Below are 57,671 nucleotides of genomic sequence, written 5' to 3'. Positions count from 1 at the left end.
CGCACGTTGATCGCAGTTGCGTCGTTCACAAACGCGACAGGAGGTTCCGATGGGATCAAACGCTGCCCCACTGGTCAGGTCCAGACCGTCTGCGTAAACAAAATCGCCCGCGTAAGAAATCTCGCAGCCGAGCGCAATAGCGTACCGGCGTGGGGTCGACCGATAGCCGCCATTGCTTTTGATCACTTCAGTTGCAACCGATAGGTAGCGAATGCCATCTGGTGTTTCGGCGAGTTGCCGAATGAGCCGACCAGGTGCCTCAAATGCCTGATGCACATTCCATAGCGGGCACGCGCCGCCAAAGCGGGCGAACTGTAACTTGGCTGCACTATGACGCTTTGTGATGTTGCCCGCTCGGTCAATGCGAGCGAAGAACACCGGCACTCCCTTAAACCCAGGCCTTTGCAGGGTCGACAAGCGATGAGCGACTTGCTCAAGGCTGGCACCAAATTGCGTAGCAAGCAATCCAATGTCGTGACGCAATGCCTTGGCTTCAGCCAGAAACGCCTGGTAGGGAAGAAGTAAGGCGCCGGCAAAGTAGTTGTAGAGTCCTATTTTGCATATCTCAGACGCTTCCGTTGAATGGAAGTTTGCTGCCTGCACAATCTCTGTGATTTCGTCGTTCAGCTCCAGCACTCCGATCTGGAATGCGAGCTGAAAATGACGAGTGGCCGACGGCAAGTAGGGGTTGAGCAGGAGCAGCTTTGACTTGCGATCGAACCGGCGGATAGCGTCATCTTTTGCATCTGCGCGCGCTATCCGCACCGCATGACGGCTCTCAAGGCGATCCCCAAGCGCCGAGCCAGTTTCCCGCTCGCCAATGCCGATTTCTGCAGCTATTTTTTCGGCCGCAATATCGAGCCGGTGGACATAGTTGTCGACGAAATGGAAAAAGTCGCGGACTTCCTCATAGGGTGTCGGCTCGGCTGTCGATACGCTGCTGCCCAACGTGTTGTTCAAGCTTGCCAACTGCTCACTGTTGCGGCGATAGGCTTGATGGCAGGAGATCAGCGCCCGGGCTAATCCAGGGGCATTCTGCGCGACCAACTTAAGTTCTTGCAGATTTGCCGAATAGTTTTCGAAGATCGGGTCGACTAGTGCCTCCGACAGGGCGGAGAGCAGCCGGTCGTCATCTCCCAGCGACATCCCAGCAATATCGATTTGGAACTTCTCAGCTAGCCCTAGCAGGACAGCCGCCGAGACAGGCCGCTGGTTGTTCTCAATCTGGTTCAGATAGCTTGTTGATATACCAAGACGCTCCGCGAACGCAGCTTGAGTGGCCTTACGCGCCTCGCGAAGTGCGCGGACCTTTCGGCCTAGATAAAGTTTCGGCGGCGCCATATCGCAATTTCACATTTTGCAGTTTGCACATTTGTATAATCCACAGTTCTACCTTTTCAAGCGTTTTCTTCCGATTTCGGGCGAGCTAAATCCAGTTGCGATTTTGCAGACGAGGAACAATTCATGACTTTTTGCACAGTGCTTGAGCGGGCGGCGCTGCTCATCGTCGCTAGCCGCGCCGCGTTCAATACAAAGGCAGGCCGCTGATGCGGGCTGTGCTGGAACAGCTCGAATCGCGCCGGCTCGAGGCACGGCTGGGCGGCGGGCAAAAACGCATTGACGCCCAGCATATCAAAGGCAAGCTGACAGCGCGCGAACGCCTCGAAGTGCTTCTCGACGAGGGTTCCTTCGAGGAGTACGACATGTATGTCACCCACCGCGCGACCGAGTTCGGGATGGCGAGCCAGAGGATCGCAGGCGACGGTGTGGTGACCGGCTGGGGCACCATCAACGGCCGCATGGTCTATGTCTTCAGTCAGGACTTCACGGTGCTCGGCGGTTCGCTCTCGGAGACCCATGCCCGCAAGATCTGCAAGATCATGGACATGGCGGTCAGGAACGGCGCGCCCGTCATCGGCCTCAACGATTCCGGCGGCGCGCGCATCCAGGAAGGCGTGGATTCGCTGGCCGGCTACGCAGACGTCTTCAAGCGCAACGTGGATGCCTCGGGCGTGGTGCCGCAGATATCAGTGATCATGGGGCCTTGCGCCGGCGGCGCGGTCTATTCGCCCGCGATGACCGATTTCATCTTCATGGTTCGAGACACATCCTACATGTTCGTCACTGGCCCGGATGTGGTGAAGACAGTGACCAACGAGATCGTGAGCGCCGAGGAACTGGGCGGCGCGAGCACGCATACGCAAAAATCCTCCGTGGCTGACGGCGCGTTCGAGAACGATGTCGAGGCGCTGGAGGCGATTCGACGGTTGTTTGACTTCCTGCCGCTAAGCAATCGTGAGAAGCCGCCAGTCAGGCCGTTCCACGATAATTCTGCGCGCATCGACATGCGGCTGGACACGCTGGTGCCTGACAGTGCCAACAAGCCCTACGAGATGAAGGAGCTGATCCTCGCCATCGCCGATGAAGGCGATTTTTTTGAGATTCAGCAGGCCTACGCCGGGAACATCATCACAGGTTTCCTGCGCGTCGAGGGTCAGACGGTGGGAGTCGTCGCCAACCAGCCGATGGTTCTGGCCGGATGCCTCGATATCGATTCCAGCCGCAAGGCTGCACGTTTCGTTCGCTTTTGCGATGCTTTCAATATCCCGCTGCTAACGCTGGTCGACGTGCCCGGCTTCCTGCCCGGCACAGCCCAGGAATATGGCGGGGTCATCAAGCACGGCGCCAAGCTCCTGTTTGCATACAGCCAAGCGACAGTGCCGATGGTGACGCTGATCACGCGAAAGGCTTATGGGGGCGCCTATGACGTCATGGCCTCGAAGCATATCGGCGCGGACGTCAACTACGCGTGGCCGACGGCCGAGATTGCCGTTATGGGCGCCAAGGGCGCGACCGAAATCCTCTATCGCTCCGAACTGGGCGACGCGGCCAAGATCGCCTCGCGGACGCAGGAATACGAGAAGCGTTTCGCCAATCCGTTCGTGGCCGCCGAGCGGGGCTTTATCGACGAGGTGATCATGCCACATTCCTCGCGTCGGCGCATCGCCCGCGCCTTTGCCGCGCTTCGTGGCAAGAGCATCGAGCCGCGCTGGAAAAAGCACGACACGATGCCGCTGTGAGGCTTTCCATGTGCTCAGAGATCCGCATCGGCGAAGTGACCTGTTCCACGCCACGACAGCTTGCCGGCCACCTTGGGGGGGCCAGTCAGATTGAATGGCTTGAGCGGCATGGCGAGTTGGATTGGTGCCTGTGCGTGGTCGATGTCCCGGCCACCCTGAAGCAGGCGTCCATGAAATGGACGCGAGACGCAATCGGACGGTTCATAGTCGAGCGGTAGGAAGCCATGTTCAAGAAAATCCTCATCGCAAACCGGGGCGAGATCGCCTGCCGGGTGATCAAGACAGCGAAGAAGCTCGGCATCGCCACCGTAGCCGTCTATTCCGACGTCGACCGCGACGCGCTGCATGTGAAGATGGCCGATGAGGCCGTGCATATCGGACCGCCGCCATCCTCGCAGTCTTATATCGTCATCGGCAAGATGCTCGATGCGGTTCGCGCCACGGGCGCCGACGCGGTGCATCCCGGCTACGGTTTTCTGTCCGAGAACGCCCATTTCGCCGACGCGCTCAAGGATGCAGGCGTAACTTTTATCGGTCCGCCCGTGGCGGCCATCGAGGCGATGGGCGACAAGATCACCTCCAAGCGCATCGCTGCGTCGGCAGGTGTTTCCACCGTGCCCGGCCACATGGATCTGATCGAGGATGCGGACGAGGCCGTGCGCATCGCCGCGTCGATCGGCTACCCGGTGATGATCAAGGCCTCCGCAGGCGGCGGCGGCAAGGGCATGCGCATCGCCTGGAACGAGGCCGGGGCGCGCGAAGGCTTCCAGTCCTCGCGAAACGAGGCGAAGTCTTCCTTCGGCGACGACCGCATTTTCATCGAAAAATTCGTCATGGAGCCGCGCCACATCGAGATCCAGGTGCTGGGCGACCAGCACGGCAACATCGTCTATCTGGGCGAACGCGAATGCTCGATCCAGCGGCGCAACCAGAAGGTCATCGAGGAGGCGCCCTCGTCTTTCCTAGATCCGGCCACCCGCAAGGCCATGGGCGAGCAGGCCGTCGCATTGGCGCGCGAGGTCGGCTACTTCTCAGCCGGCACGGTCGAATTCATCGTGGACGGACAAAGAAACTTCTATTTCCTCGAGATGAACACGCGTCTCCAGGTTGAGCATCCGGTGACCGAGCTGGTGACCGGCCTCGACCTTGTCGAGGAGATGATACAGATCGCCGCCGGTGAAAAGCTGCGCTTTACCCAGGACGAAGTGAAATTGAAGGGCTGGGCGATCGAAAGCAGGCTCTATGCCGAGGACCCTTATCGCAACTTCCTACCCTCCATGGGACGCTTGACGCGCTACCGCCCTCCTATCGAGGGACGACGCGAGGATGGCACGATCGTCCGCAACGATACCGGGGTCTTCGAGGGCGGCGAGATTTCGATGTACTACGACCCGATGATCGCCAAGCTCTGCACCTGGGCGCCGGACCGCATCTCGGCAATCGACGCAATGAGCTGCGCGCTCGACGATTTCGAAGTGGAAGGCATCGGTCACAACCTTCCGTTTCTGTCGGCGGTGATGGCACAGCCGCGTTTTCGGGAGGGGCGGCTCACCACGGCCTACATTGCCGAAGAATTCCCGGGCGGTTTTTCCGGCGTCGAACCGGACGATGCCCACGCGCGTATGCTGGCCGTCGTCGCCGCTTTCATCAATGTGAGAATCGAGCGCCGGGCGGCGCGGATCTCGGGCGCGCTTGCCCACTACTCGCGCAGTGTCGGCAAGGACTGGGTGGTGATGGTGGCCAATCGTGACTTCGCGCTCGCCATTGCCGAGGATGAAGCCGGCGACATCGTCGCCTTTGCCGACGGGCCGAACCTCTCGATCTCCAGCGATTGGCTGCCGGGTGCCGGCCATGCGATCTTCGTCGTCGACGGCCAGCCCGCGGCTGTGACCGTGTCGCTCAAGGGCTCCGGACTGCGGCTGCGCTGGCGGGGTATCGACGTCACCGCATTCGTACGCTCGCCGCGCGTTGCCGAACTTGCGCGGCTGATGCCAGCTAAGCTGCCGCCGGACACGTCGAAGATGTTGCGCTGCCCCATGCCGGGCGTCATCACCTCCCTGGCGGTCCAGGTAGGCGACACGGTCGAGGCCGGGCAGACCCTTGCGACCGTGGAAGCGATGAAGATGGAAAACGTGCTGCGTGCCGAGCGCCGGGCGGTGGTGAAGGCGATCGCGGCGAAGGCCGGCGTCAGCCTCGCGGTTGATGAACTCATCATGGAGTTCGAGTGAGGTGGCAGCGCATTCGCACTCGGTCGGCAGGCTACATAAGAACAATGAACTGTCGCAAGCTTTGACCGCCAACTGCGGCCTCCTTGATAGTTCTTTCTATCCTTTTGGGGTCTCGGAACTGTTCGAAGACAAGGACCGGCTATGAGTTCCCTAATTTTCATTCCTCGTGAACTCGATGCGAACGAACCCCGCGTTGCGGCCTCACCGGATACGGTGAAGCGGCTGACTGGCTTGGGCTTCGACGTGATTGTTGAAACCGGGGCCGGCACAAGGTCGCGCATTCCCGATGAGGATTTCGCCAAGGCGGGAGCCACAATCGGCAAGGCCGCCGATGTCGCCAAGGCCGACGTGGTGCTGAAAGTGCGCCGGCCAACGGATGCCGAGCTGAAGGGCTACAAATCCGGCGCGGCGGTCATCGCCATCATGGATCCCTATGGCAATGACGCCGCCGTCGCGGCTCTCGCCAAGGCCGGTGTCACCGCCTTCTCGATGGAGTTCATGCCGCGCATCACCCGGGCGCAATCGATGGACGTGCTGTCCAGCCAGGCCAACCTTGCCGGCTATCAGGCGGTGATCGACGGCGCCTCGGAATATGACCGGGCGCTGCCGATGATGATGACGGCGGCGGGCACGGTCCCGGCCGCGAAGGTCTTCATCATGGGCGTCGGCGTTGCCGGCCTGCAGGCGATCGCTACCGCGCGCCGCCTCGGCGCGGTCGTCACCGCCACCGACGTTCGTCCCGCCGCCAAGGAACAGGTCGCCTCGCTCGGCGCCAAATTCCTGGCCGTCGAGGACGATGAGTTCAAGGCGGCCGAGACGGCCGGTGGCTACGCCAAGGAAATGTCCAAGGAGTACCAGGCCAAGCAGGCGGCACTCACCGCCGAGCACATCGCCAAGCAGGATATCGTCATCACCACGGCGCTGATCCCCGGCCGTCCCGCGCCGAAGCTGGTCTCGGCGGTGATGGTCGCCTCGATGAAGCCGGGCTCGGTGATCGTCGACCTCGCGGTCGAGCGCGGCGGCAATGTCGAGGGCGCGGTGCCGGGGCAGGTGGTCACCACGGCCAACAATGTGAAGATCGTCGGCCATCTCAACGTGCCCGGCCGCGTCGCGGCGTCGGCCTCGCTGCTCTACGCCAAGAACCTTTTCACCTTCGTCGAAACGCTGGTCGACAAGACAACGAAAGCGCTCGCCATCAATCGTGATGACGAACTGGTCAAGGCGACGATGCTGACCGACGGCGGCAAGGTGGTGCATCCCGCCTTTGCCAAGGCGGCGGAGCAGCCGCATATCGAGCCGGCCGCGATCCCGGCCAAGACGATGGTTGCCGACGCTTCGCTCCAGCCTGCCGCTGCGAAGAAGGCAGCGACCAAGAAACCTGCCGCGCCCAAATCGGCCGCGCCCAAGTCGACCTCGTCCAAGCCCAAGGGGATTGCGTGATGGATCAGACCCTGCAGAAAGCCCTCGACCAGCTCGACCAGGCAAGTGCCGCCGTCAGGCTCGCGGTCCACAATTTGGCGAATACGCCCGGCACCGAGGCGGCCGGTGATGCCGCGCATGCGCTGTCGGGCGGTGCCATCGATCCCTTCGTCTTCCGCTTCGCCATTTTTATCCTGGCGATCTTCGTCGGCTACTATGTCGTCTGGTCGGTCACGCCGGCCCTGCACACGCCGCTGATGGCCGTCACCAACGCCATTTCCTCCGTGATCGTCGTCGGCGCGCTGCTCGCGGTCGGCATCTCGGCGTCCGGCATTGCCACCGGCTTCGGCTTCGTTGCGCTGATGCTGGTGTCCGTCAACATCTTCGGCGGCTTCCTCGTCACCCAGCGCATGCTGGCGATGTACAAGAAGAAGGACAAGTGACGTGAACGCCAACTTAGCCTCCTTCCTCTATCTGGTTTCCGGCGTCCTGTTCATCATGGCGCTGCGCGGCCTTTCGCATCCAACCACCAGCCGCCAGGGCAACATGTACGGCATGATCGGCATGGCCATCGCCATTGCCACGACGCTGGCGCTGGCGACCCCTTCGCTGGGAGGTCTCGGCCTGATCGTGGTTGGCCTGGCCATCGGCGGCTCGGTCGGCGCGGTCACCGCGCGGCGCATCGCCATGACCTCGATGCCGCAACTGGTCGCTGCCTTCCATTCACTCGTCGGCCTTGCCGCCGTCATGGTGGCGGCTGCCGCCATCTATGCGCCGACCAGCTTCGGCATTGGCGAAGTGGGCGCCATTCATGCCCAGGCGCTGGTCGAAATGAGCCTCGGCGTCGCCATCGGCGCTATCACCTTCACCGGCTCGGTCATCGCCTTCCTCAAGCTTGACGGGCGCATGTCCGGCAAGCCGATCATGATCGGCGGCCGCCATTTCATCAACGCCGCACTGGGTATCGCGCTGATCGTGCTGATCGTGCTGCTCGTCACCACGCAGAGCTATGCGGTGTTCTGGCTGATCGTCATCGCCTCGCTGGCGCTCGGCGTGCTGCTGATCATCCCGATCGGCGGCGCCGACATGCCGGTCGTCGTGTCGATGCTCAACTCCTATTCCGGCTGGGCGGCGGCGGCACTCGGCTTCACGCTCGGCAACCTGGCGCTGATCATCACCGGCGCGCTGGTCGGTTCGTCCGGCGCGATCCTGTCCTACATCATGTGCAAGGGCATGAACCGCTCCTTCATCTCGGTCATCCTTGGCGGCTTCGGCGGCGAGACGGCCGCGGCTGTCGACGACGGCATCGAGCGCACGGTCAAGCAGGGTTCCGCTGATGACGCCGCCTACCTGATGATGAACGCGCAGAAGGTCATCATCGTGCCGGGCTACGGCATGGCGGTGGCCCAGGCACAGCACGCGCTGCGCGAACTGGCCGACAAGCTCAAGGCCAATGGCGTCGAAGTGAAATATGCGATCCATCCGGTCGCTGGCCGCATGCCAGGCCATATGAATGTGCTGCTCGCCGAAGCCAATGTGCCCTATGACGAGGTGTTCGAGCTCGAGGATATCAACTCCGAGTTCGCGCAGGCCGATGTCGCCTATGTCATCGGCGCCAACGACGTCACCAACCCGTCCGCGCGAGATGACAAGAGCTCACCCATCTACGGCATGCCGATCCTCGACGTCGACAAGGCGCGCACCTGCCTGTTCGTCAAGCGCTCGCTTGGCTCCGGTTATGCCGGCATCGACAACACGCTGTTCTACAAGGACGGCACCATGATGCTGCTCGGCGACGCCAAGAAGATGACGGAAGAAATCGTCAAGGCCATGGATCACTGATCATGAAATACGAAGAGCAAATTGCTGGGTGGGAGCAGCTCGCGCGGTCCGAACTGCGAGGTGAGATAGAAGGCAGAATTTGGCACACGCCAGAGGGCATTGACATCAAGCCTCTTTATACCGCTAACGATCTGGAGGGTAACGACTATCTTGGCAGCCTTCCCGGCGAGAAGCCGTTCTTGCGCGGGCCGCGAGCTACCATGTATGCCGGCCGTCCCTGGACCATTCGGCAATATGCAGGCTTTTCGACCGCCGAAGCCTCTAACGCCTTCTATCGCAAGGGGCTTGCCGCCGGCCAGCAGGGCGTGTCAGTGGCCTTCGACCTTGCCACCCATCGTGGCTATGACAGCAGTCATCCCCGTGTCGAAGGCGATGTCGGCAAGGCCGGCGTCGCGATCGATTCCGTCGAGGATATGAAAATCCTGTTCGACGGCATCCCGCTAGACCAGATTTCGGTGTCTATGACCATGAATGGCGCTGTGATCCCAATTCTCGCCAGCTTCATCGTTGCCGGCGAAGAGCAAGGCGTGCCGCGGGCCCTTCTTTCAGGGACCATTCAAAACGACATTCTCAAGGAGTTCATGGTCCGCAACACCTATATTTACCCGCCAGAACCCTCGATGCGGATCGTCGCCGACATCATCGAATATACTTCGAGGGAGATGCCAAAGTTCAACTCGATCTCGATCTCCGGCTACCACATGCAGGAGGCGGGGGCGACGCTGGTACAAGAGTTGGCTTTCACGCTGGCTGACGGACGCGAATACGTCCGGGCAGCGCTGAAAAAGGGGCTCGACGTAGACGATTTCGCCGGGCGGCTGTCCTTCTTTTTCGCAATCGGTATGAACTTTTTCATGGAGGCAGCCAAGCTCCGCGCTGCACGCCTTTTGTGGACCCGCATCATGGAGGAGTTTCAGCCGAAGAAATCCTCCTCGCTCATCCTGCGCACGCACTGCCAGACATCTGGCGTGTCGCTGCAGGAGCAGGATCCCTACAACAACATAGTGCGCACCGCCTATGAGGCCATGAGTGCTGTGCTGGGCGGCACGCAAAGCCTGCATACGAACTCCTTCGACGAGGCGATCGCGCTGCCGACCGAGTTCTCGGCCCGCATCGCGCGCAACACACAACTGATCCTCCAGCACGAGACCGCAGTGACGAAGGTCGTCGATCCGCTCGCCGGGTCCTACTATGTCGAGAGCCTCACCAAGGAACTCGCGGATGCAGCCTGGACGTTGATCGAGGAGGTCGAGGCGAGGGGCGGTATGACCAAGGCTGTCATCGAGGGATTGCCAAAGCGCTTGATCGAAGAAGCGGCAACGCGCAGGCAAGCGGCTATCGATCGCGGCGCCGAGGTGATCGTCGGCGTGAACAAGTATCGCCTCGAGAATGAGGATCAAATCAACATCTTCGACATCGACAACAAGGCAGTGCGCGAAGCGCAGGTCGATCGGATTGAAAAGATAAAGCGTCAACGCAATCCCAAGAGCGTTGCCGCAGCCCTTGCCGTATTGGAACGGACCGCGGCCAGCGGCAAGGGCAATATCCTGGAAGTAGCAATTGAGGGTGCCCGAGCACGAGCCACCGTCGGAGAGATCTCCGACGCCCTGCGCCGGGCCTTCGGCGAACATGTGGCGACGCCCAAGGTCGTGCGCGAGATCTATGGCCAGGCCTATGCCGGCGAGCCTGAATACGAGACGCTGGTTGCGCGTCTCGTAGCGCTGACTGGCTCACTCGGCGAGAAGCCGCGCATCATGGTGGCAAAGCTTGGACAGGACGGGCATGACCGGGGCGCCAAGGTCATTGCGTCGGCGTTCGGGGACATCGGTTTCGAGGTGATCGCCGGCGCCTTGTTCCAGACACCGGACGAAGCCGCCGACCTTGCCGTCAAATCCAAGGTGCATGTCGTCGGGATGTCGTCGCTCGCGGCGGGGCACAAGACGCTCGCGCCACAACTCGTCGAGGCGCTCAAGATGCGTGGAGCCGACGAGATCATCGTCGTAGTCGGCGGCGTCGTGCCACGCAAAGACTACGAGTTCCTGCTTAACCACGGGATCGCTGCTGTTTTTGGCCCCGGCACCAATGTTCTCGAAGCTGCGCGCGCGGTCTTGGATCTCATGGAAGGCAAGAGGCGCAACATCTGATCAAATAGTGATCGCCTGGTCACTGTCCGCATCGAGGCGGAAAAACGTGTAGAGGAGCAATTCAATGATCAACAAAATCGTCTGTAATTTTGCGGTGCGTAAGGGGCACTGGCTTGATGCCTTTATTCGTACGCCGTTCTATGAATTCTTTGGCTGCTCCGTCTAGAAATGCGTCTACTTAGCGTCCACGAGAGAATTGATGTCGTCGGGAACAGGCAGTTGATAAACATACTTACTAACGCCAAAATAAAAGAAGCTTGAGTGAAACGACCACAAGATCTCGCTATCGAGCTGTCTATTTTCTTCATCCGTATTGGCTACGCCAATGGAATGGTGAAATTCATTCAATATAATCGGGAATGTCCGTTCCTGAAGCATCAAAATGTAGCCTGTTGATGGACGGGTCGTTCAGGACGCCTAAAAGAAATATACTAATCCACTCTCGGTGGAGAATGCTATCGCAATAGTCTTTCAAATAGAACCTGAGCCGTTCACGAAAGGTGCGGCACGATTTTGTAGCTCCACCTGCCACTCGCCCTTCCAGCGCGTTAAGAATACGTCATTGAATGCGCGATCAACAATATCGCCTTTTGTCTTAAAGTATCGGTAAAGTAAAGACTGCGTCACCCCGGTATGCTTAGCAATTTCACGCGTGCTAGCCGAGAATCCATTCTCGGAGAAATATTCAATAGCTTTTTCCACGATTTGCTTTTCGCGGTTGGCAGAGAGGTAAGTCTTCGGTTGGCCCGTCGATGGCATGAGCGTCATCTTCCTTAACTGCAAGCGTTGATCATCGATCGGGAACGTCATTTAGAAGTCAGGTCGCGTTGTTAACTTCCGCAGGGACTGCGAAGGGCGCCAATGGTCATTGCCATGGACATGGTCCTCGCATCTCGCGCACCCAGAAGATGGATGCGCTCTCGTCGATGGCCAATATCGCCGGGTATCGCGCGGTGATCGAGGCGGGCAACAATTTCGGGCGTTTCTTCACCGGCCAGCTGATGGCGGCCAGCAAAGGTGCTGGTCATCGGTGTCGGCGTCGCGGGCCTTGCGGCGATCGGCACCGCCACCTCGCTCGGCGCCATTACCTATGCCTTCGACGTCCGCTCGGAAGTCGCCGAGCAGATCGAAAGCTTGGGCGCCGAATTCGTCTATCTCGATTTTGCCGACCAGGCTGCGGACGGTGCCGCGACCGGCGGTTATGCGGCGCCATCATCGCCGGAATTCCTCGAGAAGCAACTGGCAAAGTTCCGTGAACTGGCGCCCGAGATCGACATCGTCATCACCACCGCGCCGATCCCCGGCCGCGATGCGCCAAAGCTCTGGCTCGGCGACATGGTGGCGATGATGAAGCCCGGCTCCGTCATCGTCGACCTCGCTGCCGAACGCGGCGGCAACTGCGACCTTACCATCGCCGACCATCGGTTCGTCTCCGACAACGGCGTTACCGTGATCGATAGCTGGCGGCACATTGCTGTGCCTACCGACATTGCTGGTAAGATCGCCGTATAACATCAACCCCAAGACGAGGCCGTCGCTCCGCTAATCGGCAACCCAACCTGCCAAATGATCTGACGAGGGACATTCCTTGGCAGTAATCAATCGCTTTTTGTCGTTCCTGCCACTCACGCGACGGCTTGAATCCGACTACCCAATATCGAACACTAATCGGAACGAGGACGATATGTCTGATCAAGAGAAGAATAACGCTGGGGAGCGACCACTGCAGGTCGGGATGCTGCTGTTTCCGGGTTTCACCCTGCAGGACCTTGCCGGCCCGCAAACGGCCTTTGGCCTGCACGCGAAAACGCATCTCATCTGGAAGACCCTGGACCCAGTTCCAACGGACATGGGTGTCACCATGAATCCGACGATTACGATCGACGACGTCCCCGATAATCTGGACATTCTATTTGTGCCAGGTGGCGGCGGCACGCCTGAGATCATGAAAGACCAAGAAATCTTGGATTTTCTCGCCCGTTCCGGTTCGACTGCCCGTTACGTCACTGCGGTATGCACAGGCTCCGTCATTATCGGGATGGCCGGACTCCTCGACGGCTACCGCGCTGCCACCTATTGGCCATTCTATGAACCGCTTAAAGCCTTGGGTATCGAACCAAGCTATGAACGTGTTTGCATTGACCGGAACCGTATCACCGGTGGTGGAGTCACCGCCGGCATTGACTTCGCTCTGACTATCTTAGCAGAAATCAAGGGTCAGGAGGCAGCTGAATTCACGCAGCTCGTGCTCGAATACGATCCCCAACCTCCTTTCAACTCCGGACATCCGCGGAGCGCTCGACCCGAGCTTGTCGAGAAGATTTCGGGCCTATGGGGGAGAACGGCGGAGGCGGTGAGAGTAGCGCAGGCGCACATGCAACGCCTTAAGAAGGCTGAGGGGGGCGCAACCGCCTAATTACGGGAGCTTTGTTTAGAGCAACGAGGTCGGGACTGATCTTGAATGGCTCCGTTCTTCTACGAATTTCCGTTCGTTGAACAATAATAAAGAGGTGAGACGCGTGAAATCGTGAACAGAACTCGCCCTTGGCGGAATATTGTTCTGTTGTCTTCGGCGCACAAGAACAACGGCAGTCTTGACCTAGACAACCCCGGGGACGCTGTATTCGGGATACGGAGTTCCACGACCTCTAGGGATAGGTCGGTAAACACGGTCGTCTGACCGCGATCGATCGGTAGAAAAGTCAAGTTGAGCAAGGAACGCTGGCGCGCGCCAGGTTGTTGGATGTTTGTCGTTCGATCCTTTTGCGCTGTTTTGGGCGTCAGCTCTGCCGAAGTGGGGATCGGCAGGCGTCACCTTGTCGAGGCTTTGATTATACCGCCGGTGATCGTAGTGCTCGATGGACGCCTCGATCTGGGCCTCGAGGTCGCCGAGCTGGAAGTGGTTTTCCAGGAGGATGCGGTTCTTGAGGGTCTGCGTCAGCGTTCGATCTTGCCCTGGGTCTGGGCATGCACTTTGAGCAGACGGGTTTGCAGCGCCGGATCGGCACTGCATTCCTTCTTCGCGCACCAGCCTCTCGGCGCAAATCCTTAACCTCACACTGGTGGCGGCGCGGGCCGTATTTCCAGCTAGGCGGCGCTTACCGGCCGTCATGAACTCTTTCGACCAAGCGGAATAGAAGCTCTGCGCGATGCCTTCCTTGCGGCACAAGTCTGGGCCATAGGTGCTGATGGGGAACACGCTTGGGCGAAAACTTGGCAAGAGCCTGACCCGACCAATTATTCAAACGTGTTCATACTGAACCGGCGACGGTACTCGGTGGGGGTCAGTCCCACCATGCGGCGGAACCGCGCGCGGAATGTCACCGGCGAGTTGAAGCCGGCCAGAAACGCGATTTGATCTATTGATACCTCGCTTTCCTCCAGCAACTCACGGGCGCGCTGAACACGGGCTGCGACGAGCCATTGCAAGGCCGTCGTACCTGTCTGTTCGTGGAAGCGGCGCGCAAAGGTCCGCGGGCTCATACTCGCACGCGCAGCCAGACTGTCGACAGTCTGGGGGAGGTGGAGGTTGTTTCCCATCCAAGCGATCAGGGGAGCAAGACTGGACGGGGACCCTGGTGGATCATGGTGAATGAACTGAGCTTGGCCCCCGCCTCGGCTAAGCGGCGCAACTGCAAGCCGGGCTGTCTGTGCTGCCACAGCTTGTCCGTGATCGCGGCGTACAAGGTGTAGGCACATGTCAAGCCCCGCCGACGCCCCGGCAGAGGTGACAACGCGGCCCTCGTCGACGAACAGAACGTTCGGCTCGACAGTAATTTTTGGATACAGTTGAGCGAGCTTTTCGGCGAAACGCCAATGCGTAGCGGCGTGCTTGCCATCGAGCAAACCGCTCGCCGCCAGCACAAAAGCGCCCGTGCAAATCGACGTAATCCTAGCGCCCCCATCCCAAGCCCTTCGTAATGCAGCGAGGACCGGTTCTGGGACAGGACGCACTGGGTCCTCGCTGCCCGGGACGACGATGGTATGTGCATATTCAAGCGCGTCGAGCCCGTGGCGAACACCAATATCGAAGCCTCTCGCGTGGATCGTTGGCGTGAGTGCGCAGACTTGCACTTCATAACCCTTCGCCCCGGAGGAGAGCCTTGCGAACCCGAATATTTCATAGGCGATACCAAAGTCTAAGGCGACAATGTCGTTAAGCGCAAGCACGGCAACCTTATGCATGAAAAATCTCCTGTTACCGAGGGTTAACTGAAAATCTCCCTGGCAGCAATCGATCGCTTTTTGTCGTTCCTGCCACTCACGCGCTGCTTCGACCCCAGCTATTCAATCGGACATAAATGATGGGGGCCACAATGTTTGGCTATAAGGAGGAAGTTATGGGTCCGATCGTAAACAAGCGCGCTAAGGTGAACGGCGTGTATCTCCACTATGTCGTCGTGGGCGCTGGCCCCGCTGTTCTCTGCCTGCACGGGTGGCCGCAGAACCATCGCGAGTTCTTGCCTATCGCTCGCAAACTGTCCGATAGATACACGTTCATCGTGCCCGATCTGCGTGGGTTCGCGGACAGCGATAAACCGTACTCGTTCTCCGATTATATGCCTGCAACGATAGCGCAGGATATGATCGAACTTGCCGATGTCGAAGGGGCGGACAGCTTTCACATTCTTAGCCACGATTGGGGCGGTCCGCCGTCGGTGGCCATGGCCTATATGGCCTCCAAGCGCGCGCTCTCGCTTTCGGTGATCGAGGCGCCATATTTCGGGCTCGATTATCCCGGCCGCATAGATCCGAACGCTGCTTATTGGCACCTTAAATTCCATGCGCAGATGGATATCGCATTCTCCCTCATCCAAGGGAATGAGGACGTTTATCTCCGGCACTTCTTTCGCAATTTTGCCTACAACCCTGCAGCGATCAGCGAGGAGGACATTCAGCACTATATCATGCAAATGCGGATGCCCGGCAACTTGCGGGCCAGCTTGAACCATTATGCAAACACGGACGAAAAAGCTGCACAGCTGGCAGAGTTCGCGAAAGAGAAACTGGATCTTCCGATCCTCTCTTGGGGAGGGGACTTGTCGCTTGCTTCGCATTGCTTAGACAGCGCGCGCGTTCTGTCGGATAGAGCGGACGGGGGCGTGATCGAAAACTGTGGTCACTGGGTTTTCGAGGAGAAGACGGACTTCATCTCCGAAGAGCTCGGACGCTTCTGGGCCGAGAACTCGGCCGCCTGATATCTTTGCGCGCCCCGGCAGGTCGCTGGTAGCGTCCAATGCTGCTGTGGCCCTTGGGCACCGCACTTTCGGGCGACGGCGGCGAGCCGCACGGAGCATTTGGGTGTTCTCGTCATCGCGGTGCTGCAACGTTCCCAGGGCGATCCCTCCATGCCGGATATCCACAAGGTATGGTCATCAACTGGCCATAGCCGTGACGGTCGACCGAGGCCGTGCATGCGCCCATCAAAGAACGCTAGCGATCGCGTTGCCAAGCGTCTGCGACGTGTCGAAAGCGCAGTCGTTCTGAAAACTCTGCAACTGGACCCGGCCGTATCTCCTTGCGTTTGACGGACCCACGAAGATGGCCGGTCCACAAGCTCCCCAAAGGAGCATTTGCTAAAGCTGAACGTCATCAGGAGTAAGCTATGTCTGACCAACTCAAGGGTAGAAATGTTATTATCACCGGCGCCGGCAGCGTCACCGGTATCGGCGCAGGCCTAGCCTATGGACTTGCCGAACGAGGCGCCAATATAGCCGTCTGCGATATCAACGAAGAGGGCACAGAAAAAGTTGCGGGCGATATTGCCGACCGGTTCGGTGTCAGGACGATCGCAATCACGGTAGATGTAACGAACCGAGCTCAAATGCAGAAGATGGTCAAAGAGACGGTCTCGGCTTTCGGTCAGCTCGACGTGATGATCAACAATGCCGGCATTATCGAGCATGCCACTTTTCTAGATATGACGGAGCAGAGCTGGCACAGGCTGATGGATATCAACGCCATGGGGGCAATGATCGGCATTCAGGAAGCTGCCAAACAGATGATTGCACAAGGCAAGGGCGGCAAGATCATCAACATGAGTTCGATCGCCTCTAGGCAGAGCTATCCCGCTTTCGCCCATTATTGTGCATCGAAGTGGGCTGTGGCGGCGCTCAGTCAGGCGGCAGCCAGACAATTTGCTGAACACAAGATCAACGTCAATTGTATGGGTCCCGGTATTGTGAAGACCGCGATGTTGGACGGGCTCGATCGTGAATTCGTCAGCAAGGGTCTCACGAAGTTGCCCGGCGAGGCGATCCATGACTTGAGCGTCGGCATTCCACTCGGCCGCTATTCCTTGCCAAGCGATCTGGTGGGCACGGCGGCGTTTCTTGCATCGTCTGATTCAGACTACATGACCGGACAGAACATCTTGTGTGATGGCGGCATGGTAATGCTCTGAATCCCTCAGCCGGAATAAAATCAGAACGGGCGTCGGAAGGGCTGACTGCCCGCTCGGTTTGTTGAAGGAGATCGCCGCGGCTCGGCGGCCAGATCAACTGCGCCCGACCAAGAGCCAGGAATAAGATAAGACGATGCGTTGGGGGGCGAGAAAGCATCTTGAAGCGATGTGCTGGAGGGCTCTGGCCGAAAATTTTTTGAGGGGGAGGATATAATGCGTGAAGATGCAATCGCGGCGGACGGCATTGGTCGCGAGGTGATCGAGGCGGGCTTGCAGGATGGCGGCCTCAGGCTAAACGTCGAGAACTTCGACTGGGGATCCGAACACTACGAGCGAAATGGCACAAGATGCCGTCGAACGGCTTATCGGCTCTCGCGAAATTTCAGACCCGTCGTCGGGAACCGGCCACGGTCAGCATCGCATTGACATGTCCCTCGGCTCAGTGGCACTGCTCATGGAGGGATATACCCAAGCAGAGCATAATTTTTGTCGGCTTGCCCATTCTTTGGTATCTCGTTCGTCGCCAAAACCCTGCAATGAGTGCAGAATAGCGGCATCTTTCAACGGCTGTTCCAATTCTCGCCGCCGATCGCTATCGACCTGCCGCAAAAGCCGCTTCGTGCGTTCCGTGAATGGTTACTGCGCGAGTTCGGCCTGTACTAAGTGACGGGTGCTGCACGGCACCGCATTGCGCTCTCGGAGGGGAACCCCTCGTAATCAGGCTGAAAATGCCGCAACGCCTATAAAACCGTGCGTCTTCAAAATGACCCAGACAAATAGTTGTAGCAGGGAGTGGATATGGTCTTTCGCTTGAAGGAACGCCTCGGCAGGAAGTTTGAAGAGGAAGTACGTTTCTTCAAGGGCTGGCAAAAAGACAGGAAACGAGTGGGCGCGATCATGCCAACGTCCGTTTATGCCGCGCGCCGTATTGCAAGCGTGATCAACCCAGCGTCGGGAATGCCGGTTCTTGAACTTGGCGCCGGAACCGGCGTCATCACCAAGGCCATTTTGGAAAGGGGCATTAAACCTCATCAGCTGATTTCGGTTGAATATTCCGAGGATTTCTATCAGCGCCTGACGCGCGGCTTTCCGGGCGTGAATTTCCGATTGGGCGATGCGTTCGCGCTAGGGGAAGTGCTTGCCGATCGGCACGGCGAGCAATTCGACTGCGTTATAAGTGCGGTGCCTCTGTTAAGCTTTCCGATGGAACAGCGCGTTGCCTTGCTTGAAGATTTGCTGGCCCGCATTCCGGCTGGCAGACCTGTGATCCAGATCACCTACGGACTCTTGTCACCGGTGATCAAAATGCCCGACCGCTATGTCGTGTCCCACTATGATTTCGTTGTCCGCAATATCCCGCCCGCACAGCTCTGGACTTACCGACGAGCAGTCTGACGCCGTGGCGCGCGGAGGACGGCAGCGTTTCGCAAAATCATGCTGAAGCACAGGATGTGCTGGTCACGAGATGGGCCGTTGTGCTCATGTCGCTCCCGTTTTTCAGTAGCCCGCTATGCCCTTTAGCAGGGGGGTGTTTACTCCCGAAGAAATCGCGCTATTCGGGCGCGTATTTGATCGAACTGGCGTTCCCAACGAAACCGAGGCCGATCGCGAGCGGCGGGCATCCAAAATCATCTATCGCTACCAGGCCGGCATCACGGGTGAGGCGGAGCTCGTCGAGCTCGCTCGCAAGAAGGGCCTTGCCCGGGCTCCGCTTTCGGCGCCGCTGCCGAATTCACCACGGCTGCGAAAATCTCGCGACGGCGTATCAGTGCGGGACCCGCCCACCATTTTTGGAAGGTGCCCCCCCTTGCGGGTGCTTTGGCGCAAACCATGCCTTCCGGTCCCTGACCATTTCGTAGCCGTCGCCTCTTTCAGCCGGCCGACTCTCCCGACCGCCGGATCGATGATGACGGTCTCCTCTGGAATAGTTTTGGCGGGCTGCGCCGTCTTACGGTGCTTCCGGCCGATCGGCAAACCACCGCAAGGCGATCACTCAGATGGATGCAATCTCCTGGAGCTTCTCGAAAACAAACAGCTTGCCTTTGCGCACGCTGTCTTCGAGTGATCTCGCATTCGCCAGATGCGCCGCAATCGCGCTGGCCAGCATGCAACCCGTCCCGCGCATCGATGCGGCAAGGCGTGGTGTGTCGAAGTGGATTGGCTGCTGATCGGAACGCAACAGAATGTCTGTCGATCGGGGTCCCGTTGCATGACCACCCTTGATCAGCAGGGCCTGCGCGCCGGTGGCCAACAATTCCCGGCCTTGTCTGACCGCGCCGTCCTCATCCACTGCCGGTTCCGAGCCAACAAGGAGCGCCAGCTCGATGAGATTGGGAATGACGACCCGGCAAAGCGGCATCAGATCGCGCTTCATGACGGCGATGGCACCTGTTGCCAGCAGCGCCCGGCCTGACGTCGAGGCCAGCACCGAGTCGAGCACCGCCGGCACCTGCGGATTTTCGCGCAGCACGGTGGCAACGGCAACGATGATCTCGGCCGTTGCGAGCATGCCTATCTTGATGGCCGCGACCTTGTTGGCCTGAAGTGCCGCCCGCATTTGATCGGCCACCAGACCGGGTTGACAAGGATGGATCGCCGTGACGGCTTCGTGCGTCTGCACCGTTAGCGCCGTGACAGCAAGGCAGGTGCGCACGCCAATGGAAGAGATCGTCTCGATGTCGCGCGCGATGCCGGCGCCACCGCTGGAGTCCGACCCACCGACAACAAGCACATGCGGTTCTCGCTTCAGCGCCATCGGTCCGTCTTTTCGATCCATTCTCGCGTGCGCGCTTCGGGGTCGTCCTTCAGCGTAATGTCGGTCACCACCGCGGCGCTATCCGCGCCAGCCGCAAAGACACCGTCGAGCCGGTCTGGGTTGAGGCCACCAATGGCGACCAATGGAATCGGTGCGACCCGGCGCTTCCATTCGCTGATCCGTTCGATCCCTTGCGGCGCCCATTTCATCTTCTTCAGGATGGTCGGGTAGATGGGGCCGAGCGCGATATAGTCGGGCTCGGCGAACATCGCCGTTTCCAGTTCGATATCATCATGTGTGCTCAGTCCGAGCCTGACGCCGGCTGCCCGAATCCGTGAAAGGTCGGCGGTCTGCAAATCCTCCTGGCCGAGATGCACGAAGTCGCAGCCTTCCTTGATCGCCAGCCGCCAGTAATCATTGATGATGAGCTGGCACCGGTATCGAGCGCACAAGGCCTTCGCCTTGCGGATCTCCGCGCGCAACCCGGCCTCATCCATGGTCTTGATGCGAAGCTGCACCAGCCTGACGCCGAGCGGCACCAGCCGTTCGATCCAGGCAGTGCTGTCGACGATCAGGTAGAAAGGATCGAGCTTCATGAAAACACCGCCCTGCCGATCGTCGGTGTCGATGGCACGGCGACGTCACGCGGTTCGAGCGTTCCCGAACTGAAAGCCTCACGACCGGCCTCGACCGCCTTGCCGAACGCACGCGCCATGCCGACCGGATCGGCCGCCTTGGCGACCGCCGTGTTCAGCAGCACGGCGTCGAAGCCGAGTTCCATGACAGTTGCCGCGTGCGACGGACGCCCGAGCCCCGCATCCACAATCAGCGGGACATCGGGGAAATGTCCGCGCATCGAGCGCAGTGCCATAATGTTGACCGGCCCCAGCGCCGAGCCGATCGGGGCGCACCACGGCATCAAGACCTTGCAGCCCGCCGCAAGCAGCCGCTCCGCGACAACAAGGTCATCGGTGGTATAGGGGAATACCGCAAAACCGTCTTCACACAGGATGCGGGCGGCTTCGACCAGGCCGAACACATCCGGCTGCAGCGTATCGTGGTTGCCGATCACTTCGAGCTTGATCCAGCTCGTGCCGAAGACTTCGCGCGCCATTTTCGCGGTCATGACCGCTTCCTTGACGGAGTGGCAGCCAGCAGTGTTGGGCAGGATTTTGACGCCGAGCGAGCGGATCAACGACCAGAATTGTTCGCCGGCCCTACCGCCTGCCATTTCACGGCGCAACGAGACGGTCACCACGGAAGTGCCCGAAGCGTTGACGGCATCGGCAAGGATGGCCGGCGAAGGATATTGCGCGGTGCCGAGAAGCAGGCGCGACGGAAGCTCGGTTCCATAAAGCTCGAGCATGGTCTAGCCACCCTGCATGGGCGAGAGGATTTCGATCCGGTCGCCGTCGCTCAACTGGAACTCCGCCCGCTTGGCCTTGTGCACGAGGTCGCTGTTGACGGCCGTTGCCAGCCAGTCGCCCTCATAGTCGAGCGCGGCAAGCAGTTCGGCCAGCGTGGTGGCGGCAAGCTCATGCGCTTCGCCGTTGACGGTCAGTCTCATGAGCAAGCTCCTTGGTTCTGTCTTGACTGAAAACCAGGTCGGCAGCCTGGCGCGCCATGGCGGGGGCGAGGAGAAAACCGTGACGATAGAGCCCGTTGATCGCGATGATCTCACCGTTCGCTTCGACGCGCGGCAGGTTGTCGGGAAAGGCTGGACGAACGCCGACACCGGCTTCAACGATCTCGGCCTCGCCAAAGGCTGGATGGAGGGCATAGGCGGCACCCAGAAGCTCCATCATGGAACGCACTGTCACCGGTCCGGCGGACTGGCTTTCAATCATCGTCGCGCCAATCATGAAACGATGCTCGGTGCGCGGCACCGCATAGAGTGGAAAGCGCGGATGCAGCAGCCTGACCGGGCGCGACAGCGAGATATCAGGCGTGCGCAGGATCAGCATCTCGCCGCGAACGCCGCGCAGCCTGTCATCGGCTGCTGCCATTCCGGTGCAGTCGATCTGACGATCGAAACCGGAACCATGCCGGGCCTCGCAGCCGAAGTGGAATTCGACACCCATGGCCGAGAGCTTGTCATGAAGTGCCGCGATCGCCTGGCGCGGGTCGAGATGAGCCTCATCGGGAAACAGCAATCCGCGCCGGAAGCGGCCGGCGAGGTCGGGCTCCAGGATCGCAATTTCGTCCTCATCGACACGCCGATGCCCCGACGTGCGACTGGCGAACCGGTCGAGCTCGCCGGCATCACGCGGCGCGGCCACGACCAGCGTTCCGGCCCGTGTCACCTGACCCGGCAGGGCCGCATCCCACCAGTCGGCGGCGTCGCGTCCGAGATCCAGCACCAGCTGTTCGGCACTTTCACGCTCGCACCATGGCGCCAGCATGCCGCCGGCGCACCATGACGCATTGCCACCGATGCCACGCCAGGTCTCGACGACGGTCACCGCCGCGCCGCGAGCTGCGAGCTCAAAGGCGGCAGTGAGGCCGGCGACGCCGGCCCCTTTTACGAGCGCCCTCATGACGATTCCGGCGCCTCTGGCATGAGCGGTACGCCGGTCTCGTCTACCGGCAAGTAGAGATCGCCGCCCTCGCGGTATTTCGTCGCCATCGCCGCCATGCCCTCTTTCTGTGCCTCGGCACGGATGTCGTGGGAGATACGCATGGAGCAGAATTTCGGCCCGCACATCGAGCAGAAATGGGCCACCTTGTGCGCCTCCTTGGGCAAGGTCTGGTCGTGGAAGGACCGCGCGGTTTCAGGATCGAGCGACAGGTTGAACTGGTCTTCCCAGCGGAACTCGAAGCGCGCACGGGAAAGGGCATCATCCCTGACTTTCGCTGCCGGATGGCCTTTCGCCAGATCGGCGGCATGGGCAGCGATCTTGTAGGTGATCACGCCAATCTTGACATCGTTGCGATCGGGAAGGCCGAGATGCTCCTTGGGCGTGACATAGCAGAGCATGGCGGTGCCGAACCAGCCGATCATCGCAGCGCCAATGCCTGAGGTGATGTGGTCGTAGCCCGGCGCGATGTCGGTCGTCAGCGGCCCAAGCGTATAGAACGGCGCCTCGCCGCAGACGGTGAGCTGCTTGTCCATGTTCTCCTTGATCTTGTGCATCGGCACGTGGCCGGGCCCCTCGATCATCACCTGGCAATCCTTGGCCCAGGCGATCTTCGTCAGCTCACCCAGCGTTTCCAACTCGGCGAATTGCGCCGCGTCGTTGGCATCGGCGATGGAGCCTGGACGAAGGCCGTCGCCGAGCGAGAAGGACACGTCATAGGCGCGGCAGATGTCGCAGATCTCGGCAAAGTGCTCGTAGAGGAAGCTTTCCCGGTGGTGGTGCAAGCACCATTTGGCCATGATCGACCCGCCGCGCGAGACGATGCCCGTGACCCGGTTCACGGTCAGCGGAATGTAGTGCAGCCGCACGCCGCCGTGGATGGTGAAATAGTCGACGCCTTGTTCGGCCTGTTCGATCAGCGTGTCGCGGTAGACCTCCCAGGTCAGGTCCTCGGCGACGCCGCCGACCTTTTCGAGCGCCTGGTAAAGCGGCACCGTACCGATCGGCACCGGTGAATTGCGCACGATCCAGTCGCGGATGTTGTGGATGTTGCGGCCGGTCGACAGGTCCATCACGGTATCGGCGCCCCAGCGGATCGCCCAGACCATTTTTTCGACCTCTTCGGCCATCGACGAGGTGACGGCGGAATTTCCGATATTGGCGTTGATCTTGACCAGGAAATTGCGGCCGATGATCATCGGTTCGCTCTCTGGGTGGTTGATGTTGGCGGGAATGATGGCCCGCCCGCGCGCCACCTCGTCGCGGACGAATTCGGGCGTGACGAAATCGGGAACAGCGGCGCCGAAGCTCTCACCGTCGCGCTGCAGCTTGCCGCGGGCGATCTCGCGGCCGAGGTTTTCGCGGATGGCGACGAACTCCATCTCGGGCGTGATGATGCCGGCGCGCGCGTAGGCGATCTGTGTCACCGCCTTGCCGGCCTTGGCCCTGAGCGGTCGGTCGCGGACCGGAAATTCCGGTGTCAGGCGCTCGCCCGCCGCGAATCCATTGTCTTCTGGCCGGACATGGCGGCCGTCATAGGCTTCGACATCGGCACGCGCGGTAATCCATTCATGGCGAAGCCGGGCAAGGCCTTTCTCGATGCTGGTTTCGACCGTCGGGTCGGTATAGGGGCCGGACGGATCGTAGACGGTGACGGGCGGTTCGCCCGCTGTCGGATGGACGGAGATTTCGCGCATCGGCACTTTGATGTGCGGGTGGATGGTACCGAGCTTGTGGATCTTCCGTGAGGCAGGCAGCGGTCCCGTTGAGACGGCTGGGGTGAGGGCATTCATCTTGAGGCTCCTTTGCTCATGCATTGGAGACCCAGTTCTGTGCCGGAAGGATGAGACGCTTTGGCTGCCCTGTTTGGAAACAGGACTTCGGGCGTGAACTCCCGCAAAGCGCTTGCACCGTCCCTACGCCAGTATGAACTGGATCAGGTTCAACGGGTCACTGCGCGCTCTAGCAGTATCTCAGCCCCTTGCCGGGACTCCCCTGGTGAATGCGCCGAATTGAACGGGCCGGCGCTATTTTGTCAAGCGCATTTGGCCGCGCCGGTGATCGGCAGCCAATCAAGTCGTGCTGAAAGGCTGACGAATGCGTTGGGGAAAGTCACGCCCCGGAGACCAGGGCAGGAATGGCCAAAGCTTCATTCGCCTCGTCAAGGATGGAGAAACTGTAGCGGCCATCTGCGTCAAGGTCGACGGAGTAGCTCAGGCGGTCGAGTATGTGGTTGTCCTGGTCGAACGTGACGATCCGCGGCTTCAGCGAGGTGATTTCAGCTTCGTCCAAATAGATGGAGTTGCAGACAATGATCTGGTCGTCTGGCTGGCAGGTGCGAGCGGCCGCGCCGTTGAGGATACAGCAGCGTGAGCCACGCTCGCCCAGAATGACATAGGTCGAAATCCGTGCACCGGAATTCTTGTTCCATATCTCCACGAATTCCATCGGCAGGATCCCTGCGGCTTCACAGTGGTCGGGGTCGAGCGTTATCGAGCCGTGGTAGTTGAGGTTCGCTTCGGTGACGTAGATGCCGTGCAACTTGCCGGCGACTAGTTTTCGCATTGGTCTGTTGTCCTATCCACCATTCATGATCAGTCCTGCGCGCGGCTGAGTCGCCCCGTTAAATTCCGACCACCAGCGCACCGCCGCTGAGACCGGCACCTGCCGCCGCCAGCAGCTCTTTCTGGTGGATCAGCGATAGGGAGAGTCGCGGCGGAAGAGTTGCCGTAGCCGGTGATCGTCTTGACGATTGCTTGATCCGCTATGCCAAGATTCCTCCCGACCACATCGAAAATACGGGCATTGGCCTGATGCGGCAGAACCGGCCAACATCCTGTGGTCGCACTCCTGCAGCGGCAAGCGCGCTTGTCGAGCAATCGGTCATCATCTCGACAGCCTTGGTGAACACCTCGCGACCGCCAGTCATCGTCATCCGGGTTTGCCCAGCTTTGCTGGGTCTTTGCTGTCTGATTGACGATGATCGGAAAGGACATTTTGACTCACTCCGTTCGTACTTCAGGCGATCATGAGCCCCGATAGTCGAGGCCGATATCCAGGATCGGCGCGCTGTGGGTCAGTCGACCGATGGAAATCAGGTCGACGCCGGTCGCGGCAATCGCTCGCGCCGTGTCGGATGTGATCCCGCCCGAAGCCTCGGTGATCGCGCGACCGCCAACGATTGCGACGGCGCGGCGGAGGTCGTCGAGGGACATGTTGTCGAGCAGGACAGCATCAGGAGCGAAGCCAAGTGCCTCCTCCAACTGAGCCAGTGTATCGATCTCGACTTCGATCTTGACCAGATGACCGGCACCGCTTCGTGCCCGCTCAAGCGCGGGACGAATGCCGCCGGCGATGGCGATGTGGTTGTCCTTGATCAGAACGGCATCGTCGAGGCCGAAGCGGTGATTGGATCCGCCACCGGCGCGTACTGCGTATTTCTCCAGCGCTCGCAATCCAGGCGTCGTCTTGCGGGTGCAGACGATCTTCGCGCCATGTCCGCGAACCGCGGCGACGATCGATGCCGTTGCTGTAGCGATTCCGCTCAGATGGCACAGGAAATTGAGTGCTGTCCGTTCGGCTGTGAGAATGGCCCGGGCCGGTCCAACCACGGATGCAATGACCTCTCCCCGCGTGACATTGTTGCCGTCTGCCCGCCCCACCGAGATTTCGACATCAGGATCGATCAGGCGGAAAGCGAGCATCGCCAGATCGAGGCCGGCGACAACGCCGGACTGGCGCGCCGCCAGCACGGTCCTCGCATAGTGTTGCTTCGGGACTACGGCTTCCGTGGTCACGTCGCCGGCTCTGCCAAGGTCTTCGAGAAGAGCTGCTCGTACAAGCGGCTCAAGCATGACCATGGGAAGCGGTGAGAGCTTCATCATCACTTAGCCCCTTCGAGGCTTGGAGAGTGTGCGAGCTCCCGCGCTGCCGCCAAGGCATCTACGAGAGTGAGTTCAAAGCGTCGGGCGACGGCAGCACGATGCGGAAAGTCGGCGCGGTAGTGAGCGCCGCGGCTTTCTTCGCGCGACAAGGCGGCGATCGCGATCATCAAGCCGACAGCCGCCGGATCCGATGCCGCGTCCTTGCCTTCGGCAAGCGGCAACAAGGCACGTGCAGTTGCTTTCAAACCTTCGCTATCCCGCACGATGCCGAGCGCTCGCGACAAGAGAGGGCGCACAGTCCTTGGATCGGGCGCAGGGAAATCGTTTGCAGTCGCCAGCTTTGTTCGCAGGACAGGAGTTCCTGCCAGACTTTCAGCGACGCAGCGCGCGCAGACAACCGCCTCGGTCAACGAGTTGCTGGCGAGCCTGTTGGCGCCGTGCAGCCCGGTCGAGGCGACTTCGCCGCAAGCCCAAAGCCCTGTAACGGAGGTGCGACCGGAGCCATCCACGGCAACACCACCCATATGGTAATGCTGGGCGGGACGAATGGGAATGAGGTCATACGCCGGATCGATGCCAGCATCGCGACAGGCCGAAGCAATCGTCGGAAACCGCCGCGCGAATGTTGGGCCGGCCTTGTCCCGCGCATCGAGATAGACGCGATGGCCTTTCGAAAGATGCTCCCAGATGGCTCGCGCCACAACGTCGCGCGGCGCGAGTTCCGCACCCTGTAGGCCGTCGAGAAAGCGCCGGCCTGTTTCATCGACGACTGTCGCGCCTTCGCCGCGAACAGCCTCACTGATGAGCTGCATGGGGCGGTCCGGCCCGTCAAGCGCGGTCGGGTGGAACTGGATGAATTCCATATCGGCAAGGACAGCACCCGCGCGCGCTGCAAGTGCCAGGCCCTGTCCGCAACTACTCAAAGGATTGGTGGTGTCGAAAAACAGCCCGCCAATCCCGCCGGTGGCGAGGACAACCCGTCGCGAGCCAAAGAACACAGGACCCATTGAACAGCTTGCCCAGACGCCCTGGACCGCATTCTCGCTCACCGCCAGCCGGCGCGCTTCTACGCCTTCCACAACTACAATCGACGGCGTGGAACGCACGGCCGCTGCCAAGGCACGCATGACCTCGCGCCCGCTGCCATCGCCGCCGGCATGGACAATGCGCCGGCGGCCGTGCGCCGCCTCCAGTCCGAGGCGCAATGACCCTTCCGGCGTGCGGTCGAAGCGGACCCCGAAGCCCTCCAGCGTCTCAATCGCGCCGGGCGCCGCGTGCAGGATGCGGCTCGCCATTTCAGCGTCGCACAACCCATCGCCGGCGACGAGCGTGTCGGCGAGATGCAGTGCTGGATTGTCGTCATCGCCGAGGCTGGCGGCCAGGCCGCCCTGTGCCCACGTGCTCGAAGCGTCAAGTCCGAGTGGCGTCCTGGAAACAAGAAGCACCGGCTCGGGTGCCAGATGAAGCGCGGTCATCAGCCCGGCAATGCCGCCGCCGATAATAATAGGTCTGCCAAAGAAGCTGCGGACGTCCGCATTCATATGGCCAGCATCCGCTCGACGGCCAGCCGGGCCCGGCCGGCAATCCCGGGATCGATGCTCACGACATGGCGGTTTTGCTGCAGGGCCTCGCGGATGTTGCCCAGCGTGATCCGCTTCATGTGCGGGCACAGGTTGCAGGGGCGGATGAACTCGACGTCGGGATGATCGACCGCGACATTGTCGCTCATCGAGCACTCCGTCATCAGCACGACCCGCGCCGGCTTTTTTTGTCCGACATAGTCGGACATGGCGGCCGTGGAGCCGGAGAAATCGGCTTCGGCGACCACTTCCGGCGGGCATTCGGGGTGCGCCAGCACCGTCACGCCGGGATGATCCTCGCGCAACTGGCGGATATCGGCCGGGCTGAACCGCTCATGCACCTCGCAATGGCCTTTCCAGGCAATGATCTTCACGGCGGTCTGGGCGGCGATATTCTGGGCCAGATATTCATCCGGCAGCATGATCACCTGCGGCACGCCCAGCGCTTCAACGATCGCCTTGGCATTGCCCGACGTGCAGCAGATGTCGGACTCCGCCTTCACGGCGGCGGAGGTGTTGACATAGGTGACGATCGGCACCCCGGGATAACGCTGCCGCAGGAGCCGGACATCCGCGGCGGTGATGGAGTCGGCCAGCGAACAGCCGGCTTGCGCGTCCGGAATGAGCACGGTCTTGTCCGGGTTGAGCAGCTTGGCCGTCTCGGCCATGAAATGCACCCCGGCGAGAACGATCACGTCTGCTTCGACCGTCATCGCCTTGCGGGCGAGCGCCAGGCTGTCGCCAACGATGTCGGCGACGCAGTGGAAGATCTCCGGCGTCTGATAATTATGCGCCAGGATGACCGCGTTTCTTTGCCGTTTGAGGTCAAGGATGGCCTCGATATCCCCAGCAAACACCGGCCATTCAATGGGGGGAATGACACGTTTGACCCGATCGTACAGGGCGGCGCTGCGCGCGAAGACTTCCGCCATTTTTCAGTCCCCTTAATACTCAAAAAGAGTATATATAGGGCATATGCTTATAGAGAGTATAAGGAATGTCAAGCACGCGAAAGCGGCAATTTCGTCCCGGCGACTGCGCGCTCGGCCAGGACACCATGCCGGAAGCGAAACAGCTTGGCCGGTCGGCCGCCAGTGTCGGTCGTCGAGCTGCCGGTCTCTTCGACAAGCTCCTGCTGCTCGACCAACCGACGGAAATTCTGCTTGTGCACGAGCCGGCCAGCCAGCGCCTCGACGCTGCGCTGGAGTTGAAGCAGCGTGAAGGTCGGTTGCATCAATTCGAAGACAACAGGGTGATATTTGATCTTGGCGCGCAGCCTGGCGATGCCAGTGGCCAGGATGCGACGGTGATCAGCCTGCATGGTTCGGCCGAAGACCGACAACGGAGTGTCTTGACCGTGGTTGCGGTCTGCTTCCTCCACAAACGCCGCCTCATATAGCAGTTCGTAGCGTTGCAGCACCAATTCCTCGTTCCAGGCGTAGCCATCGAGACCGAAGGCGATCGCGGCACGCTGCCAGCGGTCATCATGCATGGGGCGATCGTCGGCGGCATCTGCCCACGCCTTCAATCCCGGAATGATATCGTCCCGTAGTGAGGAGGGAACACCAGCTCGGTGATCTTCCCACGGGAAATAGTCATACCAGTTGCGCCAGGCGGCTTTGTCGGCGGAGGCCGCCTGCTCCTCCCGGGTCAATGCAAGATAGCTGATCGAAACCACGCGTTGCGCACTGCCGTTTGCCGCCCTGTCGCGATCGGCGAACGTATAGAGCTGCTCGATATAGCCCAAAGGGTGTCTTGTCTGCTGTTCGACCCAATCCCTCAATCCAGATTGCAGCGAACGATGTCCAAGCTCGAATGGGCCGGAAGGCAAGGATTGACCTCGCTCGATGGTCATTACCCGCGGCTGACCAATCGTCACCGCGACCAGCACCGCAATCAGTTCCGCGGCAATAGAATGCCGGTGACCGGTCTTTGCGGGCTGCCTCTTCGACGATGCTACCTTGTCTTGCATCTGTTCGCAGTGAGCTCCAAGTCTCGAGGGCGCGGGCGAACTAGGCAGGCCGAGCGAAAGGGTGAGCGATGCTGGGCGTCCGTCTACGCTCGTGGTGGGCGACATATGTGATCTGTTACAGCCCTTGCACGTCGCATCAATACAAATCTATGCCAAAAACCGCTGTCGTGTATTGACGTTGGGTAAGGAGGTGCCGTGACCTTGCTTGTTGTTTCACCCCAAACAAATCAGAATTCAGCAAGTCCTTCCCCGTCCACCTACGCCTCTTCGCTCTGCCCTTCCCTTTCTTCTTGCATACCTGGAACACCGGCGTTTCTCATTCTCTTCCGATTGTCCGACTGCGGGGGGAAGAGGTGCCGGCGACCAAGATATTGTGGGGGGCAGCCCCTTACCGTCCTTCTGATCGTTCTCGTCACCACCTGGTGCGCGGCACAACGGATGGCATGGCGGTTCGGCCTCCAACCGCAGCTGGGCTCGCCGTGGTTCGAACTCGCTGGTGAGTTGGTATATCCACCACCCGCATTCTTCTGGTGGTGGTTTTTCTACGATACCTATGCGCCGACGGTCTTCATCGAGGGCGCGCTGATCGCGGCAGCGGCAGCTTTATCGCGACCGCCACAGCCATCGGAATGTCGGTATGACGCGCGCGGCAAAGAACGCTGCGACCTATTGTTCGGCGCGCCGGGCGATGCGCGACGAAATTGCGGCCGAAGGCATGATCAGTCCGGATGGCGTGGTGCTCGGCAAACTCGACCGCGGCTATTTACGTCACGACGGTCCGGAGCATGTGGTGTGCTTCGCCCGGACCCGAGCGGCAAGGGTGTAGGCCTCGTCGTGCGGTCGCTGCTCACCTGGCCGGGCCGGCCATCGTTCACGATATCAAGGGCGAGAACTGGGAGCTGATAGTCGGATGGCGATCGCCCTTCGGCCGCGTGCTGCTGATCGATCCGACCAATGCAACATGGCGGCCTTCAATCCGTTGCTGGAAGCTCAGCGAGGTGAATGGGAAGTCCGTGACGTGCATTGCCGACGTCGTGGTCGCCCCCGAGGGTCATTGGAACGTCGCAACCACTGGGAGAAGACAAGCCGTCGGGACGCGATCCCCTCGAAGGTTCCGTTATCCCTATTGACATGAGTCGTGTCAACTGCGTAGATGAATACGTATCCACATTTGAAATCTCCTATTCTGACGTCGGAGGGGACAATGACAACCGCACTTCTCAAGCATCCTATCGGGAAGACATACCCTATTGTTTCCCATGGCAAAGGCGTCTTTCTCTACGATGTCGAGGGAAAGGACTACATCGATGGCTCAAGCGGCGCGATGACAGCTAATATCGGGCATGGCGTCGAAGAGATTGCCGATGTCATGCGTAAGCAGGCGAGCGAAGTCGCCTTTGCCTTTTTCAATCAGTTCTCCAATAAGCCGGCTGAGGATCTTGCCACCAAACTTGCCTCTCTGGCCCCTGGAAATCTCAACTGGGTTTCTTTTGTGAACAGTGGATCGGAGGCTTCCGAATACGCCATCCGGCTGGTTCTAAACTATTGGCGCTCCAAAGGTCTGTCGCGCAAGGTAAAGATACTCGGTAGACACACCAGCTATCACGGCGTGACTATGGGCGCGGTTTCGATGTCCGGCCATGCTACCCGGCGTGCGGATTACGGCCCGTTGCTCCACCCGTTTCCGGTTGTGCCTCCGGCTTATGCCTATCGCTATGCCGGCGATCTCAGTGAGGCTGACTACGCCAGAAAGTGTGCTCAAGATTGGGAAGACGCCCTTCTCCGGGAAGGGATCGATACGGTTGCGGCTGTTATAGTAGAGCCGATAGTGGGCGCGGCCGGCGGGGTGTTGATGCCCCCTGCGGGTTATTTCACAATGCTCCGCGAGATATGCGACCGGCTCGGCGTTCTCCTGATCATGGACGAAGTCATTACGGGATTGGGTCGCACGGGCGCCTGGTTTGCTTCCATCGGCGAAGGTATTGTGCCCGACATCATTACCACCGGCAAAGGCACCAGCGCCGGATACGCGCCGATGGCAGCGATAATCGTGCACGAACATATCATTGAGACGTTGCGGCAGAATTCCGCCGCACCTCCATACGGCCATACGTTTTCCGGAAATCCGGTCGGCGCAGCCGTCTCGTTGGCCGTATTGAACTATGTCGAGCGGGAGAAATTGCTTGAAAATGCAAATCTGCGCGGAGAAGAGCTCAAGGCAGGTCTGGAAGCATTTTCTCAGCGCTACAGCCATATGGTCGATGTGCGTGGCCGCGGTCTGTTGTGGGGCTTCGAATTCGTCATGGACCGCGCATCGCGCCGGGCTCCTGACGAGAGTAGAAACACGTCGGCGACCTTCGTGGCAGATTGTTTCGATAATGGTCTGATCGTCTATCCGGCGGGCGTCCCTCCACTCAACAACGCCGTGATCATTTCGCCTCCGCTAATCATATCCGGTGACGAAGTGCAGGAACTGCTTCGCCGCCTCGATACGGCGCTGGCCACCATGGACGGGCGGATCGACGGATGGGTCCGCGAGGAGGTCCAATAGGCGCCTGACACGCCGCAAGGGGATCGGCGTCGCAGGTCCGATTACGGGCCCGAACGCGGCCTTCGGAGCCCAGGTTCAGAAGGGAGCCGAACAGGCTGCCGCTGATATCAATGCGTCTGGCGGAGTGAACGGTGAGAAGTTGAAATTGGAGATCGGCGATGACGTCTCAGATCCGAAGCAAGGCATCTCGGTGGCGAACAAGTTCGTCGCCGATGGCGTCAAGTATGGCGCAAACTCTGGATCCGGCGGCAAACTATAAACTATGATGAGGGACAGCCGCATGCCTACAAGAAAAGTTATCATTACCTGTGCCGTTACGGGATCGATCCATACGCCCTCGATGTCGTCCCATCTGCCTGTAACGGCGTCCGAAATCGCCGCTGCGGCGATTGGAGCGGCCGAAGCCGGCGCTGCTGTTGTCCATCTTCACGCACGCAATCCGATCAATGGCTTGCCCGACCAGTCGCCACAAGCGTTCGAGCCTTTCCTGAAGATCATAAAGCAACGCTCCGACTGCGTAGTGAACATCACCACTGGCGGGGCTCCGACGATGACCGTTGAAGAGCGGCTGAGGCCAGTCGTAATCTTCAAGCCTGAGGTCGCTTCACTCAACATGGGATCGATGAATTTCGGCCTCTATCCGATGCTGAAGCGCTTCAAAGAGTTCAAGCATGATTGGGAGAAGCCCTATCTCGAAGGCTCCCGTGATCGCGTCTTCAAAAACACCTTCGCCGACATCGAGCATATCCTGACGACCTGTGTAGAAAACGCAACCCGTTTTGAAATAGAGTGTTACGACATTGGACACCTGTACACCCTGGCTCATTTTGTGGACCGTGCTCTCGTCAAACCCCCTTTCTTCGTCCAGAGCGTATTCGGCCTCTTGGGCGGCATTGGTGCCCATCCGGAAGACGTGATGCATATGAAGCGTACTGCCGACAGGCTTTTCGGTACAGAATATTCTTGGTCGGTGTTAGGAGCGGGCGCAAATCAGATGCGGATTGCTGCGCAAGGCGCCGCGATGGGCGGCAATGTTCGGGTCGGCCTGGAAGATTCACTTTGGTCAGGGCCGGGCCAATTGGCGACCACCAACGCCGAACAGGTCACGAAAGTGCGTGGTATTATCGAGGGACTCGGTCTCTCAATCGCAACCCCGGCGGAAGCCAGAAAAATGCTTCAGTTAAAGGGGAGTGATAAGGTCTCCTTCTAGAGACCCTTCGGCGCAACGAGCCATGTCGGTCTTAATTTCGGGCTCGTCGACGAAGACAAGGCATTGCGGATCCAGCTGACCTGCAACGACCTCTAGCAGGCTGTTGAAGAAGTCAGGCGCGCCGCAGACGAAGCCTGAACCTGCGTTGTCTTCCCCAAATTCCGCGCCTGAATCGCGCTTGACAGAGGCAAAGGTCGTAGTATGGTTACGTATACACATCTGCCGCCGAGACCTGTAATTATGGTGCCCGGGAAGGCGAACGAGAGGGACTCTGGCTATGCAGGAGTGGCTTCAGTCGACACCGTTCAACGACCCAAGCCCTACGCCCCCTGCCGGTTTCGATAAGATGGTTACGGCGAACATGAACAAGCGATGGACTTTGTATGATCCACGGCTGGCCTGGATGCTGGTCGCGCCGGTGCTCTTGCTGCTTATCTTCCTGCTGGTACTGCCGATCGCCATGATGGCGGCCTACACCTTCTTCACCTTCGTCACGGCGGGCGTCGAAACCAGCGCGCTGACGACGGCGAACTGGCATGAATTCCTGACCGACAGCTATTATTCAGGCTTCCTGTTGAAAACGCTGAGGGTCGGCGCCATCACCGCGCTGCTTTGCGGGGTGCTCGGTTATTTCCCGGCCTATTTCATCTGGGCCACCACCTTTAGGCACAAGTGGGTGCTGCTGCTCCTGCTCATCGTGCCGTTCTGGATCAGCTTCACCATCCGCACCTTCTCGTGGATCAACATCCTCGGCGAACAGGGCGTCATCAACGTCGCGCTGCTGAAGATGGGCATCATCAGCGAGCCGCTGCCGATGCTCTACAACGGGGGCGCGGTGATCCTGGGGCTTTTGCACTTCCTGCTGCCCTACATGATCCTCAACGTCTATGTCAGCCTCGAAGGCATCGACCGCACGCTGATCTCGGCGGCCCGCTCGATGGGCTGCACCAGCGCGCAGGCGTTCCGGGAGGTCACGCTGCCGCTGTCGCTGCCGGGGCTGGCTGCCGGCTTGCTGCTCTGCTTCGTGCTGGCCGCCGGCAGCTATGTGACGCCGCAGTTGCTCGGTTCCGGACGCGACGCGCTGTTCGGCAACCTGATCTACGACACCATCCTGGGCGAACTAAACTGGCCGATGGGCGCCACGCTCTCCATCGTGCTGTTCATCGTGCTCGGCTTCTTCGCCGCCATCTACACCCGCTACATGGGCATGTCGCAGATCGTGAAAGGGTTGGGCGGATGACGGCGCGACGTAAGGAAGAAGGCCGGTGGGCGTGGCGGCTGACCGGCTTCGTCACGCTCTGCGTCTACATCTTCATGTTCGCCCCGATCGTGGCGACCGTCATCCTGTCGTTCAACGCCTCGATGTTCGGCGGCTTCCCGATGACCGGCTTTTCCCTGCAATGGTACGCCAAGCTGATGAACAACGATGCCGTGCTGTCCGCCTTCCGCACCTCGTTGTGGATCGCGGTGGTCACAGCCGCCGTCGCCACGGCAGTCGGCGTCGTCACGGCCTTCGCGCTGGTGCGCTTCGAGTTTCCCGGCAAGCAGGCGCTGAGCACGCTGGTGATCCTGCCGGCGCTGGTGCCGGAAACCATCCTCGGCGTCGGCCTCTTGGTGCTGATCAAGGCGGTCGACCAGCCGCGCACCATGCTCCTGCTGGTGCTCGGCCACATCATGCTGGCCGTGCCCTATGTGGTGCTGATCGCGCAGGCGCGCATGGTCGGGATAAGGCGCGTCTATGAGGAGGCGGCGCTTTCGCTGGGCGCCTCGCGCTTCTCGTCCTTCCGCGAGATCACGCTGCCGCTTCTCATCCCGGCGGTCGTGGGTGGTGCGCTGCTCGCCTTCACCATCTCGTTCGACAATACCTCGGCCAGCCTGTTCTGGCGACCGGCGGGCGTGGAGACCATGCCCACCCAGATCCTGTCGATGCTCAAGATCTCGATCAGTCCGGAGATCAACGCGCTCGGCACCGTGATGATCCTGGTGACCGTCGGGATCCCGTTGATCGGCGGCCTGATCCTGGAGAGCCTGACGAAGTTGAAGAGACGAGGTGAACCAAAGGGAGAAGCATGATGAAACTATCGAACGGCAAGCGGCTGGAACGGCTGCACTACTTAAAGCCGATACCGGTGCCGAACTGAGCGCCGCGACAAGACAGGCATGAAAAGCCTGGGCATTGAATCGATCCGGCCTGCCGCCGGGGTCCGGTGCCCGGCCGCCCTGATCGGGCGACCACCTCAATTCCTCGACGCGGCGGGACAACGCCGTTCAAACTCTGACACTACGGAGAATCGGCAAGTGAAAACGATCAACATCAAGGCAGGCGACTTCAGCTTGAAGGCGAGGCTGGAAGAAGAGCTTGCACCCAAGACCTGCGCGCTTTTCCTCTCTCTGCTGCCTTACAAGGAGCGCATCATCCATGTCAAATGGAGCGGCGAAGGCTGCTGGATTCCATTGGGCGAGACGGATTTCGGCGTCAGCTACGAGAACGCGACCAGCTATCCGGCGCCGGGCCAGTTCATCCTCTATCCGGGCGGCTTTAGCGAGACGGAGATCCTGCTGGCCTATGGCGGCGTCAATTTCACCAGCAAGATGGGCCAGCTTGCCGGAAATCATTTCCTGACCATCACCGAAGGCCAGGAGAATTTGGCCGAGCTGGGCAAGAAGGTCCTTTGGCACGGTGCGCAGAACATCGAGTTCTCTCTGTAGTCGATGAACCAGGACGCCTCGAAATGCCATTGGATACGATTATCAAGGGCGGAACCGTCGCCATCGCGACTGACCGGTTCCCGTCCGACATCGGAATAGAGGACGGCCGTATCGTCATCCTTGCTAGGAACCTGGACGGCGCGCCCGAGATCATCGACGCGTCCGGCCTTCTAGTCATGCCGGGCGGGATCGACAGCCATGTCCATCTCGACCAGCCTGGAAGTCCCGGCATCGTGATGTCGGACAATTTCGAAACCGGCACCCGGTCGGCCGCGGTCTATGCTGAAGATCTCGATCAGCCCCGAAGTGAATGCATTGGGCACCGTCATGATCCTGGTGACGGTCGGCATTCCCTTGATAGGCGGGCTCATCCTGCAAAGCCTCACTCGGTTCAGAAAAAAAGCAACGTGAAATGGGAGAACTGCAATGAAACTGACCAACACCAAACGGCTTGAGCGGCTGAGCAACCGCTACGCGAACGGCGATATCAGCCGACGCTCGTTCCTGAGCCTGACGGCAGCGGCTGCCGCCGCCACCGGATTGTCGATGCCCTGGATGGGACGCGCGCTGGCCGCCGTCTCGGAAGTGCGCTTCGACGGCTGGGGCGGCGTGGTGCAGGAAGCGATCGATAAATACGCCTTCCAGCCCTATACGGCGAAATCCGGCATCAAGGTCGTGCAGGGCACGTTCGGCGACGAGGACGAGATCATCACCAAGATCAAGACCTCGAAGCCCGGCGACTTCCAGGTCATCCATTCCTCCGGCGTCAACTACTACATCAAATACGTCAATGCCGGTTTCAACTCGGAGATCAACGAGGCCAACATTCCCAACATGGCGAATGTGCTGACCGCCATGATCGAGCCGTTCCGCAAGCTGACGCCAAAACTGTCGGCCGTGCCTTACGACTACGGCACCAGCGGCATCGCCTACAACACCAAGGTGATCTCGCCGGAGGAAGCGAAGGAAAAGGGCGCGGCGCTGCTGCTCGACAAGAAATATGCCGGCAAGGTCGGTGGCTATGCCGACATGACCACGCGCGTCTGGTACGCTGCTCTTGCCACCGGGCAGGACCCGAACAACATCAAGGACATGGATGCGATCTGGGCCAAGGTGCGCGAGACGCGCGACCTCGCCAAGAAGTTCTGGAGCTCCGGCGCCGAGCTGATGGACCTCCTCTCCAAGGGCGAGATCGTGGTGACCGATGCCTGGTCGGGCCGCGTCGCGGCACTGCAGGACCAGGGCCAGCCGATCGGCTATCTCGATCCGGCCAGCTCCTATGCCTGGATGGAGGACATGCTGATCCTCAAGGGTTCGCCGATGGCCGAATGCGAGGAACTGATCAACTTCATGCTCGATCCCGCGACCTCGATCGCGGTGGCCGAGGGCCAGAGCTATCCGCCCTCGCTCGATCCGACCAAGGTCAAGCTCACCGAGAAGATCGAGAAGCTGCCGGCCTTCGACAATACGGGCACGATGAAGGCGCTGACCTTCGCCGATCCGGTCTACTGGGCGACCAACGAGGACGCTTGGACCAAGCAGTGGGACAGGATCGCGAAAGGTGACTGATAGTCAAGACCTCTCCGAAGCACCCCGGCCGGCAATGGCCGGGGTGGCGAAAGCCGGCGCTGGCGAAGCTCAATCCGGCAAAGCCGCCGGGATGGGCCAGCCGGCGGTCGAATTCCGCAACATCGACATCGCCTACGGCAAGTTCGTCGCGGTGCGGGATTTCTCGCTGTCGATCACCAAGGGAAGCTTCGTCACGCTGCTCGGGCCTTCGGGCTGCGGCAAGACGACGATCCTGCGCTCCATCGCCGGGCTGGTCGATATTTCCGGTGGCCAGATCATGATCGGCGGGCGGCGCGTCGACGACGTGCCGATCTACAAGCGCAATATCGGGCTGGTTTTCCAGAGCTATGCGCTGTTTCCGCACAAGACCGTGTTCGACAATGTTGCCTTCGGGCTGAAATACCGCAACGTGCCGAAGCCCGAGATCACGCGCAGGGTCAGCCAGGCGCTGGCCATGGTGCGGCTGCCGGGGAGCGAGAAGAAGCTGCCCTCGCAACTGTCGGGCGGCCAACAGCAGCGTATCGCGCTTGCCCGCGCCATCGTCTTCGAGCCGCAGGTGCTGCTGCTCGACGAGCCGCTGTCGGCGCTCGACGCCAACATGCGCGAGGAGATGCGCGTCGAGATCAAAAAGATCCAGAAGGAGACCGGCATCACCGCCATCTTCGTCACCCACGACCAGGAAGAAGCGCTTTCGATGTCGGACCGCATCGTGGTCATGAACAGAGGCGCGATGGAGCAAATAGGTACTCCGGAGGAGGTCTACGAGACGCCGGCCACTGCCTTTGTCGCCGATTTCCTCGGCAAGGCAAACATGCTGGCAGGCACCGCGAGCGTATCCGCCGGACAGACCGTGGTTACGCTTGACGCCGGCCCGACGATCAACGTGATCTCGCCTAGACCTATCGCGCCTGGCAGTAAGGTGACGGTGGTCGTTCGGCCCCAGAAACTATCGGTCGGAACCACAGCCGGCAATCGGCTGTCCGGCCGGGTGATCTCAAGCTCGTATCTTGGCGGCAGCGCCATCTACGAAATCGCCATCGGCGGCAGGACGAGCATCCGCGCCAACGCTCCGATCAACGGCCAAATCATCCGCGAAGGCGAGACCATCGATGTCGGATTTGATCCGCAAGGCTGTGTCTTACTCGACGAGGCCGGGCAACGGATTTCGTAATCCCCGCCCCGCCGTAACAATCAAGTCCTAATCTTACCGCGAGAGCCACCTGTGGCTTAGATTGATCCACGAGGAAATCATGAGAAAAGTGATCCCTTCGGCCTCCGAAGCGTTGGCAAATTTATTGACCGACGGCATGACGGTTATGTCCGGAGGCTTCGGGCTGTGCGGCATACCGACAAGTCTGATCGAAGCGATCCGTCTCTCCGGAGTCAAGGATCTGACCGTCATTTCCAACAATGCTGGGGTAGACGGCTTCGGTCTCGGCATCCTGCTTGAGAGCCGGCAGATCAAGAAGATGATCTCGTCGTATGTTGGTGAGAACAAATTGTTTGCCGAACAGTTTTTGTCGGGCACTTTGGAGCTGGAATTCAATCCTCAAGGCACGCTGGCAGAGCGCATTCGGGCAGGGGGCGCAGGCATACCTGCTTTCTTCACCAAAACGGGGGTTGATACGCTGATTGCCGAAGGGAAAGAAGTTCGCCGTTTCGGAGACGACGATTACGTCATGGAAACAGGCCTCTTTGCCGATATTGCCCTCGTTCATGCCTGGAAGGGGGACCACGAAGGCAACCTCGTATATCGCAAGACAGCGCGCAACTTCAATCCCATGATGGCGACAGCCGCTAAAACGACAGTTGCCGAGGTCGAGCACCTCGTGCCGGCCGGACAGATCGATCCCGATCAAGTCCATACGCCAGGGATTTTCGTGCGGAAGATCGTGCATGCGCCGAATTCGGAAAAGCGGATCGAGCAGCGCACCGTAAGGAAAGTGGAGATCGCCTGATATGGCCTGGACACGCGAACAAATGGCGGCGCGCGCTGCCAAGGAATTGCAGGATGGTTTTTACGTCAACCTCGGGATCGGCATTCCCACACTGGTCGCAAACTTCATTCCCCACGGCATGGAAGTAACGCTGCAAAGCGAGAACGGCATGCTCGGCATGGGTCCCTTCCCCTACGAATGCGAAGAGGATGCAGACCTCATTAACGCCGGCAAGCAGACGATTACCGCTTTGCCGAAGACCAGCTATTTTTCGTCTGCCGACAGTTTCGCGATGATCCGCGGCGGCCATATCGATTTGTCGATCCTTGGCGCCATGCAGGTATCACAAAGTGGCGACCTGGCGAATTGGATGATCCCCGGAAAAATGGTGAAGGGCATGGGCGGTGCGATGGACCTCGTCGCAGGGGTCAAACGCGTTGTGGCAGTCATGGAGCATGAGGCAAAAGGCGAACCGAAACTTCTGAAGGAATGCAACTTGCCGCTCACCGGGAAACGTGTGGTCGATCTCGTCATTACTGATCTCGGTGTGTTCGAGATTTCCCGTTATGGCGACGTAAAGTTGACACTAACCGAACTGGCTGACGGCGTTTCTTTGGATGAAATCAAAGCCAAGACAGGCGCCGATTTCGACATCTTGATGGGAAGTGAGTAGATCATGACTTTGACATCCATCGTTATCGCGTCCGCGGCACGTACCGCAGTAGGCTCGTTCAACGGCGCTTTCGCAAATACTCCGGCGCACGAACTGGGTGCGGCGGTCGTCAAGGGGGCGCTGGCGCGGGCCGGCGTCGATGCAGCGGAGGTGGACGAAGTTATCCTCGGTCAGGTCCTCCCGGCCGGTGAAGGTCAGAACCCCGCTCGTCAGGCAGCCATGAAGGCCGGTGTGCCGAAGCAGGCAACTGCCTTGGGTGTCAACCAGCTTTGCGGCTCCGGCTTGCGCGCCGTTGCACTCGGTATGCAGCAGATCGCGCTCGGAGATGCGAAGATCATCGTCGCCGGCGGTCAGGAGTCCATGTCCATGGCTCCGCACTGTGCGCACCTGCGCAGTGGCGTAAAAATGGGCGACTTCAAGATGGTTGACACGATGATTAAGGATGGCCTGATGGACGCCTTCTTCGGCTACCATATGGGTATCACGGCGGAGAATATTGCCCGCCAGTGGCAGCTTTCGCGTGACGAACAGGATCAGTTCGCCGTTGCATCCCAGAACAAGGCGGAGGCCGCACAGAGTGCTGGCCGCTTCAAGGATGAAATCATTCCCTTCCTCATCCAAACCAGGAAGGGCGACGTGACCGTCGAGAACGACGAATATATTCGTGCCGGCGCAACATTGGACGCGATAGCCAAGCTGCGGCCGGCCTTCGATAAGGAAGGCACGGTCACCGCCGGTAATGCGTCGGGTCTCAATGATGGCGCTGCTGCGGCCGTGTTGATGACGGAAGAGGAAGCTGCCCGTCGCGGAATCACCTCGATGGTTCGCATCGCCTCATGGGCGACAGTAGGCGTCGATCCGCAGATCATGGGTACCGGCCCGATCCCGGCCTCCCGCAAGGCGCTGGAGAAGGCCGGCTGGAAGGTCGGCGATCTCGATCTCATCGAGGCGAACGAAGCATTTGCCGCGCAGTCTTGCGCCGTGACCAAGGACCTTGGTTTCGATCCTTCGATCGTCAACGTCAATGGCGGTGCTATCGCAATTGGTCATCCGATCGGTGCATCCGGCGCTCGCATTCTCAACACGCTTGTCTTCGAGATGAGGCGCCGTAACGCCAAGAAGGGTCTGGCAACCCTCTGCATCGGTGGCGGCATGGGGATAGCCATGTGTCTTGAAGCCATGTGACTTAACAGGCGCGATCCGGACCTCACCGTCGGGATTTGCTTTCCGCACAGAGGTACGGGAGCGCTTTATTACGCCGCCAAAAAAGACTGAACGAGTTCATCGCGCTGAGACGGGCGGGAGCCCGCGACCTATCGCTGAATCTGGGAGATGAGATTGCGGATATCGAAAATCCTTTGTGCCAACCGCTCAGAAATTGAGATCCGCGTTTTCCGCGCCGCCAATGAGCTGGGCATAAAGACACTGACGATCTGGGCGGAGGAGGACAAGCTCTCCCCGCATCGCTTCAAGGCTGACGAAAGCTACCATTCCATCGAGGAAATCAGCCACGTCGCCAAGCTCTCCGGCGCTGACGCCATCCATCCCGGCTACGGCCTGCTGTCGGAAAGCCCAGAGTTCGTGGATGCCTGCGACGCGGCCGGCATCATCTTCATCGGTCCCAGGGCCGATACGTTGCGCCAGCTCGGCAACAAGGTCGCGGTCCGCAATCTGGCGATCTCGGTCGGCGTGCCGGTCGTGTCAGCGACCGAGCCTTTGCCCGACGACATGGCGGAAGTGGCACGCATAGCCGAAGAGATCGTTTATCCCGTTATGCTCAAGGCCTCCTGGGGCGGCGGCGGGCGCGGCATGCGCGCCATCCGCGATCCCAAGGACCTCGCCAAGGAAGTCACCGAAAGCCAAACGAGAGGCGATGGCTGTTTTCGGCAAAGACGAGGTTTTTATCGAAAAGCTGGTCGAGCGTGCCCGTCACGACGAAAGCCAAATCCTCGGCGATACGCATGGCAATGTCGTGCACCTCTTCGAACGCGAATGCTCCATCCAGCGGCGCAACCAGAAAGTCGTCGAGCGCACGCCGGCGCCCTACTTGACGTGGGAGCAAAGGAGAGAGCTAGCCGCCTATTCGCTTAGAATCGCCGAGGCGGCAGATCGAGCACACCGTCACCGAAGTCGGTACCGGCGATCTCCGAGAGCTCACGCAGAGAACCATTGGCTGCTGAGCTACATTAATCTGTCCAGCGTTACCGGTGTTTCGAACAAGTTAAAGCCAAATGCTTGTAGTCAAAAGTGTTCGGATTCACAGTGTTGCGAATAGGGAGAAATATCATCCATTTGCAGGCCGCTTTGGCGTTCTGCGCCATCAACCAAAACGTTGCCAGTTTGAGAGTGAATGTACATGACTGTAAAGGTTGCCATCAACGGCTTCGGCCGCATCGGCCGCAACGTACTGCGCGCCATCGTCGAATCCGGCCGCACCGACATCGAAGTCGTCGCCGTCAACGATCTCGGTCCCATCGAGACCAACGCCCACCTGCTACGCTACGATTCTATCCACGGCAAGTTCCCGACCGACGTGAAGGTCGACGGCGACACGATCATCGTCGGCAGCGGCAAGCCGATCAAGGCCACCGCCATCAAGGATCCGGCCACCCTGCCGCATCGCGATCTCGGCGTTGACATCGCCATGGAATGCACCGGCATCTTCACCGCCCGCGACAAGGCTGCTCTGCACCTGGCCGCCGGCGCCAAGCGCGTCATCGTTTCGGCTCCTGCTGACGGTGCCGACCTGACCGTCGTCTTCGGTGTCAACCATGACCAGCTGACCAAGGAACACCTGGTCATCTCCAACGCATCCTGCACGACGAACTGCCTCGTGCCTGTTGTGAAGGTTCTCGATGACGCGGTCGGCATCGACCACGGCTTCATGACCACGATCCACTGCTACACCGGCGACCAGCCGACGCTCGACACCATGCACAAGGACCTGTACCGCGCCCGCGCCGCAGCCCTGTCCATGATCCCGACGTCGACGGGCGCTGCCAAGGCTGTTGGCCTCGTTCTGCCGCACCTGAAGGGCAAGCTCGACGGTACCTCGATCCGCGTCCCAACCCCGAACGTCTCGGTCGTCGACTTCAAGTTCGTTGCCAAGAAGGCCACTTCGGTTGCCGAAATCAACGAAGCGATCAAGACTGCCGCAAACGGCAAGCTCATGGGCATCCTCGGTTACACCGACGAGCCGCTGGTTTCGCGCGATTTCAACCACAACAGCCATTCCTCGATCTTCGCGACCGACCAGACCAAGGTCATGGAAGGCAACTTCGTGCGCGTCCTGTCCTGGTACGACAACGAGTGGGGCTTCTCCAGCCGCATGTCTGACACGGCTGTCGCTTTCGCCAAGACTATCTAAGGTTTTCGCGGCAAGACTTCAGAAAATGGCTGGGGAAACCGAGCCGTTTGCTTAGTCACAATGAGTGCGTGCCGCTTATTTCCTAAAACCAAACGAGACCTCGAAGGCCGGTGCTCTTCCGCACAACTATCGATGATTTCTGCTGCTCGGTGATCGACGTTTTTACGGGTTCGCCGACCGTCTGGCAGGGGTGGAAATTGAACGATCTGTCTGTCGCAGAGGCTGGCAGTTTGCAGATGCGCTAAATGCCGACGACCTAGTTGGCAGGGTATGATTCTTCCAGAGAATTGAGTCGCATTCCGTGAGTAGGCCTGTTCTATTAGAGGCGTTTTGGAAGTGGCCGCCCGAACCTGCGACGCCGTTCGCCGTCAGCAAGTTGAATTCAAGGATTCGCGCGCCGTGCTTTTCGAGCATACAGGCGACGACCCACCGATGTTCTTCTCCGCACTCTGGGACAAGGACTGGACCAGCGTGCGCAAGGTCAAGGATGGCCTCGTCACCATCGACCTGTTCGCGCTCCTGACGACCGAGCCGAATGCCATCGTCGCACCGATTCATCAGCAAGCCATGCCTGTGACCCTGACAACGAGGGAAGAAGTGGAGACGTGGTTTAGCGCTCCCTGGCAGCAAGCCAAATCGTTGCAGCGGCCTCTACCGAACGACCTGTTGAAGGTTGAGCCAGTGTTGGATGGAGTCGCATGATGTGGCCGTCGCATCGCGACCGGTGTACAGTGAGCTGGTTCTCGAGTTTCCCTGTTAGCGTGAGGGAATGACTAAGGGTTCGCGAAGGTCTTAAAAGCCGCTGTTGCGTGATGACAGCGCCTCAGTTCAAAGCCGACCGATCTGGAAACGAGATGTCACGATAGTGACAGAGGGGGGTGCGCGCGCGCTACGAACGCGTAGCCAACACCAGGCAAATTTCCTAAACCTCCCCAAGCACCGGCCTCTCCAGCACGCGTCCTGCCACCACATCGGCAATCCCGCGATCGGTCTGATGCGGCCCGATGTTGCACGCCAGCGTCGCGCCGAAGCAGGCCTTGATGACGAGGTAAGGCGGCCGCCAGCCGACAATTTTTTCAGCCCCCTTACGGATAGAGCGGAAGACTTGGGCGGTTTCTTCGAGCGGTGCCGTCGCCACCGGTCCGGAGAGGGGCACGGGCAGCAGCATGTCGATTTGACCGTTGGAAGCAACGGCCACGCCGCCGCCGACGGCGATGACGGCGTTGGCGGCAACCGTTATGTCCCTGATATTGCGCCGAAAACTGTGAGATTGTGGCTGCCGTGCCATTCTCCCCAGCCGGTCAGAAAGCCGACGCGCGATCATCCTTCCGCCTTACCATGGCGGTAGGCGATGGCGATCATGGTGGTCCCGGCTGGCGGCACGACAAACCCGTGCACCACATCTGCTTCCACCTCGCCCCATTGCGCGAAGCGCGGCACCAGCTGCGCCGAAAGGCAGCCTTGCCGGAAAGGGCATTGGATACGGTGGCGACTGAGACGCCGAGCGGGCTGCAATCCTGCTAAGATTGGTCCGGCGCGCGTGGATGCCATCTGGTCGTTAAACCAACGATTGTCGAATCGAAATTGATACGGGTGCAAACATTGCTGGCCACAGCGAATGGTACCATGCAGCAATGAAGAGGAAAACAGTGAGAGGACGCGTAATCTTGGTCACGCGTCCCCGTTCGACAACTTAGTCTAGGCGATGAGCGCGTCGAGGATGCGGATCCAAGAGCGGATGCCCTTGTGATAGGACCTCAGCTCGTATTTCTCATTCGGTGAATGGATGCGGTCGTCGGCGAGGCCAAAGCCGACGAGCAGGGATTCCATGCCGAGCATCTTCTGGAAGTCGCCGACGATCGGGATCGATCCGCCCATGCCGATAACGATAGCCGGCTTTGGCCACTCGTTGGAAAGGGCGTTCTTCGCCTTGGTCACCACCGGCGAGTCGTAGGACAATTGGATCGCGGGCGAGGCGCTGTGCGCATGGAACTCCACCGAGCAGTCGGCCGGAACCTTCGAGCGGACATAAGCACGGAAACTCTCGCGGATTGCCGCCGGGTTCTGCTGCCCGACGAGACGGAACGATACCTTCGCTGACGCCTTGGCGGCAATCACGGTCTTGAAGCCGGCGCCGGTATAGCCGCCGGAGATACCGTTTACCTCAGCCGTTGGCCGCGCCCATATGAGCTCCATAACCGAACGGCCCTTCTCGCCCGAGGGAATGGAAAGGCCCACTTCGCCAAGGAATTTCTCCGTCGTCAAGCCGAGCGATTCCCATGAGGCCTTGATGTTGCTCGGCGTTTCCTGGACGCCATCATAGAAGCCATCGAGCGTAATGCGGCCGGTCTCATCGTGCAGGCCGTCGAGAATGTCGGTGAGGATATGGATCGGATTGGCGGCGGCGCCCCCGAACATGCCTGAATGCAGGTCGCGGTCGGCGGCATTGATCGTGACCTCTTCACCGACGAGGCCGCGCAAACCGGCTGAGATCGCCGGCGTATCGCCATCCCACATGCCGGTGTCGCAGACCAGAGCAAAGTCCGCTTTCAGCTCGGCGGCATTGGCTTCGAGGAAGGGCTTTAGCGACAGTGAGCCGGATTCCTCTTCGCCTTCGAACAGGATGGTGATGCGAACCGGAAGCGCACCCTCGATTTCCTTATAGGCGCGGACGGCTTCGACAAAGGTCATCAACTGGCCCTTATCATCGGAGGTGCCGCGGCCTGTCAGGATCTTGCGGCCGTTGCCCATGTCCTTGATGGCAGGTGCGAAAGGATCGCTCTCCCAAAGCTCGATCGGATCGACCGGCTGCACGTCGTAGTGGCCATAGAAAAGAATATGCGGCGCACCGGCGCTTGCCGAGTCGTGATGGGCAACGACCATCGGATGGCCCGGTGTATCACGCACGGAGGCCGTGAAGCCGAGCGTGCTCAGGTAGGCGACCAGCCATTCCGCTGCCTTACGGCACTCCGCCTTAAAGGCTGGATCGGTCGAGATGGATTTGATTCGAAGCAGTTCGAAGAGATTATCGAGGCTGGATGGAAGGTTCTGATCGGCGCGGTCGAGAACGGGCGATACATCGGTCATATCCGACCCCTTACATGGAGACTGGTCGGACGATAGACCAAAGCCGAGCCGGGATCTCCGGAGGGGACTCGAACAACCTTTGATCGGAACGGTCGGCCGGCAGCCGAAGAAACCATGAAGGCGAGCGTCTCACCTGGACGCGCGCTCCAAGGGTCGCAATAGCCAAGGATAGGGGATGGTCAGGGGTCATAGAAAGCTCCGACGTGGATACGTATCCATGCTTCGAGTGCGCAGTTGTCAACCTTGGGGGTGTCATCCTGCCTCCTGTCGTTCTCGAGTGCGGTTATTCGTATGGATACGTATGCATTTATGTCTTTGGCACATCGGGTGTCAACAGTGACATCGGCTCCTGAAATGTCAGGCCCGCCATCTCTATCAGCAGCGGATGTGTCATCCGGGCGGCTAGTCGTGCGACCACAGCATGATCCCGATGAGGCAGCTTCGCGGCAAAGGGTCCAACCGAATATCTGGGGTGGATTTCACCAACGATCGGAATATCTGTCGCGCCACTGCATTGGGTGCACGGTGCACCCTAGGGTCGAGGATCGTGGTCCAAAATCTTATCTAGGCTGGCTAAATCGTCGAAGGACGTTGTCAAAAAGTCTCGATACTGAGTTGTCGTAGCCGTTATGAGATAGGCTGCCCAAGAAAGTTATCGAGCCTGTGGCAAACACCTCGCCGTCCTTGTCGCTGTAGACGAGATGCGCTTCCACCTCGACTTTTCCCCCAGCGGCCAAGGTATGCGTCAGGATGTCTTCCGGCACCCCCAGAAAGCTTGGACCGTGACCCGCGGAACGAGCCAGCACGACTGTACCTGGCGACGTGCCGAGCGAAGGTGAAACCTGATCCAGCTCGAATCCGGCTGCGCCTCCGCCAGATAGGCCAAAATCGCCAAACACGTTTTCCGACACGCCGTCAAATATCCACGAAACCTCGGGGGCGTAGGATTCGGCAGTCCGGTAGTAGGGGCACCCCTCAAACAAACCCTGCACCGCGAAGCCTATTTCCACGAGTTTCTGTGGCGGACGGCCATTGCGGCGCCAAAGGCCGCCATAACTGCCATCAAGCTGGTTGTAGTATTCCCCCGGCTCGCTCGCCCAAGCGCGGATGCCACTTTCGGCGCGCCGGATCTCCAGTACCCAAGGTAGGTCCGGCGATCGCGCGATGCGCCAATAGAATCCGTTGCCGCCCATGTAGCAAATCCTGCCGCCTTCAGCGCGGAATTGCTCCAGACCGTCGAGCATTGCTTCGGTATGGTATTCGGGGTGCGAACCGGTAATGACCACGGAATAGGGTCGCAGGATGTCGACACCATGCTCGTCCAGGTCCTCGTCTGTTATGACGTCAAAGGCATGTCCCTTCTCTTCCAGCCAGTCAAGCAAGTGCGTATCCGCAGGGAAATGGCGTAAGCCGGAACCCTTTGCATCGGGAAACGTAAGGTAGCCAGGGCGCATCGTCAGGATCGGCCGGCGCCGCGACGATAGCGCCACACCTGATCCATCCGGATGATAATTATACGTCGAGAAACCCCAATTGGTAACAGTATCTGGATTGTGCGGATAGGCTTTCCAGCGGCTCGCCCGTTCTTCCAACTGCCCTTTCCAGTTGCTGCGCGCATGGTTTGCATAGGCAAGGTAAGTCATGGTCGATGCCAGGAAGACGATGCGCCGATCCGTCGTGCGGTTCCGGTCCGGCAATACGTAAAAAGGGATCAAGTCCTGGCCAAGATCGTTCTCGGCCACAAGCGCGTAGACGCCGCTGGGAGCGCCCTCTGGAACCTTGACGACACAGCTCTTAGTCCAACCGGCATCACCTACGTCGTCCGAATGGAAATGTACGGCGCCATACTCGCCTTGCGCGGCCATCCAGGCCATGGCGTGGCCGCTCCAATTAGAGCCGCGCATCGCGCGTGTCGGCAAGTTGACGAATTCCCCGCCCAGTCGACTGGGTCCACGATCGGGGAAGGACTGAGTTGTCATGTCACCAGAAAAATCCCACGCCGCCAGACAGCGGTCGCGCGGCAGTTTCAGCGAACCTCCGATCGCCGCAAGGTCTGGAAGCTCTCCGGCGCCGATCGCCGGCGCCTCAAGTTGACCGTCGAAATGCAGCCTGTCGCCCGAAGCGTCGAGCGCGCCGAAGCTGACATTCGCCCACCCATCCTGTGGCATCGTCACGAGCCGGCCAAGATCGAACGACTTGCGCACCTTGCGTGACGGGCCGAGCCGCGGATGTAAAGCGACCAGTTCGAGAACCGCTTGATGCCGCTCCATGTCGATACCAAGGCCGACCGACCACCAAGAAAGCGGTGTGATGGCGACCCCTGTGGATATTGCGTAGCCGCCGGCGTCCACGACCAGCTCGTTGCCGGACAAGCACAGGGTAACGTGGTTGTCTTGACTTTTATCGAGCAGTCCGAAGAGACATTGCTTGCGCTCGATAGTGCGAAGGGTGCGCATATTAAGCGCAAGGAAGAAGTTTGATCGGCAGTCAGGCGCGGGCGCACGGCCGAACGAGCCGACGCGCGTTTCCTGCTCGATACCGTCGACAGTCCGCTCACCAAAGCTGGGCATGTCGATCAGCTTCATGCCCGGCCCACTAGGGTTTGGATCGGCGTGCCGGACCCGCACCACACGCGAGCGGAATGGCCTGCCGCCCGCGGATGAGATCATGAAGTGAAGTTCCTCCCCAGGGCGGACGCTCCATGGATCGCAATATCCTATGATTGGGAGAAGCGGATCGGATTTCATCAGAGGCTCCATATGGATACGTATCCATAATCCTGGACGGAGCTTTATCTTCCGTCAACAGCGACCATGTAAAAATTCCGCCTTGACAGCTATCCAGCATTTATTATGGTTACGTATTCACATATGGCTGCGGCCCATGAATCAACCTGACGCCATGATAGGCCGCATAACGGGAGTCGAGCATGCTGGGGTGGCATTCGGTGGATACATTCGACCTCACGTTCGACTTCGTCGAGCCGGTGTTTAAGCAATGCGTTTTCGGCGGGCCTCGCCTAGAGCGCCTGTTTCGGGGGACGCGCCTTGGTGAAGGTCCGGTGTATTTCGCTGATCTCGACGTCTTCATATGGAGCGACATTCCGAACAATCGGATGCTTCGGTATGTGGAGGGTCAGGGCACCACAATTTTCCGCAGTCCAAGCAACCATGCTAACGGAAGCACTCGCGATAACCAAGGCAGGCTCCTGACTTGCGAGCACAGTGGCAGGCGGGTTGTCAGAACGGAATATGACGGCTCGTTGACCGTGCTTGCTGACCGGTTCGAGGGACGACGCCTCAACTCACCTAACGACGTTGTCGTCAAAAGCGACGGGTCGATCTGGTTCACCGATCCAAGTTATGGCATCCGGGAGAATTGGGAAGGCGTACACGGCGAACGCGAACAGGCCACCTGCAACATCTATCGTGTCGATCCCCACAGCGGCGCCGTTACCATGGTTGCCGATGATTGCCAGATGCCGAATGGGCTGGCTTTCAGTCTCGATGAGCAGAAGCTGTACGTGACCGATACTGGCTGCACCGAATTTCCAGACGGCGCACATCATTTCCGTGTCTTCGACGTACGGGACGATAAGCGCCTTGGGCCGAGCCAAATTTTCGCCGAGGTCAATCCGGGGCTTCCGGATGGCTTTCGCTTGGATACGGAGGGCTTCATCTGGACGAGCGCTGGTGACGGCGTTCAGTGCCTTGCGCCAAATGGCGATCTGGTCGGCCGCATCCTCGTTCCGGAAGCGATCACCAATCTCGTATTCGGCGGCCCACGTGGCGACCGCCTTTATCTCACAGGCCTGACCAGCTTGTGGTCGGTTTACGTCAATCGTTGCGGCGCTCGGTAACCGGAAGCCCCGCTGCAACTCGTCGTCCGCATCCAAGGGTAACGGCCCTTCGACTTCCAGATGCAATAAAACCAGAGGAGAACGATAATGTTTCAGTATTTGATGAGTTTACGCAGAATATTGTCGCCGCGTGTAACGAGTCTCGCGCTTTTGGCCGCGCTGAGCCTCACGGGCTCGTGGGGACAAGCGGAAGCAAAAACGGCTGACGGCAAGTACCTGATTTACTACAGCATGAGCTATCTTGGTAATACTTGGCAGACGGAAGCCATGAATGCCATTATAGCGCTGTCGAAGATGCCGGGCTTCGCCGATAAAGTCGAGCTTCGGGTACAGGCCTCGGGGGCTGACGCGCAGCGCCAAATCCAACAGATTACATCGATGATAAGTGCCGGTGCCGACGGCATAATCGCATATCCCATTTCGCCCACCGCGTTGAATGGCGTCATAAAGCGTGCCTGCGACCGCGGAATCGTAGTGGCTGTGATCAACGGTGTGACTGAGCCATGTGCCTATACGCTCAAGGCGGACGGCGTGAAGCTAGGCAAGATACGCACCCAGTTTATCATCGACGCCTTAGGCGGGAAGGGCAATATCATTGAGTTCCTTGGCGTCCCCGGCGTGTCCTACAACGAAGACCATCACAGGGGATTGGTCGACGCGCTTGCAGATCATCCTGAAATGAAGGTGACAGCGCAGCTAGTCGGCATGTGGAGTGCGCAGGAAACCAGGCTCAAGATGCGTGAGTTCCTGGCCACGCACAGCTGGGAGGATGTCAATGGCATTGTCGCACAATTGGGCTGCGACACCCTCACGGAAATGCAGGTAGAGGACGGCTGGTATCCCAAAAATCCGATCATACCCTGTTCAGGCGAGGCCGAGAATGGCGCGCGAATCCAGATGCTCCCGAAGGAATCGGGCATCGAAGGCGCGCTTGGCGCGCGCGGCCTGTCTGTCGGATCCGGACTCTCAGGCGTCCCCTACGCGTTGAAGATCGTAAAGGACGTTCTCGACGGCAAAAAGCACCCGCGAACCATCACCTACGATCCTGTCCAGGTTATTACCGCCAACGTTAAGCTCTGCCAAACCGGTAGCGCCCAGGAGTTTGGCCAAGGCTGCAACACACTGCCGCCTGCACTGGTGCCGAACGACTACGTTATCGACTTCTGGACGCCGGAGACGGCCGAAATCGGCATTCAGCAGGCGCTAACCGGCAATCCGTAGCAGCATGGTGCCGGAAAAGCCGGCAAGCGAAGGCCCTTCGCTTGCCGGCGCCATCGTATGGAGGGCCTTTGCGGGGTGCCAGCCATGCATGCAGTCGAGATCGCCAACCTAACCAAGCGCTATGGAGCGACCGTAGCGCTCGACGACGTATCATTCAGCATTGGTTCGGGAGAGGTTCGCGCCTTGATTGGCGAAAATGGCGCAGGAAAATCCACCATCGTGAAAATCCTCAGTGGTCTCGTCGCTCCAGATAGCGGCAGCTTTTCCATCTTTGGTCGCGCTATAGCGACAGCCTCCCCAAAGACCTCCCATAAACTGGGCGTTCAGACTGCGTTCCAAGAGATGACACTTGTTCCACATCTCACGGTCGCTGAGAACCTGCTGATCCCCTATCAGCCAATCCGTTTCGGGGTCGTATCAAATCGTCTGACCTGTCAAAAGGCGGAGGAAGCTCTTGCTGCACTTGGCCTATCCTTTATAGACCCACAATCGTTGACAACCGACCTCGATCTCGCCACCCGCCAAAAGATTGAGATCGCCAAGGCGATATCGCGCGACCCCAAGCTGCTTCTGCTCGACGAGCCCACATCAGCCCTTTCGGCCGACGATGTCGATTGGCTGCATGAAATAGTCGAGCGGCTCTCGGCCAAGGGGGTCACAGTCGCATTCGTCTCGCACCGTATGGAAGAGGTCCGCCGCTTCTGCAGCAGCATGACGCTCCTTCGCAACGGCCGTCATGTAGGCACGTTCGCCGCCACCGATGTTTCCGATGAAGAGGTGGTCGAACATGTCATCGGGCGTTCCCTAGGCACCATTTTTCCGGCATGGATCGATTGTCGCGCAAGCAGCGCGACCCCACCGCTCGCAGCGCAGAGAGTATCGACGGGATCGAAGGTGCGCGAGGTGTCGTTCACCCTGAGGGCGGGGGAAGTGCTCGGGCTAGCGGCCCTCCAAGGTATGGGCCAGTTCGATCTTTTTCGCGCCCTCTTCGGCGACGCGCCGGTGTCGTCGGGCACCATCGAGATCGACGGCCGCGCCGTGCGGCTGTCATCGCCGCGCGACGCCATCGCGAACGGCATTGACATGGGTCTCATTCCAGAGGATCGCGCAAGAGAGGGCCTGTTGCTTGAGCGCCCGGCCCGTGAGACTGCTTCTATGCCCAGCATTGGAAGCCTCTCGCATTGGGGCCATCTCAACCGGACGCACGAACGTGCTCTGGTCGACGCTGCTTTCGCCCGACTCAATGTGCCGCCCCGCGCAGATTTCTTACCGGGCAAAGCCTTCAGCGGCGGAAACCAGCAAAAAATCGTGATGAGCAAGTGGCTGGTTGCGGGAAGCCGCATCCTGCTCATGTTCGATCCGACGCGAGGCGTCGATATCGGTGCGAAGCACCAGATCTATATGTTGATCAGGGAGTTCGCCGCCGAGGGCCGTTCGGTACTGCTCTATTCGACAGAGACGGCAGAGCTTGTACACCTCTGCGACCGGGTACTCGTTATGTACGAAGGGCGGATCGCATTGGAGCTAGACCGGGAACAGCTGAGTGAAAACCGCATTGTTTCGGCTGCCATGGGCAACCGGGAACGAACACCCACGACTGCCTCTTCCGCATGGAAATCTTAAAATGACAGCTGTTGCTGTGCGCAGGTTTGTCTCTCGTCAGCAGAACCTTCTGGTGCCGATCGTCTTCTGTATTCTCGTTTTCCTCTGGCAGCAGACACTTCTGTTCGAGCCCTTTTCCTATTTCGAATGGAGTTCCATTGTAACCAATGCCGGGCCGCTCGCCTTTGCCGCCATGGGACTCACCATCGTGTTTATCCTCCGCGGCCTCGACATGTCCTGCGGCGCAGTCGTGGCGCTAGTGAACGTGGTCGTCGTACTCAATGCGACAGATAGTTTCACGGGACAGGTTCTACTTTGCATTGGCGGTATCGCAGTTGGCGCGATTGCAGGTGCTTTGAATGGTTATCTGGTGGCCGTTCTTCGCATTCAATCAGTTGTCGCTACACTTGCGACCATGTTCATGATCATGGGGCTAAACCTTCTGCTGATGCCAAGCCCCGGCGGAACCGTTCCTAGCGGCCTTGTCAGCGTCTTCACCGGTGACCTCATAGTAAACACGGTGCCCGGCAGTGCCGCGGTGATCTTGGCTGGCCTGTTGGTCTGGTTCTTCGCGAAGTCGAGCCGTTTCGGAACCGCCCTCTACGCCACGGGTTCGGACGAGGCGGCCGCATTTGCCAACGGTATTCACACCCAGCGCACGAAATTCATGGGTTATGTGCTTGCGGGCGCTTTCTACGGGGTCGCGGGGATTTTCCTCGCCGCGCTGACCAATACGGGTGACCCGCTTATCGGCAGCGGCATGCTGCTGCGCATTTTCACCGCCGCCGTCCTAGGCGGTGTCGCCTTGGGCGGCGGTAAAGGGGATTGCGTCGGCGCGGTCTTCGCTGCAACGAGTCTCATGATTATCTCCTCAGCCCTCCTTAACCTCGGTGTTGTTTCCGACTGGACGTCGATTGTCGAGGCCGGCTTGCTTATCGCGGCGGTGATCGGCGGTTCGATCGGCCAGCGCCACTCGCTATATTCATCCCTGTCCGAGTTAGTATCGCGCTCCCCTCGTGTAGCTCGCGGCCGATCCGTCACAATATCGCCCTCTAGACCTATCCCAGAGCTTCAAACAGGCGGCTTGCGGAGCTGGCTCCGCCGCAACGAGGTCGACGTTCGTTGCTGGCTGCCGCCTTGGGTACTGTTGGCTCTCGTCTATGCCTCTCTGCTCATTGTGGTAGGAGCCTCCAGCTTCAGTTTGAACTACCTGAATTCACTGCTCGTGCTCACGGTCTTCCTTGCCGTTTTGGCAATCGGACAGGGTGCGGTCTTGATGACGGGCGGCCTCGACCTCTCCGTACCCTACACTCTGACCTTCACGGGAGTCTTCGTGGCTACCATGACCAACGGTTCCGATGTGGTCGCTCTGTGGGCAATACCGGCGGCGATAGGTATCGGCGCGCTGGTCGGACTCTTCAACGGATTATTGATCAGCGTACTCGGCATTCCAGCAATAATAGTGACCTTGGCGATGAATGGCGTGATGCAGAGCGCCGGCCTGCTCTACAGTGGCGGTTTCGCTCAGGGACAGGCGCCGGGCATTGCGGTCTCGCTGTTCGAGGGCCGCGTTCTGGGCCTTGCGCCGGCCAGCTGGCTGCTGCTTTTGCTTACGTTTGTCGCAACTTGGCTTTTGAATTACAGCGTTTTTGGCAGGCAGATCGTGCTCGTCGGGAGCAATCCACGCGTCGCGCATCTTTCCGGCGTTGCTGTTAAGCGTTCTGTAACATTTGTATATGTGCTCAGCGGCGTCTGCGCTGCATTGGCCGGCGTCTTGTTGCTGGGCTTCAGTCGCCACGCTACGCTCAATATGGGCGCACCATTCTTGCTGCCTTCGATCGCTGCGGTACTCATCGGCGGCACACTCGCCAGCGGTGGACGCGGGCATTATTTCGGCATTCTCGGGGGCTGCCTGATGCTGGTCGCGCTAGGGACTTTGGTGACAGGTGCGAACCTGCCTGTTGCGCTACGCGATATCATCTTCGGTGCGGTGATGCTCGTCGCGGTGGTGATCGGGCGAGGGCGAAGCTAGAGCCTTTCCTGTTTTGAGAGAATCGTAGGACTCTCAAAGAAGGTTGTTTGTGATTCAAGATGCTGGCTGGGTGGAGGCCAGCATCTGATGACGCGAGCCCTTTCAAACGATCTTCGTGAGCGTGTTGTTGAGGCAGTTGGCGCCGGCGAGAACTGCCGTGCGGTTGCATCGCGCTTTGGCGTTGCAGTTTCCTTTGTAGTGAAGTGGTCGCAGCGTTACCGTGCGACCGGCTCGGTGGCGCCGGGCAAGATGGGCGGACACCGCAAGCGCGTTCTGGAGCCGTATCGGGCCTTCATCGTGGAGCGGATCAATCAGACCTCTGAACTGACGCTGCATCGGCTGAAGGACGAGTTGGATGCGCGCGGGGTCAAGGTCTCGCACAATACGGTCTGGCTGTTCCTGCGCCGCGAGGGCCTGAGCTTCAAAAAAAACGCTGTTCGCCATTGAGCAGGCGCGTGCTGATATTGCCCGCAGGCGTCAGCGATGGCGGTCTTGGCAAACCGGCCTCGATCCGCAGTGCCTGGTCTTCATCGACGAGACCTGGATCAAGACCAACATGGCTCCGCTGCGAGGTTGGGGGCCGAAGGGCAAGCGGCTGCGCGGCTTTGCTCCGCACGGCCACTGGCGCACGATGACCTTCCTCGGCGCGCTGCGCTGGGATCGGCTCGCGGCGCCTTGCGTCTTCGACGGCCCGATCAACGGCCAATGCTTCCGCGCCTATGTCGAGCAGCAGCTCATCGCCGTGCTGAAGCCCGGCGATATCGTCGTCATGGATAATCTGGGAAGCCATAAGTCGGCGGCCATTAGGCAGATGATCAAGGCTGCCGGCGCCAGGCTCTGGTACCTGGCGCCCTACTCGCCGGATCTCAATCCGATCGAGCAGGCCTTCGCCAAGATCAAACACTGGATGCGCCAGGCCCAGAAGCGCACCGTCGAGGACACATGGCGTCACATCGGCCACCTTGTCGAAACCATCGAGGCAGCCGAATGCAAGAACTACTTCGAAAACGCAGGATACGCTTCCGTCAAAACATGAAATGCTCTAGACCAAAGCAAGCGCACCTACCAGGCGCGGATGGAGCAGACGATGGATGCCAGCTGCGGTCCGGAGTCCTTCTGTGAGCGGCCCCGGCCGGTTCCGAGCTGCTGCAGACCAATTTCACAACCAAGCTGAAAAGGGTCCCTGTTGCCGGATGCCAAGCCGATCGCGGCAGGCACGACGCCGATGATGACATCAAATCGCGCCTGCCTGGCTCATAGAAAAATGCGCCACAACACATCAAGTTGGACTGTTCTGCCGCGGATTTCTTGCGCCCCACAGTTCTGGCGACCCTGCCAGGGGTGGCGTAGGCAATGTCTCTGCATCGGGTAAGGGTGAGGTCTCGTCAGAACGCCGACGAGAGCCGGGTCACCATGCGTATAAGTCTCGGTCAAGTGCACGCAAGGTTCAAACTGCCAAACTGGTTCTATTGACGCGACTCGGATCAGAGAGCTAACAGATTGCGAAGATTGCCGTTCGGACATCTTCGACTTCAACTGGTGTAAGCAATGAGCGAAAACGACGCGGGTCAAATCAAGCCATTCAGCCAGATCACGCAACACGATGTGGCGCGACTGGCAAATGCGTCTCAGGCAGCTGTTTCACGCGTGATCGCGAACAATGGCTACGTCGCGAGCGACGTTAGACAACGCATCGAGGACGCCGCCGAACAACTGGGATATCGGCCAAACCCTTTGGCGCGCGGGCTTACGAAGGGGCAATCCAACATTATCGCCGTCGTGATGGCCGACATCATCAATCCTTTCTATCCCATAGCTCTAGATGCCCTGACGGACGCCATTCAGCGCAGCGGCCGCGAGGTTCTTCTTTTTAACGCGGCCCACCATCAGACAGTGGACGATGTTATCCCTGCGGTTTTGAAGTACCGGGTTGCAGGGATCATTATCACCACCGCTTTGCTCTCATCCAAA

At 59.7% G+C, this 57,671-nt stretch carries 44 protein-coding genes, 9 pseudogenes and 1 riboswitch (2 of these 54 only partly in view); of the genes and pseudogenes, 33 read left to right on the top strand and 20 right to left on the bottom strand.

The window, feature by feature from the left end; all coding sequences use genetic code 11:
• A protein-coding gene (locus ABVQ20_RS19955) for a helix-turn-helix domain-containing protein (protein ID WP_354461207.1) crosses the window boundary here: on the bottom strand, window positions 1-1,341 show its 5' portion. 72 nt of this gene lie to the left of the window's left edge; only the first 1,341 of its 1,413 coding nucleotides appear in the window; it begins with the start codon at window positions 1,339-1,341; the stop codon falls past the left edge of the window.
• Window positions 1,342-1,547: 206 nt separating this feature from the next.
• On the opposite strand from ABVQ20_RS19955, the gene ABVQ20_RS19950 reads away from it, so the two are divergent.
• The 6 genes from ABVQ20_RS19950 (at window position 1,548) to scpA (ending at window position 10,713) form a co-directional block, all read left to right on the top strand.
• Entirely contained in the window at window positions 1,548-3,080 is a 1,533-nt protein-coding gene (locus tag ABVQ20_RS19950; protein WP_354461206.1) for an acyl-CoA carboxylase subunit beta, read from the top strand.
• A gap of 224 nt (window positions 3,081-3,304) precedes the next feature.
• The gene (locus ABVQ20_RS19945) at window positions 3,305-5,308 is read left to right on the top strand and encodes an acetyl-CoA carboxylase biotin carboxylase subunit (protein WP_354461205.1); all 2,004 of its coding nucleotides are present in this window, start codon (window positions 3,305-3,307) and stop codon (window positions 5,306-5,308) included.
• Window positions 5,309-5,449: 141 nt separating this feature from the next.
• On the top strand, window positions 5,450-6,748 hold the full coding sequence (locus ABVQ20_RS19940; protein WP_354461204.1) for a Re/Si-specific NAD(P)(+) transhydrogenase subunit alpha: 1,299 nt from the start codon (window positions 5,450-5,452) through the stop codon (window positions 6,746-6,748).
• Window positions 6,748-7,170 (top strand): NAD(P) transhydrogenase subunit alpha part 2, encoded by a 423-nt coding sequence (locus tag ABVQ20_RS19935; RefSeq protein WP_413771455.1) that lies wholly within the window; start codon window positions 6,748-6,750, stop codon window positions 7,168-7,170. Before ABVQ20_RS19940 ends, ABVQ20_RS19935 begins: the two co-directional genes overlap by 1 nt.
• Window position 7,171: 1 nt before the next feature.
• Window positions 7,172-8,569 carry an NAD(P)(+) transhydrogenase (Re/Si-specific) subunit beta gene (locus ABVQ20_RS19930; RefSeq protein ID WP_354461203.1) on the top strand — a complete coding sequence of 466 codons (1,398 nt, stop codon included), beginning with the start codon at window positions 7,172-7,174 and terminating at the stop codon, window positions 8,567-8,569.
• Between the two features lie 2 nt (window positions 8,570-8,571).
• Window positions 8,572-10,713 carry a methylmalonyl-CoA mutase gene (gene scpA, locus ABVQ20_RS19925; protein WP_354461202.1) on the top strand — a complete coding sequence of 714 codons (2,142 nt, stop codon included), beginning with the start codon at window positions 8,572-8,574 and terminating at the stop codon, window positions 10,711-10,713.
• Window positions 10,714-11,184: 471 nt separating this feature from the next.
• Here the strand turns inward: scpA and ABVQ20_RS19920 are convergent, their stop codons facing one another.
• Window positions 11,185-11,523, bottom strand: a complete 339-nt coding sequence (locus tag ABVQ20_RS19920; RefSeq protein WP_354461201.1) for a TetR/AcrR family transcriptional regulator — start codon at window positions 11,521-11,523, stop codon at window positions 11,185-11,187.
• Between the two features lie 51 nt (window positions 11,524-11,574).
• On the opposite strand from ABVQ20_RS19920, the pseudogene ABVQ20_RS19915 reads away from it, so the two are divergent.
• Both ABVQ20_RS19915 and ABVQ20_RS19910 read left to right on the top strand, forming a co-directional pair.
• A pseudogene (locus ABVQ20_RS19915) lies at window positions 11,575-12,168 on the top strand (Re/Si-specific NAD(P)(+) transhydrogenase subunit alpha); the annotation flags it as partial.
• Between the two features lie 229 nt (window positions 12,169-12,397).
• Entirely contained in the window at window positions 12,398-13,129 is a 732-nt protein-coding gene (locus ABVQ20_RS19910; RefSeq protein ID WP_354461200.1) for a DJ-1/PfpI family protein, read from the top strand.
• A gap of 286 nt (window positions 13,130-13,415) precedes the next feature.
• On the opposite strand, the pseudogene ABVQ20_RS19905 reads toward ABVQ20_RS19910, so the two are convergent.
• The 3 genes and pseudogenes from ABVQ20_RS19905 to ABVQ20_RS19895 all read right to left on the bottom strand — a co-directional run.
• A pseudogene (locus tag ABVQ20_RS19905) lies at window positions 13,416-13,686 on the bottom strand (integrase core domain-containing protein); the annotation flags it as partial.
• Window positions 13,687-13,885 (bottom strand): annotated as a pseudogene (locus ABVQ20_RS19900) (IS3 family transposase); the annotation flags it as partial.
• Window positions 13,886-13,950: 65 nt separating this feature from the next.
• Window positions 13,951-14,898 (bottom strand): helix-turn-helix domain-containing protein, encoded by a 948-nt coding sequence (locus ABVQ20_RS19895; RefSeq protein ID WP_354461199.1) that lies wholly within the window; start codon window positions 14,896-14,898, stop codon window positions 13,951-13,953.
• Between the two features lie 155 nt (window positions 14,899-15,053).
• Here ABVQ20_RS19895 and ABVQ20_RS19890 point away from each other — a divergent pair, with 155 nt between their 5' ends.
• The 3 genes from ABVQ20_RS19890 (at window position 15,054) to pmtA (ending at window position 18,511) form a co-directional block, all read left to right on the top strand.
• A complete protein-coding gene (locus tag ABVQ20_RS19890; RefSeq protein ID WP_354461198.1) occupies window positions 15,054-15,911 on the top strand; it encodes an alpha/beta fold hydrolase in 858 nt (285 codons plus the stop codon).
• Between the two features lie 407 nt (window positions 15,912-16,318).
• Entirely contained in the window at window positions 16,319-17,116 is a 798-nt protein-coding gene (locus ABVQ20_RS19885; RefSeq protein ID WP_354461196.1) for an SDR family NAD(P)-dependent oxidoreductase, read from the top strand.
• Between the two features lie 798 nt (window positions 17,117-17,914).
• Window positions 17,915-18,511, top strand: coding sequence for a phospholipid N-methyltransferase PmtA (gene pmtA, locus ABVQ20_RS19880; RefSeq protein WP_354461195.1), 597 nt, complete (start codon window positions 17,915-17,917; stop codon window positions 18,509-18,511).
• A 598-nt stretch (window positions 18,512-19,109) separates the two neighbouring features.
• Here pmtA and ABVQ20_RS19875 read toward each other — a convergent pair.
• The 12 genes and pseudogenes from ABVQ20_RS19875 to ABVQ20_RS19820 all read right to left on the bottom strand — a co-directional run bounded on the left by ABVQ20_RS19875 (window position 19,110) and on the right by ABVQ20_RS19820 (window position 29,883).
• On the bottom strand, window positions 19,110-19,871 hold the full coding sequence (locus ABVQ20_RS19875; RefSeq protein WP_354461194.1) for a hydroxymethylpyrimidine/phosphomethylpyrimidine kinase: 762 nt from the start codon (window positions 19,869-19,871) through the stop codon (window positions 19,110-19,112).
• A complete protein-coding gene (locus ABVQ20_RS19870; protein ID WP_354461193.1) occupies window positions 19,862-20,467 on the bottom strand; it encodes a thiamine phosphate synthase in 606 nt (201 codons plus the stop codon). The genes ABVQ20_RS19875 and ABVQ20_RS19870 overlap by 10 nt, the downstream gene beginning before the upstream one ends.
• The gene (locus ABVQ20_RS19865) at window positions 20,464-21,237 is read right to left on the bottom strand and encodes a thiazole synthase (protein ID WP_354461192.1); all 774 of its coding nucleotides are present in this window, start codon (window positions 21,235-21,237) and stop codon (window positions 20,464-20,466) included. Before ABVQ20_RS19865 ends, ABVQ20_RS19870 begins: the two co-directional genes overlap by 4 nt.
• Window positions 21,238-21,240: 3 nt before the next feature.
• A complete protein-coding gene (gene thiS / locus ABVQ20_RS19860) occupies window positions 21,241-21,438 on the bottom strand; it encodes a sulfur carrier protein ThiS (RefSeq protein WP_354461191.1) in 198 nt (65 codons plus the stop codon).
• Window positions 21,407-22,408: a glycine oxidase ThiO gene (gene thiO / locus ABVQ20_RS19855; protein WP_354461190.1), complete on the bottom strand. Its 1,002-nt coding sequence runs from the start codon at window positions 22,406-22,408 to the stop codon at window positions 21,407-21,409. The genes thiS and thiO overlap by 32 nt, the downstream gene beginning before the upstream one ends.
• Window positions 22,405-24,240, bottom strand: coding sequence for a phosphomethylpyrimidine synthase ThiC (gene thiC / locus ABVQ20_RS19850; RefSeq protein ID WP_354461189.1), 1,836 nt, complete (start codon window positions 24,238-24,240; stop codon window positions 22,405-22,407). The genes thiO and thiC overlap by 4 nt, the downstream gene beginning before the upstream one ends.
• A 102-nt stretch (window positions 24,241-24,342) precedes the next feature.
• Window positions 24,343-24,454, bottom strand: a riboswitch (TPP riboswitch).
• A 105-nt stretch (window positions 24,455-24,559) separates the two neighbouring features.
• Window positions 24,560-25,012 carry an aspartate 1-decarboxylase gene (gene panD / locus ABVQ20_RS19845; protein ID WP_354461188.1) on the bottom strand — a complete coding sequence of 151 codons (453 nt, stop codon included), beginning with the start codon at window positions 25,010-25,012 and terminating at the stop codon, window positions 24,560-24,562.
• A 58-nt stretch (window positions 25,013-25,070) separates the two neighbouring features.
• Window positions 25,071-25,391: pseudogene (gene bioZ, locus ABVQ20_RS19840) on the bottom strand (3-oxopimeloyl-[acyl-carrier-protein] synthase BioZ); the annotation flags it as partial.
• A gap of 82 nt (window positions 25,392-25,473) precedes the next feature.
• Window positions 25,474-26,328, bottom strand: a complete 855-nt coding sequence (gene nadC, locus ABVQ20_RS19835) for a carboxylating nicotinate-nucleotide diphosphorylase (RefSeq protein ID WP_354462224.1) — start codon at window positions 26,326-26,328, stop codon at window positions 25,474-25,476.
• 2 nt (window positions 26,329-26,330) lie between these two features.
• Entirely contained in the window at window positions 26,331-27,872 is a 1,542-nt protein-coding gene (locus ABVQ20_RS19830) for an L-aspartate oxidase (RefSeq protein WP_354461187.1), read from the bottom strand.
• Window positions 27,869-28,843 (bottom strand): quinolinate synthase NadA, encoded by a 975-nt coding sequence (nadA, locus tag ABVQ20_RS19825; protein ID WP_354461186.1) that lies wholly within the window; start codon window positions 28,841-28,843, stop codon window positions 27,869-27,871. The genes ABVQ20_RS19830 and nadA overlap by 4 nt, the downstream gene beginning before the upstream one ends.
• A gap of 68 nt (window positions 28,844-28,911) precedes the next feature.
• Window positions 28,912-29,883 (bottom strand): NUDIX hydrolase, encoded by a 972-nt coding sequence (locus ABVQ20_RS19820; RefSeq protein WP_354462223.1) that lies wholly within the window; start codon window positions 29,881-29,883, stop codon window positions 28,912-28,914.
• Window positions 29,884-30,236: 353 nt separating this feature from the next.
• On the opposite strand from ABVQ20_RS19820, the pseudogene ABVQ20_RS19815 reads away from it, so the two are divergent.
• The 16 genes and pseudogenes from ABVQ20_RS19815 to ABVQ20_RS19740 form a co-directional block, all read left to right on the top strand.
• Window positions 30,237-30,970, top strand: a pseudogene (locus ABVQ20_RS19815) (type IV secretory system conjugative DNA transfer family protein); the annotation flags it as partial.
• 117 nt (window positions 30,971-31,087) lie between these two features.
• The gene (locus ABVQ20_RS19810; protein WP_354461185.1) at window positions 31,088-32,434 is read left to right on the top strand and encodes an aminotransferase family protein; all 1,347 of its coding nucleotides are present in this window, start codon (window positions 31,088-31,090) and stop codon (window positions 32,432-32,434) included.
• Between the two features lie 22 nt (window positions 32,435-32,456).
• A pseudogene (locus ABVQ20_RS19805) lies at window positions 32,457-32,660 on the top strand (ABC transporter substrate-binding protein); the annotation flags it as partial.
• A gap of 54 nt (window positions 32,661-32,714) precedes the next feature.
• Complete coding sequence (kce, locus tag ABVQ20_RS19800; protein WP_354461184.1) at window positions 32,715-33,644, top strand: 3,5-dioxohexanoate:acetyl-CoA acetone transferase; 930 nt, start codon at window positions 32,715-32,717, stop codon at window positions 33,642-33,644.
• 361 nt (window positions 33,645-34,005) lie between these two features.
• Window positions 34,006-34,884: an ABC transporter permease gene (locus ABVQ20_RS19795; protein WP_354461183.1), complete on the top strand. Its 879-nt coding sequence runs from the start codon at window positions 34,006-34,008 to the stop codon at window positions 34,882-34,884.
• A complete protein-coding gene (locus ABVQ20_RS19790) occupies window positions 34,881-35,717 on the top strand; it encodes an ABC transporter permease (protein ID WP_354461182.1) in 837 nt (278 codons plus the stop codon). Before ABVQ20_RS19795 ends, ABVQ20_RS19790 begins: the two co-directional genes overlap by 4 nt.
• A gap of 225 nt (window positions 35,718-35,942) precedes the next feature.
• A complete protein-coding gene (locus tag ABVQ20_RS19785; protein ID WP_354461181.1) occupies window positions 35,943-36,353 on the top strand; it encodes a DUF3830 family protein in 411 nt (136 codons plus the stop codon).
• A 23-nt stretch (window positions 36,354-36,376) separates the two neighbouring features.
• Window positions 36,377-36,628 (top strand): annotated as a pseudogene (locus ABVQ20_RS19780) (amidohydrolase family protein); the annotation flags it as partial.
• Window positions 36,629-36,779: 151 nt separating this feature from the next.
• Window positions 36,780-37,922, top strand: coding sequence for an extracellular solute-binding protein (locus ABVQ20_RS19775; protein WP_354461180.1), 1,143 nt, complete (start codon window positions 36,780-36,782; stop codon window positions 37,920-37,922).
• A complete protein-coding gene (locus ABVQ20_RS19770; protein ID WP_354461179.1) occupies window positions 37,915-39,093 on the top strand; it encodes an ABC transporter ATP-binding protein in 1,179 nt (392 codons plus the stop codon). Before ABVQ20_RS19775 ends, ABVQ20_RS19770 begins: the two co-directional genes overlap by 8 nt.
• Before the next feature lie 79 nt (window positions 39,094-39,172).
• Complete coding sequence (locus ABVQ20_RS19765; RefSeq protein ID WP_354461178.1) at window positions 39,173-39,880, top strand: CoA transferase subunit A; 708 nt, start codon at window positions 39,173-39,175, stop codon at window positions 39,878-39,880.
• Window position 39,881: 1 nt separating this feature from the next.
• The gene (locus ABVQ20_RS19760) at window positions 39,882-40,532 is read left to right on the top strand and encodes a CoA transferase subunit B (RefSeq protein WP_354461177.1); all 651 of its coding nucleotides are present in this window, start codon (window positions 39,882-39,884) and stop codon (window positions 40,530-40,532) included.
• Between the two features lie 3 nt (window positions 40,533-40,535).
• A complete protein-coding gene (locus ABVQ20_RS19755; RefSeq protein WP_354461176.1) occupies window positions 40,536-41,717 on the top strand; it encodes an acetyl-CoA C-acetyltransferase in 1,182 nt (393 codons plus the stop codon).
• 153 nt (window positions 41,718-41,870) lie between these two features.
• A pseudogene (locus tag ABVQ20_RS19750) lies at window positions 41,871-42,642 on the top strand (ATP-binding protein); the annotation flags it as partial.
• A gap of 246 nt (window positions 42,643-42,888) precedes the next feature.
• A complete protein-coding gene (gap, locus tag ABVQ20_RS19745) occupies window positions 42,889-43,899 on the top strand; it encodes a type I glyceraldehyde-3-phosphate dehydrogenase (RefSeq protein WP_354462222.1) in 1,011 nt (336 codons plus the stop codon).
• 336 nt (window positions 43,900-44,235) lie between these two features.
• Window positions 44,236-44,601: an SOS response-associated peptidase family protein gene (locus tag ABVQ20_RS19740; RefSeq protein WP_354461175.1), complete on the top strand. Its 366-nt coding sequence runs from the start codon at window positions 44,236-44,238 to the stop codon at window positions 44,599-44,601.
• Window positions 44,602-44,821: 220 nt separating this feature from the next.
• On the opposite strand, the pseudogene ABVQ20_RS19735 reads toward ABVQ20_RS19740, so the two are convergent.
• The 3 genes and pseudogenes from ABVQ20_RS19735 to ABVQ20_RS19725 form a co-directional block, all read right to left on the bottom strand.
• A pseudogene (locus ABVQ20_RS19735) lies at window positions 44,822-45,336 on the bottom strand (adenine deaminase C-terminal domain-containing protein); the annotation flags it as partial.
• A gap of 261 nt (window positions 45,337-45,597) precedes the next feature.
• On the bottom strand, window positions 45,598-46,986 hold the full coding sequence (locus ABVQ20_RS19730) for a M20/M25/M40 family metallo-hydrolase (RefSeq protein WP_354461174.1): 1,389 nt from the start codon (window positions 46,984-46,986) through the stop codon (window positions 45,598-45,600).
• Between the two features lie 560 nt (window positions 46,987-47,546).
• Window positions 47,547-49,571: a N,N-dimethylformamidase beta subunit family domain-containing protein gene (locus ABVQ20_RS19725; RefSeq protein ID WP_354461173.1), complete on the bottom strand. Its 2,025-nt coding sequence runs from the start codon at window positions 49,569-49,571 to the stop codon at window positions 47,547-47,549.
• 344 nt (window positions 49,572-49,915) lie between these two features.
• Here ABVQ20_RS19725 and ABVQ20_RS19720 point away from each other — a divergent pair, with 344 nt between their 5' ends.
• From ABVQ20_RS19720 to ABVQ20_RS19695, 6 genes are all read left to right on the top strand, one after another.
• Window positions 49,916-50,845, top strand: coding sequence for an SMP-30/gluconolactonase/LRE family protein (locus tag ABVQ20_RS19720; protein WP_354461172.1), 930 nt, complete (start codon window positions 49,916-49,918; stop codon window positions 50,843-50,845).
• 87 nt (window positions 50,846-50,932) lie between these two features.
• The gene (locus tag ABVQ20_RS19715; protein WP_354461171.1) at window positions 50,933-52,066 is read left to right on the top strand and encodes a substrate-binding domain-containing protein; all 1,134 of its coding nucleotides are present in this window, start codon (window positions 50,933-50,935) and stop codon (window positions 52,064-52,066) included.
• 84 nt (window positions 52,067-52,150) lie between these two features.
• Window positions 52,151-53,689, top strand: coding sequence for a sugar ABC transporter ATP-binding protein (locus ABVQ20_RS19710; RefSeq protein WP_354461170.1), 1,539 nt, complete (start codon window positions 52,151-52,153; stop codon window positions 53,687-53,689).
• 1 nt (window position 53,690) lies between these two features.
• Complete coding sequence (locus tag ABVQ20_RS19705; RefSeq protein WP_354461169.1) at window positions 53,691-55,700, top strand: ABC transporter permease subunit; 2,010 nt, start codon at window positions 53,691-53,693, stop codon at window positions 55,698-55,700.
• Between the two features lie 87 nt (window positions 55,701-55,787).
• A protein-coding gene (locus ABVQ20_RS19700) for an IS630 family transposase (protein WP_354461168.1) occupies window positions 55,788-56,736 on the top strand; the annotation gives its coding sequence in 2 pieces (ribosomal slippage) (window positions 55,788-56,123 and window positions 56,125-56,736; 948 coding nt in all).
• A 512-nt stretch (window positions 56,737-57,248) separates the two neighbouring features.
• Window positions 57,249-57,671 carry the start of a LacI family DNA-binding transcriptional regulator gene (locus tag ABVQ20_RS19695; RefSeq protein ID WP_354461167.1) on the top strand. It continues 612 nt past the right edge of the window, so only the first 423 of its 1,035 coding nucleotides appear in the window; its start codon is at window positions 57,249-57,251; its stop codon lies beyond the right edge, outside the window.

The sequence above is a fragment of the Mesorhizobium shangrilense genome, assembly GCF_040537815.1.
Lineage (GTDB): Bacteria > Pseudomonadota > Alphaproteobacteria > Rhizobiales > Rhizobiaceae > Mesorhizobium > Mesorhizobium shangrilense.
Note: the sequence above shows the minus strand (reverse complement) of the source record. Positions and strands in the feature narration are given on the sequence as shown.

What these genes read in the sequence shown, in the direction of transcription:
- ABVQ20_RS19950 (WP_354461206.1), top strand. Translation starts at nt 1,548, where the DNA reads ATGCGGGCTGTGCTGGAACAGCTCGAATCGCGCCGGCTCGAGGCACGG.
- ABVQ20_RS19945 (WP_354461205.1), top strand. Translation starts at nt 3,305, where the DNA reads ATGTTCAAGAAAATCCTCATCGCAAACCGGGGCGAGATCGCCTGCCGG.
- ABVQ20_RS19940 (WP_354461204.1), top strand. Translation starts at nt 5,450, where the DNA reads ATGAGTTCCCTAATTTTCATTCCTCGTGAACTCGATGCGAACGAACCC.
- ABVQ20_RS19935 (WP_413771455.1), top strand. Translation starts at nt 6,748, where the DNA reads ATGGATCAGACCCTGCAGAAAGCCCTCGACCAGCTCGACCAGGCAAGT.
- scpA (WP_354461202.1), top strand. Translation starts at nt 8,572, where the DNA reads ATGAAATACGAAGAGCAAATTGCTGGGTGGGAGCAGCTCGCGCGGTCC.
- ABVQ20_RS19920 (WP_354461201.1), bottom strand. Translation starts at nt 11,523, where the DNA reads ATGACGTTCCCGATCGATGATCAACGCTTGCAGTTAAGGAAGATGACG.
- ABVQ20_RS19910 (WP_354461200.1), top strand. Translation starts at nt 12,398, where the DNA reads ATGTCTGATCAAGAGAAGAATAACGCTGGGGAGCGACCACTGCAGGTC.
- ABVQ20_RS19895 (WP_354461199.1), bottom strand. Translation starts at nt 14,898, where the DNA reads ATGCATAAGGTTGCCGTGCTTGCGCTTAACGACATTGTCGCCTTAGAC.
- ABVQ20_RS19890 (WP_354461198.1), top strand. Translation starts at nt 15,054, where the DNA reads ATGGGTCCGATCGTAAACAAGCGCGCTAAGGTGAACGGCGTGTATCTC.
- ABVQ20_RS19885 (WP_354461196.1), top strand. Translation starts at nt 16,319, where the DNA reads ATGTCTGACCAACTCAAGGGTAGAAATGTTATTATCACCGGCGCCGGC.
- pmtA (WP_354461195.1), top strand. Translation starts at nt 17,915, where the DNA reads ATGGTCTTTCGCTTGAAGGAACGCCTCGGCAGGAAGTTTGAAGAGGAA.
- ABVQ20_RS19875 (WP_354461194.1), bottom strand. Translation starts at nt 19,871, where the DNA reads ATGGCGCTGAAGCGAGAACCGCATGTGCTTGTTGTCGGTGGGTCGGAC.
- ABVQ20_RS19870 (WP_354461193.1), bottom strand. Translation starts at nt 20,467, where the DNA reads ATGAAGCTCGATCCTTTCTACCTGATCGTCGACAGCACTGCCTGGATC.
- ABVQ20_RS19865 (WP_354461192.1), bottom strand. Translation starts at nt 21,237, where the DNA reads ATGCTCGAGCTTTATGGAACCGAGCTTCCGTCGCGCCTGCTTCTCGGC.
- thiS (WP_354461191.1), bottom strand. Translation starts at nt 21,438, where the DNA reads ATGAGACTGACCGTCAACGGCGAAGCGCATGAGCTTGCCGCCACCACG.
- thiO (WP_354461190.1), bottom strand. Translation starts at nt 22,408, where the DNA reads ATGAGGGCGCTCGTAAAAGGGGCCGGCGTCGCCGGCCTCACTGCCGCC.
- thiC (WP_354461189.1), bottom strand. Translation starts at nt 24,240, where the DNA reads ATGAATGCCCTCACCCCAGCCGTCTCAACGGGACCGCTGCCTGCCTCA.
- panD (WP_354461188.1), bottom strand. Translation starts at nt 25,012, where the DNA reads ATGCGAAAACTAGTCGCCGGCAAGTTGCACGGCATCTACGTCACCGAA.
- nadC (WP_354462224.1), bottom strand. Translation starts at nt 26,328, where the DNA reads ATGAAGCTCTCACCGCTTCCCATGGTCATGCTTGAGCCGCTTGTACGA.
- ABVQ20_RS19830 (WP_354461187.1), bottom strand. Translation starts at nt 27,872, where the DNA reads ATGAATGCGGACGTCCGCAGCTTCTTTGGCAGACCTATTATTATCGGC.
- nadA (WP_354461186.1), bottom strand. Translation starts at nt 28,843, where the DNA reads ATGGCGGAAGTCTTCGCGCGCAGCGCCGCCCTGTACGATCGGGTCAAA.
- ABVQ20_RS19820 (WP_354462223.1), bottom strand. Translation starts at nt 29,883, where the DNA reads ATGCAAGACAAGGTAGCATCGTCGAAGAGGCAGCCCGCAAAGACCGGT.
- ABVQ20_RS19810 (WP_354461185.1), top strand. Translation starts at nt 31,088, where the DNA reads ATGACAACCGCACTTCTCAAGCATCCTATCGGGAAGACATACCCTATT.
- kce (WP_354461184.1), top strand. Translation starts at nt 32,715, where the DNA reads ATGCCTACAAGAAAAGTTATCATTACCTGTGCCGTTACGGGATCGATC.
- ABVQ20_RS19795 (WP_354461183.1), top strand. Translation starts at nt 34,006, where the DNA reads ATGAACAAGCGATGGACTTTGTATGATCCACGGCTGGCCTGGATGCTG.
- ABVQ20_RS19790 (WP_354461182.1), top strand. Translation starts at nt 34,881, where the DNA reads ATGACGGCGCGACGTAAGGAAGAAGGCCGGTGGGCGTGGCGGCTGACC.
- ABVQ20_RS19775 (WP_354461180.1), top strand. Translation starts at nt 36,780, where the DNA reads ATGAAACTGACCAACACCAAACGGCTTGAGCGGCTGAGCAACCGCTAC.
- ABVQ20_RS19765 (WP_354461178.1), top strand. Translation starts at nt 39,173, where the DNA reads ATGAGAAAAGTGATCCCTTCGGCCTCCGAAGCGTTGGCAAATTTATTG.
- ABVQ20_RS19760 (WP_354461177.1), top strand. Translation starts at nt 39,882, where the DNA reads ATGGCCTGGACACGCGAACAAATGGCGGCGCGCGCTGCCAAGGAATTG.
- ABVQ20_RS19755 (WP_354461176.1), top strand. Translation starts at nt 40,536, where the DNA reads ATGACTTTGACATCCATCGTTATCGCGTCCGCGGCACGTACCGCAGTA.
- gap (WP_354462222.1), top strand. Translation starts at nt 42,889, where the DNA reads ATGACTGTAAAGGTTGCCATCAACGGCTTCGGCCGCATCGGCCGCAAC.
- ABVQ20_RS19730 (WP_354461174.1), bottom strand. Translation starts at nt 46,986, where the DNA reads ATGACCGATGTATCGCCCGTTCTCGACCGCGCCGATCAGAACCTTCCA.
- ABVQ20_RS19725 (WP_354461173.1), bottom strand. Translation starts at nt 49,571, where the DNA reads ATGAAGCTGATCGACATGCCCAGCTTTGGTGAGCGGACTGTCGACGGT.
- ABVQ20_RS19720 (WP_354461172.1), top strand. Translation starts at nt 49,916, where the DNA reads ATGCTGGGGTGGCATTCGGTGGATACATTCGACCTCACGTTCGACTTC.
- ABVQ20_RS19715 (WP_354461171.1), top strand. Translation starts at nt 50,933, where the DNA reads ATGTTTCAGTATTTGATGAGTTTACGCAGAATATTGTCGCCGCGTGTA.
- ABVQ20_RS19710 (WP_354461170.1), top strand. Translation starts at nt 52,151, where the DNA reads ATGCATGCAGTCGAGATCGCCAACCTAACCAAGCGCTATGGAGCGACC.
- ABVQ20_RS19705 (WP_354461169.1), top strand. Translation starts at nt 53,691, where the DNA reads ATGACAGCTGTTGCTGTGCGCAGGTTTGTCTCTCGTCAGCAGAACCTT.